This window comes from Streptomyces spinosisporus (genome assembly GCF_022698145.1).
Taxonomy (GTDB): domain Bacteria; phylum Actinomycetota; class Actinomycetes; order Streptomycetales; family Streptomycetaceae; genus Streptomyces; species Streptomyces spinosisporus.
This window is the reverse complement of the sequence record NZ_JALDAX010000002.1, coordinates 343,857-401,090: the sequence shown is the minus strand read 5'-3', so window position 1 is coordinate 401,090 and position 57,234 is coordinate 343,857. Positions and strand designations below refer to the sequence as shown.

The following is a 57,234-nucleotide window of genomic DNA, read 5'->3' as shown; positions in this document are numbered from 1 at the left end:
GGAGATCACCGGGATGAGCGAGAACGAGCTCACCGAACTGCGCCGCAGCCGCCTGGGGTTCGTCTTCCAGGCGTTCAACCTGCTGCCGTCGCTGACCGTGGAGCAGAACGTGCTGCTGCCCGTGCGCCTGGCCGGGCAGCGCCAGGACCGGCGCCGGGCGCACGCGGTGCTCGCACAGGTCGGGCTCGCCGACAAGGCGCGGCGCCGGCCCGGCGAGCTCTCCGGGGGCCAGCAGCAGCGCGTGGCCGTCGCCCGCGCCCTGGTCACCCGCCCCGACGTGATCTTCGCGGACGAGCCCACCGGCGCCCTGGACACCGGGACCGCCGCCGAGGTCCTCGGTCTGCTGCGCAGCGCGGTCGACACCCTCGGCGCCACGGTTGTCATGGTCACCCACGACCCGCAGGCGGCCGCCTGGGCCGACCGCGTCCTCTTCCTCGCCGACGGCGTCTTCGCCGACCGTCTCGAACGCGGTACGGCGGAGCAGATCGCGGCACGCATGTCCGTGCTCACCTCCCGCACGGGCGCGGCGGCGGGGGTGGCCGCGTGAGGCGCCCCAATGGACTCGCCCGTGAGGCCGTCCGCTTCAAGCCCGCGTCCTTCGCGGGAACCTTCGTCGCGCTGCTGATGTCCGCGCTGATCGTCTCGGCCTGCGGCATCCTGCTGGAGACCGGCCTGCGCGCCTCGGTGCCGCCGGAACGCTACGCGAACGCACCGGTCGTCGCGGCGGCGGACCAGTACGAGTACATCGTCACCGGCAGCGGCGAGGACCGGGAGAAGGAGGCGGTCCCGCTGCCGGACACGGCACGGCTGGACGCCGCCCTCGCGGCGAAGGCCGCCGAGGCACCGGGTGCGGCCGCCGCCGTCGCGGACTTCACCTTCCCCGTGCGCGCGACGCACGACGGCGCTGGGGGCTCCGGTGCTCGCGAACTCAAGGTCCCGGGCGGGGCGTTCACCGCCCACGGCTGGGGCTCGCACCTGTTCACCGGCACCACGCTCACCGCCGGTTCCGCACCCCGCGAGGGCGAGGTCGTGCTCGACGCGGATACGGCACGTGCCGCGCACGCCGCCGTCGGCGACAGAGTCGTACTGGAGACCGCCGCCGGACGGCAGGACTTCCGCGTCGCCGGCGTCGCGAAGGCCGGGGCCGCGGAGACCGCCCGCGACGCCGCTGCCGCGGCCGGCCTGACCTGGTTCGCCGACGCCCAGGCCGGCACGCTCGCCGGGCACCCGGGCAAGGCCGACGTCGTCGTCGTACTGGCCCAGCACGGCACGGACACCGGCGCCCTCGCCGACGCGGTGAAGCAGGCCCTGGCCGGATCCGGCGCCCACATCCACACCGACGACGACCGCGGAGCCGTGGAGGACCCGGGCCTCGGGTACGCCAAGGTGACGCTCTTCGGCATCGGCGGCTCCTTCGGCGGTATCGCCGCCATCGTCGCGGTCTTCACCGCCGCCGGAACCGTCGCGCTCTCGGTCGGCCAGCGGGCCCGCGAGTTCGCGCTGCTGCGCGCCGTCGGCGCCACCCCGCGGCAGGTCCGCCGCGCGGTCGCCTCCGAGGCGCTGCTCGTCGCTCCGCTCGCCGGGATCCTCGGCTGCCTGCCCGGCATCGGGCTCGCGCACTGGTGGTTCGGCCAGCTGCAGGACCGCGGCGCCGTTCCCCACGCCGTCGACCTGCACGTCTCCGTGCTCCCGATGCTCGCCGCCGTCGTCATGGGGCTGCTCACCGCGCTCGGCGCCGGCTGGATCGCCGGACGCAGGCCCGCGAGGATCAAGCCGGGACAGGCACTGTCGGAGGCGTCGGTGGAACGGCTGCGGCCCGGCCTGATCCGTACCGCGCTCGGCGTCGCCGCCCTCGTCGGAGGCACGTTCCTGACCGGCGTGTCCGCGAGCGCCGCCGGGGACGACGCGGCCGGCGCCGCCCTCGGCGTCGTCATGTGCTTCATGCTCGCCGTCGGACTGCTCGGCCCCCTGGTGGCCCGGCTGTGCGCGGGCCTGTTCGGCCTCCCGTTGCGCAGCGCGGGCCCGGCCGCCCAGCTCGCCGCCGCCAACTCCCTTGCGGGCGCCCGCCGTCTGGCCTCCGCGATCACGCCGATCGTGCTCGCCGTGGCCTTCTCCTCGACCCTCGTGTTCATGCACACCAGCGAGTCCCACGCCGCCGACCGGCAGCTGCGCGCGGGCGTCACCGCGGACCACGTGGTGACGGACCCGGCCGGGCTCCCCGTCGACGGGACGGCCCGCGCCGCACGCACACCGGGCGTGGAGACGGCCGTCGGGCTGCTGGACACGCAGGTGCTGGTGCCCACCGGCTCCGGCGAGTTCAAGTCGCTCCAGGGTGCGACCACCCAGGGCGTCACCGGCTCCGGCGCCGAACTCGCCCAGGTCCAGGACCTGGACGTACGCGAAGGCAGCCTCGACCGGCTCGGCAGGGGACGTATCGCCATCGACCGGACCCTGGCGAACTCCGCGGACGCCCAAGTCGGCGACCGGCTCCCGCTCTACCTCCCCGACGGCACCAGGGCCGCGCCCGAGATCATCGCCGTCTACGGCCGCGGCCTGGGCCTCGCCGCGGTGACCATGGACCGGGCGTCCCTGGACGGGCACGTCACCTCGGCCTTCGACAGCACCCTGCGCGTACGGGGCGGCTCGCCGCACACACTCGCCGCCCTCGGCGAGGTCAGCGACGTCTCCGGCTACGCCACCGAGCAGAGCCTGGACGCCAGGCTCGGCGCCTGGATGAACAACACCATGGCCGCGGTCCTCGGCGGCTTCGCGGCCGTCGCCGCCGTCAACACCCTGGTGATGACGGTCCTGGACCGCCGCCGCGAACTGGGCATGCTGCGCCTCGTCGGCTCCACCCGGCGCCAGGTCATGACGATGCTCCGCTGGGAGAGCCTGCTGGTGGCCTCGGTGGGCCTGGTCCTCGGCTCCGCGATCGCCGCGGCCACGCTGATCCCGATGATGAACGGCGTCACCGGCGAGGCGCCCTACGTGCCGCCGCTGCTGTACGGCTCCATCGCCCTCGCCGCCGGCGGCCTCGCCCTCCTCGCAGTCACCCTGCCCGCCCGGGCGGCGCTACGGCGCTGGTCGTAGCCCCGGGCCACGGGACGGGAGCCGGGCCCACGCCTCCTCCCGCGTGTCCACCTACGCCCTGGCCCTGGGGCGCAGGCGCCGGCACCGCGCGCGACCGGCCGCCCCCCAACTCACCCTTCAGCAACGGAAAGGACGCCCATGACCACGACCACCCTGGCTCCCCCCGTCCGTATGGGAAAGCCCGCCGTCGCCGCCCTCGGCATGCTGGCCGTCTCCACCGGCGCCCTGGAGTCGGTCGTCTCGCCCACGCTCCCGCTGCTGCAGCGCGAGTTGGACATGAGTCCGGCCGAAGGGGCGCTCCTGAACATCGTGCTCGCCGTCACCGGCGCGCTCATCACCCCGGTCGCGGGCAAGTTGGGCGACCGCTACGGCGGAAAGCGCATCCTGATCCGGCTCATGGCGGTCGTCTCGGCCGGGGGTCTGGTGTCCGCCCTCGCGCCCAACCTGCCGGTGCTGCTGATCGGTCAGATCCTGCAAGGGGCGATGGTGGGCGCGCTGCCCCTGTCGTTCATCGTGGTGCGCAAACACCTGCCCGCAGGAGCGTCGAAGGCGGCCATCGGACTGGTCAGCGGCATGTTCGTGGGCGGCTCGATGGTCGGACTGCTGTCGGCCGGGCCCGTGGCGGAATCCCTCTCCCGGCACTGGATGTTCGCGGTGCCGACGTGCGCCGTCATCGGATGCACCCTGCTGGTGAACAGGCTGATGCCGTCCGACGAGCCGGGCCGGTCCCACGGCGCCGGGATCGACTGGCCCGGCCTGCTGCTCCTGAGCGGCATCCTCGTCACGCTCATGCTCGGCCTCGGGGTGACACCCGAGGCCGGCTCACAACCCCTCGTGTTCGGCGCCCTCCTGGTCGTTCTGGCCGCCTTCGTGACCGGGTGGATCGCCGTCGAACGCCGCGCGAGCGCCCCGATGATCGACCTGCGCATGCTCGCCCGGCCCGTGATCTGGAAGTCGTGCGTGGTGACCTTCGTGATCTGCCTCGGCACCGCGATGGGGATCTACCTCGTACCGCAACTGCTCGACGTGTCCGGCGACGGATACGGATTCGGGGCCGGACCCACCGAGATCGGCCTCATCCTGCTGCCCGGCGCCCTCGCCGCCACACTGGCCGGGCCGGTCGGCGGGATCGGGGAGCGGCGCTTCGGCCCGCGGGCCGTGGTCACCACCGCGGCCGTCATGATGGCCGTCGCCCTGCTCGCCCTGTCGGCCGTCCACAGCGAGATCTGGCACATCGTCGTCGGCAAGACACTGATCGCGCTCGCCAACGGCCTGTGCGTGACGGCCATGGTGACGAGCATCGCCTCCTCCGTCGACGAGAGCGACACCGGCATCGCCACCAGCCTGATCCTCGTGACCCGCGTCCTGGGCTCCGCCGTCGGCGGGATGCTCGGCGGCGCGCTCCTCACCGCCGGAACACCTTCCGGGTCCGACGTACCGGCCGAATCCGCCTTCGTCACCGGCTTCCTGATCGCCGGCGTCGTAGCGGCGCTGTGCCTGCTCGTCGTCCGCACCCTGCACCGATCCGCGCACACACCCATGCAGCAAGGAGAAGCCAAGTCATGAACCCCATCGACCAGTTGACGGCCATCCGCGGCACGCGGGCGCGCACGGTCCTGATATCCGGCGCCAGCATCGCGGGCCCCGCCCTCGCGTACTGGCTGAACCGCTACGGATACGCCGTCACCGTCGTCGAGAAGGCGGCCGCACCGCGCAGCGGCGGCTACCCCATCGACGTCCGCGGCACCGCACTGGACGTCGTCCGCAGGATGGGCCTCCTGCCACGGCTGCGGGACGCCCACATCGACCTGCGCCGGCTGACCTTCCTCGAAGGGGACGGCACCGAAGTGACCTCCCTGCACCCCCACTCCGTCACCGGCGGTGTCGCGGGACGGGACCTGGAGGTGCGGCGCGGTGACCTGACCGACGCCCTGTACACGGCGGTCCGCGAAGACGTGGAGTTCCTGTTCGACGACTCCATCGACACCCTCGAACACTGCGAACATGGGGTCGACGTCACCTTCCGCGGGGGCGGCGGCCGTACCTTCGACCTGGTGATCGGCGCGGACGGCATGCACTCGCACACCCGCCAGCTGCTGTTCGGCCCCGAAGAGCCCTTCCACCACTACCTCGGCTACTGCTTCGCCGTCTTCACCATGCGCAACACCTTCGGGCTGTCCCACGAGACCGTGATGTGGAACAGCCCGGGCCGGGCCGCGGCACTCTACGCCGCGGGGGACGACGACGAGGTGCACGCCTTCCTGAACTTCGCCCGGCCCGAACCCCCGCTCCACGCGTTCCGTGACCCGCAGGCGCAACGCGCCCTGCTCGCCGAGGTGTTCGCCGACACCGGCTGGGAGGTCCCGGGCATGCTGGCCGCCGCGCGTGACGCGCAGGACCTGTTCTTCGACGCCGTCGGCCAGATCCGTATGCCCCACTGGTCCGACGGCCGGGTCGCGCTGGTCGGCGACGCCGCGTACGCGCCGTCGTTCCTCACCGGACAGGGCACCAGCCTCGCCCTCGTCGGCGCGTACATGCTCGCCCGCTCCCTCGCGGACCGGGACCACGCCACGGGCCTCGCCGCCTACGAACGCGACACCCGGGCCTTCGTGACCGCGAACCAGCAGCTGGTCGGCGCGGGCGGCGCCACGCTCTTCCCCACCACCGCCCAGGCCCTGCGACAGCGCAACGACAGGCTGCGCGGCCTCGGCGCCATGCCCTCGTCGGACGGGAAACCGGCCCACTCCGCACTCACGCTGCCCGAGCCCGCGCGCCTGGCATGACAGCCGCGGCCGCCGGATGAGGTCTTCGGCCGATCAGGGCGTGAGCACGATCCGGCCGAAGACCTCACCGCTGTCCATCTTCCGGTGCGCCAGGGCGACTTGGTCCAGCGGGAGCACCTCGTGCACTACCGCGCCGAGGTCACCGCGGGCCACGGCCTCGAACTGCTCCCGGCGCACGGCCTGCAGGTCCGCCGTGCCGATCGTGGCCGCGCTGAAAGTGGCGAACGAGATCGACTTCTGGAACTGCGCCATCAGCGTCGTACCGAAGTCCGCGGGCGGCTGTCCGCCCACGACTCCGACCGCCACCATGCGCCCGTTGGGGTTGAGCAGGTCGAAGAACGACGGCATGGCCTCGCCGCCGACGATGTCGACGATCACGTCGTAGCCGTTCGGGGCGTCGGGGTCGCCCTGGCCGGAGCGGTCCAGGACGTGCGTCGCGCCCAGGTCGCGCAGACGCTTGCCGCGCTCGGCCGACGACGTGGTGACCGCCACCGCGCGGGCGCCCTGCCGCGCCGCCAACTGCACCGCCATGACGCCGATGCTGCCCGCCGCCCCGCGCACCAGCACCGCCTCTCCCGGGACGAAACGGGCCTGCGCCAGGCCGAAGTGGGCCACGGCACCGGAGCTGCCGACCGTGACCGCGTCGGCCGGCGACAGACCCGCGGGCAGCGGCAGCACCTGCTCCAGCGGTACGGCCGCCTGCTCCACGTAGCCTCCGCCGGTACCGGTGAAGGCCCACACCGGGCGACCGAGCCACTCTTCGTCCACCCCATTGCCGACGGCCGTGACCCGACCCGCCACCTCACTGCCCGCGATGAACCCCTCCGTGAAGCCGTACGCGGCCAGCGCCCCCCTGCGGATCAGGACATCGACACCTGCGACCCCGACCGCCTCCACAGCGATCAGTACCTCGCCCGCGGCGGGGACGGGCGCCGGCAGGTCGACCAGGACCAGCCCCTCAGGCGCTCCGAACGTCTGGATCTGTACGGCCTTCACGGGAACGTGCCTCCACAGGCTTCAGGTCCCGCAGCGCATCCCGCGCCGACCGCACGTCACGCACACGGGACGCGATCTGCCCGGACGCTAACGGACGCCCCCGTCCGTTTAACCTAAAGTAAAAGCATGACGCAGGAATTGCCTCACTCCACACCCCACCCTTTGCGGGCGGACGCCCGGGACAACCGGGACCGGCTCCTGGAGGCGGCACGCGCCGTGTTCTCCCAGGAGGGCCTGACCGTCCCGACCCGGGAGATCGCACGGCGCGCCGGCGTCGGCCCGGCCACCCTCTACCGGCACTTCCCGACCAAGGAGGCGTTGGTCACCGCCGCCTTCGCCGACCAGCTCCGCGCCTGCCAGGACATCGTCGACCGGGCCAGTGCCGACCCCGATCCGTGGCGCGGCCTGTGCCAGGTCATCGAGAACATCTGCGAACTGCACGCCCGCGACCGCGGCTTCACCGAGGCCTTCCTGTCGGCCTACCCCCGCGCCATCACCGTGGTCACCGGCCGCGACCGCATCCTCGCCACCATCGCCGACCTGGCCCGCCGCGCCAAACTGACCGGCCACCTGCGCCCCGACTTCGAACCCGACGACCTCATCCTCATGCTCCTGGCCAACAAGGGCATCCAACTCACCTCCCCCACCACCCAATTGGCCGCCTCCCGCCGCTTCGCCGCCCTCCTGATCCAGGCCATCACCAACTGCCCGCACAAGACCCCACTCCCACCGGCGGTACACCTCACCGGTACGCGGGGCCGCCCAGCAGGCTGACGCGGCGGCATATATGACCAGCTCGGCGGCGGTTTCGTCCGCTACTGCTTCGACCGTGACTGGTTGTGCCCCACTTTGTGAAACCAGCTCTCCAAGGTCCATTTCTTCCTACCATGTCCCCTTGGAACAGAGGGGGTTGTGGTGCGCGAGGATCACGCGACGCTCGTCGGGTTGGGGTTCAGCCCGGAGGAACTGGAAATCCTGGGGTTGCACAAGCCTGTGACGGCGGATCCGACCGGCCTGATGGATGCCTACCTGCGACGCAGCAACAAGAGGGAAGACCTGGCCACGCTGCGAGGGCATCTGCGAGACGTGGTGCGCTGGGCGCAGGCGAACGGGCTGCAGATCCGGCACGTCTGGTTCGAGCAACTCTCGGCTTCCAAGACCTACGTGCGGCGCAGGGAGTTCGAGAAGGCCACGCAAGCGATCATGGACGGCAAGGCCAAGACGCTCGGTGTCTGGAAGACGGACCGCTTCGACCGACGCGGCATGGGGGCGGTGGGCCGGATGCTCGACGAGTTCGACCGCCGGCAGTCGCGGCTCGTCTCCGTTTGCGAAGGGCTGGACTCGTCACAGGGCGGCCGCATGGTCTTCGCGATCCTGAGCGAACGCGCCAGGGAGGAAGCGAGGGACACCGCGAGGCGCGTGAAGATCGGCCATGACGCCCACAAGGCGGAAGGCCGAAGAGGAACCGGGAGGCCGCCGTTCGGTCTCTACAGTGCCCCCGGAAGCGGCAAGGTCGAACCCCATCCTGACGAATACGGCACAGCGCGCAGGCTGGCGGATCTCCTGCTCGACAAGAAGACGACCAAGGACACGGCCCACCAACTCAATGAGGAGGGGTACCGGACCCGGAGCGGTGCCACCTGGTCGCCCACGGCGGTGAGCAAGCTCGCTCAGTCCCCGCTCTTCGCGGGCATGGTCCCGGTCAGGCGGCGCAGGACGGACGAGCACGGCAACCCTTTGGACAGTTGGGAGGGATATGGCGAGCCGCTGCGCAACGAGAAGGGCGAAGTCCTCATGTGCGGCGTGGGAGTGGTGACGCCGAGCGAGTGGTTCCACATCAAGGCCCTCATCGCAGAGCGGACCAACGAGCGGTGGGCCAAGGGGAAGCCGGGAGCCAAGTACTTGGGGACGGGGAGCTACCGGTGCGGGCGGCTGCGGGACAAGAACGGCACGGGCGAACTCGAACCCTGTGGCGGCTCGATGAGCCACCGCGGTGGACGCTACCGATGCGAGGTCCGGCAGACACGGGGCAAGTCGATCTGCCAGGGAGTGGTCACCCTCGCCGACCGCATCGACTGTGCGGTCGGACAGGCTTGGGTGGACCACATCGCGGCCCTTGAGCCCGGTGACCCGGTGGTCATCGAGATCGCCCGCCGGTGGTTCGCCTTCGCGGACCCCGAAACGCAGGCGAGGAAGGATGAGGCCCAGAGGGCTCTTGAGGCGGTACAGCAGCGCGTGAAGAAGCTCGAAGACGACTTCTACGTGTACGGGAAGATGGACGAGCAACGCTTCGAGGAGCTGAGCGAAGGGCAACGCGCCGTCATGGAGAGCACCATCGCGACTCTTGAGGCGTTGGACGCGGAGACAGATCTCTCGCCCCTCACCCAGATCGGCACCCTTCGCCAGGCGTGGGAAGCGGCGGACATGGCGGACAAGCGGATGCTTCTGAAGTGCGCCCTCGGGAAGAGGGGCGTCACGGTCAAGCCCGCGGCACGGCAGGGCGATCACGCGCCGATCGTGGAACGCCTTGAGTTCGACTGGCTGTCGAAGAAGGACGTCATCAGCGGGAGGTGAGTTCGCGGAGCGTGGCCGGCCTTCGAACCTCGGTCACATCCGGTTATGCCTCTTTCGGATCGTTCGTACGCTGCCCCGTGGCGCATGGGCAGGGCGGAGGTGGGTGCGCAAGGATGGGGGCATGCCCAATCGACTCGCGCAGGCCACATCCCCGTACCTCCTCCAGCACGCGGACAACCCCGTCGACTGGTGGCCCTGGGACACCGACGCGTTCGAGGAAGCCCGGCGGCGCGATGTCCCCGTGTTCTTGAGCGTCGGCTACAGCGCTTGCCACTGGTGTCACGTCATGGCGCACGAGTCCTTCGAGGACGACGACACCGCCGCGTACATGAACGAGCACTTCGTGTCCGTCAAGGTCGACCGCGAGGAGCGGCCCGACGTCGACGCCGTCTACATGGAGGCCGTGCAGGCGGCCACCGGGCAGGGCGGCTGGCCCATGTCCGTGTTCATGACCCCCGACGGGGAGCCGTTCTACTTCGGTACGTACTTCCCGCCCGCCTCCCGCCAGGGCATGCCGTCCTTCCGGCAGGTGCTCGAAGGGGTGCGCAACGCCTGGACGAGCCGGCGGGAGGAGGTGGGAGAAGTCGCGGAGAAGATCACTCAGGACCTTTCCGCGCGTGAGCTGAGCACCAAGGATGCCGGGACGCCCACCGACGAGACCCAGGCCATGGCCCTCCTCCACCTGACTCGGGACATGGACCCCGCGAGCGGCTGGTTCAAGGGAGACACCAAGTTCCCGCCGTCGATGGTGATCGAGTTCCTGTTGCGCCACCACGCGCGGGCCGGTTCCGTGGCCGCGCTGGAGATGGCGGAGGGGCTGTGCGGCGCGATGGCCCGTTCAAGCCTGTACGACCAGGTGGGAGGCGGGTTTCACCGGTACGTGCTCACGCCGAGGACCGGTGGTCCTCTGGTGCCGCACTTCGAAAAGATGCTCTATGACAACGCCCTGCTCTGCAGGGCCTACGCCCACCTGTGGCGCACCACCGGCTCCGAGCTCGCCCGTCGCGTGGCGCTGGAGACCGCCGACTTCATGGTGCGTGAACTGCGCACGGGTGAGGGCGGGTTCGCCTCCGCGCTCGATGCCGACAGTGACGACGGGACGGGCCGGCACGTCGAGGGCGCGTACTACGTGTGGACGCCGCAGCAGCTGACCGAGGTGCTCGGCGCCGAGGATGCCGAACTCGCCGCCCAGTACTTCGAGGTCACCGAGCAGGGCACCTTCGAGCACGGCGCGTCCGTGCTGCAACTGCCGCAGCGCGAGGGCGTGTTCGACGCGAAGAGGATCGAGGGGATCAGGGAGCGGATGCTCCGGTCCCGCGGCGACCGCCCGGCCCCGGGCCGCGACGACAAGGTGGTCGCCGCCTGGAACGGCCTCGCGATCGCCGCGCTCGCCGAGACCGGTGCCTACTTCGACCGCCCCGACCTGGTCGAGGCCGCGGTCGGCGCCGCCGACCTTCTCGTACGGCTGCATCTGGACGAGCAGGCCCGCCTCGCCCGCACCAGCAAGGACGGCCGCGTGGGCGCCAACGCCGGTGTGCTGGAGGACTACGCCGATGTCGCCGAGGGTTTCCTCGCGCTCGCGTCCGTCACCGGCGAGGGCGTCTGGCTGGAGTTCGCGGGCTTCCTGCTCGACCATGTTCTGACCCGCTTCGTGGACGAGGAGACCGGCAGCCTCTACGACACCGCCGCCGACGCCGAGCAGTTGATCCGCCGGCCGCAGGACCCCACCGACAACGCCGCGCCGTCCGGCTGGTCCGCCGCCGCGGGCGCCCTGCTGGGCTACGCCGCCCACACGGGCGCCCAGCCCCATCGCGCCGCGGCCGAGCGGGCGTTGGGCGTCGTCAAGGCGCTCGGCCCCCGCGTGCCGCGCTTCATCGGCTGGGGGCTCGCGGTCGCCGAGGCGCTCCTCGACGGGCCGAAGGAGGTGGCGATCGTCGGCCACGGCCCGGACGACGAGGCGACAACGGCCCTGCACCGCACGGCACTTCTGGGCCGCGCGCCGGGCGCGGTGGTCGCCGTGGGCGTGGCGGGCAGCGACGAGTTCCCCCTGCTCACCGACCGCCCCCTGCTCGACGACACCCCTACCGCGTACGTCTGCCGCAACTTCACCTGCGACGCCCCGACCACGGACGCGCAGCGCCTGCGCACCGCCTTGGGTGGTTGAAAACCCTCCTGGGGAAAGGAGGACAGGACGTTGGTGACGCATGCCGATGGCCGTGAAACCAAGGTGCTGCGACGGGTTTCGGCGGGGTAGCGTGTGGGCCATGTCGAGTCCTGAGTCGGACAAGGTGGGGGCTTTCAGTCACGCTGTCAGCCCCCTGAGCTGAGTCCATAGCCCTGTCGTCGCCCCGCTGTCTGCGGGGACGTGCGTGCTGGGGGCCGGCCGCGGTGACGAGATGACCTTCTCGTGCCTCTCCTCACCTCGGAGCCACTCGATGCCTTTCCCGCTGTACCTGCTTGCCCTGGCCGTCTTCGCCATGGGCACCTCGGAGTTCATGCTCGCCGGCCTCTTGCCGGACATCGCCTCGGATGTCGACGTCAGCGTCGGGACAGCAGGCGTGCTCACATCGGCCTTCGCGATCGGCATGATCGTCGGCGCACCCCTGGTGGCCGCGCTTGCCCGCAACTGGCGACGGCGCCCGGCCCTTCTCGGGTTCGTGCTCGTTTTCGCGGCAGCTCACGCCTGGGGAGCCGTCACCACGAGCTTCCCCGTCCTGTTCGCCACCCGAGTCGTCGCCGCGCTGGCCGACGCGGGATTTCTCGCCGTTGCTCTGACGGCTGCGGCCGGGCTGGTTTCGCCCGACAGGAAGGGACGTGCTCTGGCGGTGGTGCTGTCGGGCACGACGGTGGCCACGATCGCCGGTGTCCCTGGTGGGTCGGTGCTCGGCGCGGCGCTCGGCTGGCGGGCCACCTTCTGGGCGGTCGCCGCCCTCTGCCTGCCTGCCGCTCTCGGCATCCTGAAAGGCATCCCAGCAGGGCGTGACCAGGACGAGGCGACCGGCAGGCCGGCGCTTCGAGCGGAGCTCGCCCAGCTCGCCGGGCCCCGGTTGCTCCTGGTGATGCTGCTCGGCGCGCTGGTGAACGCGGCAACCTTCGGCAGTCTCACCTTCCTCGGCCCCGTGGTGACGGACAGCGCCGGGCTGGGACAGTTGTGGATCTCCGTCGCCCTGGTGCTCTTCGGCGCCGGTTCCTTCGTGGGGGTTACGGTCGCCGGACGGCTGTCCGACCGACGTCCGGGCCCGGTCATTGCGGTCGCGGGCCCGGTGCTGCTCCTCGGCTGGCCGACTCTGGCAGTGCTGGCCGACGAACCGGTCGCCCTGTTCACCCTTTTGTTCGCGCAGGGCGCGCTGTCGTTCGCGCTGGGCAGCACGCTGATCACGCGGGTCCTCTATGAGGCCGCGGGGGCTCCGACGATGGCCGGTTCGTATGCGACGGCAGCGCTCAACGTGGGTGCCGCCGTCGGCCCCGTCGTGGCTGCGGCGACGTTCGGCACCGAAGTCGGGAGCCGTGGTCCGTTCTGGGCGAGCGGGCTTCTCGTCGCGGTCGCGCTGTGCATTGCGCTCCCCCTTCTGACCGTCATCACGGTCGGCTCGAGCACCGAGGTACTGCGGTGACCGAGATACTGCGGTGACGCATGAGAACACGCGCGTGAACATCGGGCGCCGGCGGCTACAACTAGCCCGCGAACTCCGCCAGTGCCCGTTCCACGATGGCCACCAGTTGTTCGTGGTGGGCGCCCTTCCAGTAGGCGCGGCCGCAGGTCTGGCATTGGGCGAAGACGTCGTAGGAGCGGTGGGTGCCGCCGTGGAGTTGGTCGGCTACCTCTTCCTTGGTGGCGGCCTTCAGTAGGCCGTTGCAGGCGGTGCAGCGGGTCCAGGGGTGCAGTGGGGGGCGGAAGCGTTCCAGGATGTCGCGGAGTTGGGCCTCGGGGCTGGTGCTGTAGACGTAGGCGCCTGCCCAGAGTTCGCGGCGGCGCAGCAGGCCGCGGTCGCGGCTGAGCATCACGCGTTGTTCGGCGGCGGAGCGGGCGGCGAGGGCGGGGTCGCCGATGTCGGTGGATTCGTAGGCGGTGTCGACGCCGAGGAGGCGGAGCCGTCGGGCGAGGGTGCCGAGGTGGACGTCGAGGAGGAAGCGGAGGGGGGCGCCGGGGACGTGCTGGGGGCGTTCCACGGGGCGGACCTGGACGCGGTCGCCCGCCTCGGGGACGTAGGAGGCGGGGACCTCGCGGCCGTTGACCCACAGGGTGCCGACCTCGGTGAGGGGTACGCCGGTCGATTCGACGACGTGACCGAGGCTGGAGACGCCGTCGGTGGTGACGGCGCCGGCGCCGCGGCGCAGCGGGGTGGGGACGAACAGGGTCAGGTCGGGGGCGAACTCGACGTGGATCTCGGGACCGTTCACCTGGTCAGGATGGCACGGGTGGGGGCGGCGGGCTCAGGTGTTTTCGGTGGGCAGGCCGTGTTCCAGGACGTCCAGGGCGCGGTCGACGAGGTCGCTCAGCTCGCCTTCGAAGTCGTTCTCCGCCCAGTACATGGAGGCTTCCATCAGGCCGCCGATGAACGACATGGCGTAGACGCGGACCTCGATGCTGTCGGGGTCGAGGCCGTGGCGTTCGGCGATGGCCTCGCGCAGCAGGCGTCCGGTGGCGGACATGCTCTCGACCATGCGGGAGCGGACGGCGGGGACCTGGACGGAGAGGTGGGCCCGCATCCGGGCCACCTCGGGGTCTTCCCGGTTGTTCGCCTCGATGGCCAGGTGCATCACGTGGCGAACGGAGTCCAGCCATGACTCGCCGGCGGGCCGGTTGCGCAGTTCCTCGAGCATCAAGGGGTCGTACTCGTCGGTGAGGACGATGTCCTCCTTGGTCGGGAAGTAGCGGAAGACGGTCGACGGCGACACCTCGGCGCGCTCGGCGATCTGCTCGATCGTGGTGGCGTCGTATCCCTGCTCCTTGATCAGCGCGTAGGTCGCCGCGCGGATCCCTTCTCTGGTCTTGATCTTCTTTCGTTCGCGCAGGCCCAGTTGGGGGCGGTCGGTGGGGGAGAGGGGGGAACGTGCGGCCGTCATGGGGTTCATTGTCGGGCATCGGCGGTGGGCGGGACCATGTCGGGTCCGGCGTCGGAGGGGGTGGGCGCGGGTGCCGTCCGGGGCAGGAAGGCCGCTGCCAGCAGGGCCGCGACCAGGGCGGCGATCCCGGACACGAGCAGGACGACGTCCATGCCGTGGACGTACGCGCTGTTCGCGGAGGCCGCGAGGTGGGCCGCGTGGGCCTTCTCGGCGACGAGGTGGGCGGCGACGACGGAGTCCCCGGCGGTGTCCGCCGCTGCGGTGGGCAGTCCGGTGACGTCGAGCCGGTCGCGGAAGATGCCGGCCAGCAGGCTGCCGAGCAGGGCGATGCCGATGGCCGCGCCGACCTGGCGGAGCGTCATGAGGAGGCCGGAGCCGTTGCCGGCCCGGTCGCGGGGCAGGGCGCCGAGCGCGCCGTCCATGGCGGGTACGACGGAGAAGCCGAAGCCGATGCCGGTGATGGAGAGCCACAGTGCGGTGAAGCCGTATCCGGAGTCGGTGGTCGTGCGGCTGCCGAGCAGTGCGGCGAAGGCGAGTACGACGAGTCCGGCGCTGACGACGGCCCGTGCGCCGAAGCGGGCGACGACCGGTTGGGCGCCGCGCGCGGCGACGAGGAGGCCGCCCATCATCGGCAGCAGGCGTACGCCGGTGCCGAGGGCGTCGTGGCCGAGTACGGCCTGGAGGTACTGGGGCAGCACGAACAGCAGGCCGGACAGGACGAACATCACGAGGGTCGCGGCGAGGGTGTTGAAGAGGAAGCCGCGGTGGGCGAGGAGTGTCATGTCGAGCATGGGGCGGGCCTCGCGCCGTTCGCGCAGCACCAGTGCGGTGATCAGGACGGCGGCTGCGGCGAACATGGCCAGGACCAGGGGGTCGCCCCAGCCGCGCTCGGGTGCCTCGATGATCGCGTAGATGAGGGCGCCGAGGCCGGTCGCGGTGAGCGTGGTGGACAGGGCGTCGACCTTGGGGGAGGCCGGGTCGCGGGTCTCGGGCAGCAGGAGGACGCAGGCGGCGATGCCGACGGCGGCCATCGGGACGTTGACGAGGAAGACCGAGCCCCACCAGAAGTGGTTCAGCAGCCAGCCGCCGATGATCGGGCCGAGGGGCAGGCCGAGTGCGGAGGCGGCGGAGATGACGCCGACGGCCTTGGTGCGCTCGTCGTCGCCGAACAGCGAGGGCAGGACGGACAGGGCGAGCGGGGTGACGAGGGCGCCGCCGATGCCCATGAACGCGCGGGCCGCGATGACCCAGCCGACGTCGGAGGCCAGTGCGCCGAGCAGGGAGCCGGCGAGGAAGACGCCGAGCCCGGCGATCAGCATGCGGCGGCGTCCGAAGCGGTCGCCGAGGAGGCCGGCGGGGAGCATCAGGGCCGCGAAGACGACGACGTACGCGTCGGCCATCCACTGCTGCTGACCGGTGGTGGCGCCGAGGTCGGCGGCCATGGTCGGCAGCGCGACGTTGAGGATCGTCATGTCGAAGCCGAGCGTGAGCATGCTCGCGACCAGGGCGCCGAGGGCCCACCAGCGGCGGGGGTCGCGCCGGGTCTCTTCCGCTTGAGTGACAGTAGCCATGAAATGAGAGTAGCTCTCAAAATATAGGTACTGTCAATCGGGTCGGGCATGCAGGTTTGATGCCGTGAGGGCGCATGAGAAAGGGCCACGGCTCTCAAGCCGTGGCCCCGGGGTGCTGCGAGACGCTATGCGTGCTGGTACGCCACCAGCGAGATCCCGACGTAGTGGACGACGAACGCGGCGAGTGTGAACGAGTGGAAGACCTCGTGGAAGCCGAACCAGCGCGGGGAGGGGTTCGGTCGCTTGATGCCGTAGATCACGCCGCCCGCGCTGTAGAGGAGGCCGCCCACGATCACCAGGACCAGCACGGCGATGCCGCCCGTGCGCATGAAGTCCGGAAGGAAGAAGACGGCCGCCCAGCCCATCGCGATGTAGCAGGGCGTGTAGAGCCAGCGCGGGGCGCCGACCCAGAAGACCCGGAAGACGATGCCCGCCAGGGCCGCGCCCCAGATGCCCCACAGCAGCCACTGACCCTTCGCTCCCGGCAGGAGCAGCATGGTCAGGGGGGTGTAGGTGCCGGCGATGATCAGGAAGATGTTGGCGTGATCGAGGCGGCGCAGGATGCCGTCCATGCGCGGGCTCCAGTTGCCCCGGTGGTACAGCGCGCTCACGCCGAACAGGAGGCAGGCCGTCAGGACGTAGATCCCGCAGGCGATGCGGCCTCTGGGTGAGTCGGCGAGGGCGGTGAGTACCAGGCCCGAGACGAGGACGGCCGGGAACATGCCGAGGTGCAGCCAGCCGCGGAGCTTGGGTTTGATCGGCTCGGCGAGGTGCTGGGCATGCTGCTTGATCTGGTGCGGCAGTGAGGGTCCGTCGGAACCGCGGCCGGCGGCCGGCGAGTCCGAGGGCGCGTCGGGGACGGGCGCTGTCATGCACCGCATCGTACCTACGGAACCGTAAGTTGCAGATGAGTGCGGCCTGAGAACCGGCCAGGAGTGGCCATCGTCTCACGGGAGTTGACCGTCCCGGTACCACGCAAAGAGACGGTCAACCGAACCCTACGTACACGCAAATAAACGCCCCGCACACAAAAGGCGCGTGACGATCCCCACTCCGCTCACCTGTGAGGCCCTCTGGACATATGGGCGCCTGCGTCGCATGATCAAATGAGTGCGGTCGGCACCGGATGAGCGCTGACGATCCAGCCGCGAGGCATCCGGGCCGCAGCCCCCACGGGGCCTCCACAATCACAAATCCCTCATTTAGGAGCAATCGTGGCGCGCGACAACGCGGCTCCCTCTGTCGTTCCCACCCACCACAAGGAACTGGTCTCGTGGGTGAACGAGATCGCTGAACTGACGCAGCCGGACAGCGTGGTCTGGTGCGACGGATCCGAGGCCGAGTACGAGCGACTGTGCGAAGAGCTCGTGGCGAAGGGCACCTTCAAGAAGCTCGACCCGATCAAGCGCCCCAACTCCTACTACGCGGCCTCCGACCCGACCGACGTCGCGCGCGTCGAGGACCGCACGTTCATCTGCTCCGAGAAGGAGGAGGACGCGGGCCCGACCAACCACTGGAAGGCCCCCGCGGAGATGCGGGAGATCTTCCGCGGCGAGAAGGGCGTCTTCCGCGGCTCGATGAGGGGCCGGACGATGTACGTCGTCCCGTTCTGCATGGGCCCCCTCGGCTCCGACCTCTCCGCGATCGGCGTCGAGATCACCGACTCCGCCTACGTCGCGGCCTCCATGCGCACGATGACGCGCATGGGACAGCCCGTCCTCGACGAACTCGGCACCGACGGCTTCTTCGTCAAGGCCGTCCACTCCGTCGGCGCCCCGCTCGCGGAGGGCGAGCAGGACGTCCCGTGGCCCTGCAACTCCACCAAGTACATCTCGCACTTCCCCGAGGACCGCGAGATCTGGTCCTACGGCTCCGGCTACGGCGGCAACGCCCTGCTCGGCAAGAAGTGCTACGCCCTGCGCATCGCGTCGGTGATGGCGCGCGACGAGGGCTGGCTGGCCGAGCACATGCTCGTCCTCAAACTCACCCCGCCGCAGGGCGAGTCGAAGTACGTCGCCGCCGCGTTCCCGAGCGCCTGCGGCAAGACCAACCTCGCCATGCTGGAGCCCACGGTTCGCGGCTGGACGGTCGAGACGATCGGTGACGACATCGCCTGGATGCGCTTCGGCGAGGACGGCCGCCTCTACGCCATCAACCCCGAGGCCGGGTTCTTCGGCGTCGCGCCCGGCACCGGCGAGCACACCAACGCCAACGCGATGAAGACCCTGTGGGGCAACTCCGTCTTCACCAACGTCGCGCTCACCGACGACGGCGACGTGTGGTGGGAGGGCATGACCGAGGAGACCCCGGCCCACCTCACCGACTGGAAGGGCAACGACTGGACGCCCGAGTCGGGCACCCCGGCCGCCCACCCCAACGCCCGCTTCACCACCCCCGCCGCGCAGTGCCCGATCATCGCGCCCGAGTGGGAGGACCCCAAGGGCGTGCCGATCTCGGCGATCCTCTTCGGCGGCCGCCGCGCCACCGCCGTCCCGCTGGTGACGGAGTCCTTCGACTGGAACCACGGCGTCTTCCTCGGCGCGAACGTCGCCTCCGAGAAGACCGCCGCCGCCGAGGGCAAGGTCGGCGAGCTGCGCCGCGACCCCTTCGCCATGCTGCCGTTCTGCGGCTACAACATGGGCGACTACATGGGCCACTGGATCGACGTCGCCAAGGACAAGGACCAGTCGAAGCTCCCGAGGATCTACTACGTCAACTGGTTCCGCAAGAACGACGAAGGCAAGTTCGTCTGGCCCGGATTCGGCGAGAACAGCCGCGTCCTGAAGTGGATCGTCGACCGCCTCGACGGCAGGGCCAAGGGCGTCGAGACCCCGATCGGCATCCTGCCGACCAAGGCGGCCCTGGACACCGACGGGCTCGACCTGTCCGAGTCCGACCTGGACTTCCTCCTCACCGTGGACAAGGAGGTCTGGCGCGAGGAGGCCGCCCTGGTCCCCGAGCACCTCAACACCTTCGGCGACCACACCCCGAAGGAGCTGTGGGACCAGTACCGCGCGCTGGTCGAGCGCCTGGGCTGAGCCCGCTCCCCGAAGAAAGCTCCGCGGCCGGCACGGATGTGCCCTGACCAGTGATCGTCACGGCCGGCCGCGGTGACCGCCGGCGAGGCTCCGCACAACGGCGTGCGGGGCTGTGGGCCCGCTGCCGTCCTCCCGTCCGCCCCGACGGAAGGGCGACGGCGGGCCCTCGCCCGTTTTCCGCTCCCTACCGGCCGGCCAGCAGCGCCGTGAGCGTGTCGGTGAAGGAGGCCGCCGACTGCTCGGCGTGCGCGCGCAGCCGGTTCGCGATCGCCTCGGCGCCGCCGCCCTCCACCAGCCGTACGATCCGGTCGGCACGCCGCTCGAGGGCGTCGGGGGTGCCGGGCAGCGTGGAGAGGTAGAAGTCCTCGGCGTCGTAGGCGAGATGGAAGACGTGCTTCTTCACGTCGCTCAGCGTCCAGTAGTCGTCGTGCGTCCTCGGCACGGGCTCGGGCGCGCCCACGCACACCACCGGGGTGCCCGCGCCCCACGCGTTGACGCCCAGGTGGTAGGTGTCGGTGATGACCAGCCGGTAGCGGGGCAGGACCCGCAGCAGGTCGCCGACGGTGTGCTCGCCCGGACGGGGCGCGAGGTGCGCGACCGGGGAGGGGATGTCCCGCTCGAACCACGGCAGCCATTCCAGCGGGGCGCCGAAGCGTGCGGAGAGGCTCTCGCAGAATCCGGGCAGCCAGTCGGGGATCGCCGTACGGGCGCCGAGGAACACCCCGATCGCGCCGCCGTCCGCGACCTCCTCGGACCACTGCGTGGCCGGGAGGTGGTCCAGGTCGCCCGGGCGGGACAGCAGCGCCGCGTCCGAGGCGAAGTACTCGTTCGTACGGTCCCCGCGCAGCAGCGCGATCTTGGCCGCCGACAGCGGATCGCGCATCCACACGCGGTGGCTGCGCGTCATCAGACGGGTGAAGAGGGGCCCGAACTCCTTGTCCTCGTAGTCGGACTGGGAGTTGTGCAGGATCGTGCCGCCGTAGCTGAGGGTCCGGGCGAGGAGTTCCTCGGGCTGGTCCGCCAGCAGCAGGGTGCGCTGGAGCAGGGTGCGGGCGGCGTCGCGGTCCTCGGCGATCCCGAAGTCCGTCAGGCGGTTGGTGGCGTCCTGCGCCATGTAGTGCCGTGTGTGGAGGAAGTCGCCCCAGAAGACGACGGCGTCGTGGTCGCGCAGCTCGTCGAGGTGCTCGGGCAGGGAGCGGAAACGGAAGGGGAGGTCGGTGCCGCGGGCGGCGGCGCGCAGCGGGACGGTCTCCGGCGTGTGCAGGGTGTACCAGGTGGGGTCGATCCCGGGGCCCATGCGCCGCCGCAGGGTCTCGAAGGCCAGGTCGACGGTCAGCATTCCTGTGTTGCGGTACCCGATGTTGGGCGCGGTGATGACGGCGACGCGTGCCATGTGTTCGTTTCCCTCAGCCGTGGCCGTGTGCCACGAGGCGTGGCGCGGATCTTCGGCCAACGTACACATCGGCGCCGGTGCGGGGCGGCCCGCCCCTGGACAACCGGCCATCGGGGAAACCGCGACCACTGCGGAAACCGCGACCACTGCGGGAACCGCGGGACCGCCGTGGCGCCCGGTCCGCGCGTCGCTGCGGGTGCACGCGGACCGGGGCCGTCTTCGGAGCCCGGCGGCTCAGCGGGACGCGAGCTCGCGGGGCTCCAGGGCCGCCGCGTGCACGTCCATCTGCTCGGCGGCCAGGATCGCCGCCGCCGTGTCGGCGCGGGAGGCCGCCACGACGAGTGCGCGCCCGGCGAGGGCGTGCGCGCGCCGGTGCAGCCCCGCGAGCTGGGTGGTGCCGGTCTGGCCGGCGACGGCACGGACCGGCGGGTGTCCTCCGCGCAGCCGGGTCACCTGGGCGGCGAGCCGCTCGGCCGCGGTGTCCAGCTCCTCGGACGGGGCGGCTCCGCGCAGCTCGTCCGTGACGGCGAGCAGGGCCGCGAGATGACCCGCGAGCTGGATGTCCAGCTCCTCCTCGCGGGACCGGTGGGGGAAGTCGGAGGTGGTGCCGGCCATCGTGCTGTGGACCGACTTGGTGCGGATCGGTTCGTACATGGATGGCCTCCTGTGCTGTCAGGAAACCATCCTAGCTTAGATTCCGTCTAAAGTTGAGCGAAGTGAAAAGATCTACGGGCGGCCGGCCTGCGGCTGGTCTGTGGCTGGTCTGTGGCTGGTCTGTGGCTGTCCTACGGCTGGCCGTAGCCGTCCAGGAAGTTGCCGATCCGGGTGATCGCGTCGCGCAGGTCCCCTACCGTCGGCAGGGTCACGACGCGGAAGTGGTCGGGCTCGGGCCAGTTGAACCCGGTGCCCTGCACGACCATGATCTTCTCGCGCCGCAGCAGGTCCAGGACCATCCGCCGGTCGTCCTTGATCTTGAAGACCTTGGGGTCGAGGCGCGGGAAGAGATACAGCGCGCCCTTCGGCCGTACGCAGGTCACGCCCGGGATCTGGGTCAGCAGTTCGTAGGCGACGTCCCGCTGCTCCTTCAGGCGCCCGCCCGGGAGGACCAGTTCGTTGATCGTCTGGCGTCCGCTCAGGGCTGCGACGACGCCGTGCTGGCCCGGCATGTTCGCGCACAGGCGCATGTTGGCCAGGATGGTCAGGCCCTCGATGTAGGAGTCCGCGTGGGCGCGCGGGCCGGAGATCGCCATCCAGCCGACGCGGTAGCCCGCCACCCGGTACGCCTTCGACATGCCGTTGAAGGTGAGGGTGAGCAGGTCCGGGGCGACCTTCGCCGTCGGGGTGTGGGTGGCGTCGTCGTAGAGGATCTTGTCGTAGATCTCGTCCGAGCAGACCAGCAGGTTGTGGCGGCGGGCGATGTCGGTCAGGCCCTTGATCATCGCCTCGTCGTAGACGGCACCCGTCGGGTTGTTGGGGTTGATGATGACGATGGCCTTGGTGCGGTCGGTGACCTTGCGCTCGACGTCCGCGAGGTCGGGCATCCAGTCGGACTGCTCGTCGCAGCGGTAGTGCACGGCGGTGCCGCCGGAGAGGGAGACGGCGGCGGTCCACAGCGGATAGTCCGGGGCCGGTACGAGCACCTCGTCGCCGTCGTCGAGCAGGCCCTGCATGGCCATCACGATCAGCTCGGAGACGCCGTTGCCGATGAAGACGTGCTCGACGTCCGTCTCGATGCCGAGGGTCTGGTTGTGCATGACGACGGCCCGGCGTGCGGCCAGCAGTCCCTTCGCGTCGCCGTACCCGTGGGCCGACGACACGTTCCGGAGGATGTCCTCCAGGATCTCGGGCGGACACTCGAAGCCGAACGCCGCCGGGTTGCCGGTGTTCAGCTTCAGGATGCGGTGCCCGGCCGCCTCCAGCCGCATCGCCTCCTCGAGCACCGGCCCCCGGATCTCGTAACAGACGTTGGCGAGCTTGGTCGACTGGATCACCTGCATGCCTGGGAGCTTACGGTCCGCTCGCCCATCCTGGGCCGTGTTATCCGCCACTTGAGACGGGGTGTTTTCGGGTGTTATCGGCGGTAACTGTCCGAGGGGTCTCCTGCATCCCTACACTGCCCTGCCATGTCCGGATCAGCCGAGCGCGGCGTGGGGGCGTACGAGGAAGGGTCCGCGTACCTCCCGGAGGGTGACCCCCAGGGGCCGCCGAACGTGTACCACCCGCGCTCCGAGTCGTCTCCCGCGTACGAGGGTTACGCGGACCCCGCGGCGGCACACGGCTGGGAGGACGGCGCGTTCGACGCGACGGCCCGGCTGCCGCGGGTGGCTGACGAGGCGCCGCCCGGCGGTCGGCGCCGGCCCTCCCGGCACGGGCGCGGCGCCCGGCGCTCGCCGCGGGCGGCCGCCGCCGTCGGCGCGGTGGGCGCCCTGTCCCTCGCGGCGGTGATCGCCGGGTTCTTTCTGTCGGGGGCGTCGTCGGACGGGGGTGACGGCACGGACAAACGCTCGGGGCGGACGGCCCCGGACGCCGTGCCCAGCGATCCGGCCTCGTCCGTCGGAACCCCCGCGAGCACCCCGGCGACCTCGGGCGGCGGGGCGTCGACCAGTGCGGCGTCGGCGGCTGTCCCGACGGCCGGTCCGACGGCGACGGGTGGTGGAGTCCGTACCCCCTCGTCCCGTGCGTCGTCCTCCGTGAGCACCGCCCCGGCTCCGGACCCCACCGCGACGAGCGGCGCCCCGGGCCGGGGCAACTCCGGTGACAACCCCGGCCGCGGGCACGGCGGCGGCAAGAAGCCCTGACCGCACCGGAACCCCGCCCGGCCTCAACCCGTCCTCCCCAGTACGCAGTTCGGGGCAGCGGTGCCGTACGCCGTCCTCGGGACCGGAACGGCTTCTTGCCCCGGCATGGGCTGGGCTTCACAATGCACATGTCAAAACGTGGGCGGCCGGAAGATTTCCGGTCGCCCAAGTCGCAGGAGAGGACCCCCACATGAAGAAGCCTCTCGGTGCCGTGCTCTTCGCCCTGGTGATGGCCGGGGCAGGTGCGGCGCCGGCGGTTGCGGCGCCGGTGTCCACCGAAGACACCGCCACCCCCGCCGTCAAGGCCGTCGACTTCGCCGGCACCGTCTCGCTCAGCAACTGCTCCGGCTCCGTCGTCCGCTTCCCGAACTCCGCGGACAGCGACCCGGCACTCGTCATGACCAACGGCCACTGCCTGGAGACCGGGTTCCCGGAGCCCGGCGAGGTGATCACCGGACAGTCCTCCAGCCGCACCTTCGGGCTGCTGAACTCCTCCGGCAGCAAGGTCGCCACGCTCCGGGCCAACCAGGTCGTCTACTCGACCATGACCGACACGGACGTCACGCTCTACCGCCTGACGACCACCTACGCCGCGATCAAGAGCTCCTACGGCATCAGCCCGCTCACCGTGCAGAACACGCACCCCACCGCCGGCACCGCCATCACGGTCGTCTCCGGCTACTGGAAGCGGACGTACGCCTGCAACATCGACGGCTTCGTCTACCGCCTCAAGGAGGGCGACTGGACCTGGAAGGACTCGGTCCGCTACACCTCCGCCTGCCAGACCATCGGCGGCACCTCGGGCTCGCCCGTCATCGACAACGCCACCGGCAAGGTCGTCGCCGTCAACAACACCGGCAACGAGGACGGCCAGCGCTGCACCGAGAACAACCCCTGCGAGGTCGACGAGAACGGCCAAGTGACGGTCCGTCAGGGCATCAACTACGCCGAGGAGACCTACCAGATCCCCGCCTGCTTCGCCGCCGGCAACAAGCTCGACCTGAACGCCTCCGGCTGCGTCCTGCCCAAGCCGTAACTCGCGCGCCCCAGCCGTAACTCCCGCCCCGCGCACGGGCGTTCCGTCACACGGGACTGCGACGGACCGCCCGCCCCGCCAGCACGTCCGTACGCCGCCCGTCCTCGATCACGAACTGCCCGTCCACCAGGACGTGCGGAATGCCCGTCGGCAGCGTGCGCGGATTCTCGTACGTCGAACCCGCCGCCACCGTGGCCGGGTCGAACAGGACCAGGTCCGCACGGTAGCCCTCGCGGACCAGCCCCCGGTCGGGAAGGCGCAGCCGGGCCGCGGGCCGGGACGTCAGATGGGCGACGCACTCCTCCAGCGACAGCACCCCCAACTCCCGTACGTAGCGGCCGAGATACTGCGGGAAGGTGCCGTACGCGCGTGGGTGGGGCTTCGCGCCCTGGAGGATGCCGTCCGAGCCGCCCGTGTGCACCCGGTGGCGCATGATGGCCTGCACGTTCTCCTCATGGCCCACGTGCTGCAGGATCGTCGGGCCCAGCCGGTCCTGGACCAGCAGGTGCCGGGCCGTGGCCCAGGGGGACTCCCCGCGCAGGTCCGCCGACTCCTGGACGGTCCGTCCGACGAACTCCCCGAGCCCCGGGTCGCTCACGCCCGAGATCTCGATGGTGTTCCAGTCCATGGGCACGCCGTGGCAGCCGTCGGAGCCGACGACCTCCACGTCGTGCCGGATCCGCGCGGACGTCTCCTCGTCCGCGAGCCGCTTCAGGACGGCCTCCGGGCCGCCCTCGTGCGCCCAGCTCGGCAGCATCGCCACGAGGGTGGTACAGCCCGGGGTGTACGGATAGGTGTCGAGGGTGATGTCCGCCCCGGCCGCCAGCGCCTCGTCCAGCAGGGTCAGCAGCTCGGGCGCGCGGCCCTTGTTCACGCCGAAGTTCATGGTGGCGTGCGCCAGATGGAGCGAGCAGCCCGCCTCCCGCGACAGCTCGATCATCTCCTCGTACGCCTCCAGCGCCCCGGCGCCGTAGGAGCGGTGGTGCGGGCAGTAGTAGCCGCCGTAGGAGGCCACCACCCGGCACAGTTCGGTGAGTTCGGCGTCCTTGGCGTACATGCCCGGCGTGTAGGTCAGCCCCGACGACATGCCGACCGCGCCCTGTTCCATGCCCTCGGCGACCAACTGCCGCATGCGGTCCAGCTCCTGGGGTGTCGCGTCGCGGTCCTCCCAGCCGACGGCGAGCATCCGGACGGTGCCCTGCGGGATCAGATAGGCGGCGTTGACGGCGATCCCGCGGTCGAGGCGGTCCAGGTACTCGCCCACCGAGCGCCAGTCGAAGTCGATGTCGTCGCCGGAGCCGTTCCAGCCGGTGATGGTGGCGCGCACCTGAGCCAGTGTGCGGTCGTCGACGGGCGCGTACGACAGTCCGTCCTGGCCCAGGACCTCCAGGGTGACGCCCTGTGCGGCCTTGGCGCTGTGGTCCGCGTCGCGCAGGACGGCCAGGTCGCTGTGGGCGTGCATGTCGATGAAGCCGGGGGACAGGACCAGCCCCTCGGCGTCCAACTCCCGCATGGCCTCGGGGCGTTGACAGCCCGCCGCGGCGGCCTCCTTGACGATCGACACGATCCTGCCGCGGTCGACCACCACGTCCGCGCGGTAGGCGGGCTCCCCGCTGCCGTCGACCACGTCCGCGTCCCGGATCACGAGCTGCTCCACGACCGGCCTCCCTTTCCGAGAAGGTGCTCTAGAAGAACGTACGGATGTAGTCGACGACCGTGCCGTCCGCCTCGGCCAGCGGGATCAGCTGCCACTTGTCGAAGGACGTGCACGGATGGGACAGACCCATCCCCACCCAGTCTCCGGCCTCCAGGTCCGCCTCGTCAGTGGTGCGCAGCCAGGTGTGCTGGTCGGACAGGCCGGTCACCGAGACACCGGTCGCCGGGCGCTCGGCACCGTCCCGGCGCACCACCTGGGCGAAGGGCAGGTCGAGGTCGTAGGCCGCGTCCCGCTTGCCGGCGTTGGCGAAGGCCTGCTCGGCCGAGGGGCGGGAGACCACCTGCGCCCACAGGCGGAACGCCGGCTCCAGCGCCCCCTCCTCCGGGACCCGGTTGAAGGGCGTCACCTGGCGGTAGTGGCCGTCGTCGTGCGAGACATAGGCGCCCGAGCGCAGCAGCTTCAGGACGGGGGAGGACAGGGCAGGGATCTCGGCGAACACATCGGCGACCGCGTCGAACCAGGCGCTGCCGCCCGCGCTGACCACGATCTCCTCCAGGCCCCGGAACCGTCCGGCCTTGTCGAAGTCGGCGGCGAGGGCGACCAGGCGCCGCAGCCAGGCGTGCACCCGCTCGGGGTCGGCCTCGGGCACCTCGCCCTCGTAGCCCGCGACGCCGACGAGCCGGAGCGTGCGGGTGCCGGCCACGGCGTCCGCGACCTCCGCGCACTCCGCCTCCGTCCGCACGCCGGTACGGGCGCCCTCGCCCGCGCCGAGCTCCACCACGACGTCCAGCGGACGCGCGGCGCCCCGCAGCGTCGCGTCCATCTGCTGCACACCGCGCACGGAGTCGACGTAGCAGATGAAGCGGAAGCCGGGGTCGGCGTCGAGTTCGGCGGAGATCCACCGCAGGGCCGCCGGGTCGAGGATCTCGTTGGCGACGAAGATCCGCCGGACGCCGAACGCCCGTGCCACGCGCACCTGGTGGGGCACGGCGAGGGTGATGCCCCAGGCGCCGCGCTCCATCTGCCGGTGGAACAGCTGGGGCGCCATCGAGGTCTTGCCGTGCGGGGCGAAGGCCAGGCCGTGGCGGGTCGCGTACGTCTCCATCAGCGCGAGGTTGTGCTCCAGACGCTCGGCCGACAGGGCGAGGACGGGGGTCGTGAAGCCGCCCGTGAAGAGATTGCGGCGCTGGGCGGCCAGCTCGGCGACGGTCAGCCCGTCGGCGTCCGGCGGGAGGCCCTTGAAGCGGTGGTCGACGCGTTCGTCGGCGAGGCGGGCGAGGGCTTCGATGCCCATGGGACCTCCCTGATCTGGAGTGTTGCAATGCTTGCAATGCTCATTGCGTATGTCGCTTACTGCTGTCTAACATCTCGGCCAATGTGGGGTCAACGGAGCCCCCACCGCCATCACATCGAGGAGTTACGACGATCGTGACCACACCCGGACCCTGCAATGCCCTCGACGCCGTCGGCACCGTCGACGTCGTCTCGCTCGGCGAGTCCATGGTCACGTTCCTGCCCACCACCCCAGGACGCCTCGCCGACGTCCCCTCCTTCGACCGCGCCATCGGCGGCGCCGAGTCGAACGTGGCCTGCACGCTCGCCGCCGCCGGGCACACCGCGCGCTGGGTCAGCCGGGTCGGCTCCGACGGGTTCGGCGACCATCTGGTCGAGGCGATCGGCTCCTACGGCGTCGACGTCGGCGCCGTGCACCGCGACCCGGACCGCCCGACCGGCATCTACTTCCGCACCGCCGGCGACCGCGCGACCGACGCCCACGAGGTGGCCTACTACCGCGCCGGGTCCGCCGCGTCCGCGATGTCGGTCGCGAACACCGACCTCGCGGCGGCGCGCGCGGGCAGGGTTCTGCATCTGTCCGGGATCACCCCGATGCTGTCCGACGACTGCCTCGCCCTGGTGCGCGAACTGACCGCGCCCCGCGCCGAACGGCCACTGGTCTCCTTCGACGTCAACCACCGCCCCACGGTGTGGCGCAAGGCCGACGGGCCGAGCGTGCTGCTGGAACTGGCGGGCCGCGCCGACCTGGTGTTCGTCGGCGAGGACGAGGCCGAGGAGGTCTGGGCGCTGCGCGATCCCGAGGCGATCCGGGCCGCGCTCCCCGGCCCCGAGGTGCTCGTCGTCAAGCAGGGCGGCCGCGGGGCGACCGTGTTCGACCGGCAGGACGCCACCTTCGTCCCGGCGCCGACGGTGGACGTCGTCGCCGCGGTCGGCGCGGGTGACGCCTTCGCCGCCGGGTTCCTCTCCGCCACCCTGCGCGGGCTGCCCGTCCGCGACCGGCTGCGGCACGGCCACCTCATGGCCGCCGCCGCCCTCACCGCCCCCGGCGACCTCGCCCCGCCCCCCGCCCGCGCGCACGCCGACCGGCTCGCCGCCCTCGACGACGAGGCGTGGGGGAGACTTCGACTCGGCCCCGGCTGGACGAAGGACGTCGCCCGGGCCGACGAGGAGGTACGTACGTCATGAGCCAGACCGTCGACCGCGCGCTCAGCATCCTGCCGCTGCTCGCCGAGGGACCGGCCGACCTCGGCCGGGTCGCCGACCGGCTCGGCGTGCACAAGTCCACGGCCCTGCGCCTGCTGCGGACCCTGCACGAACACGGACTCGTCTACCGCCAGTCCGACCAGCGCTACCGCCTGGGCGCCCGCCTCATAGCACTCGCCCAGGAGGCCATGGAGAACCTCGACATCCGCGAGATCGCCCACCCCCACCTCGTACGCCTCAACGAGAGCTGCGGGCACACCGTGCACCTCGCGGTGTACGAGGAGTCCGAGGTCCTCTACATCGACAAGGTGGAGAGCCGCTACCCGGTCCGGATGTACTCACGGATCGGCAAGCCGGTCGCCATCACCGTCGCGGCCGTCGCGAAGCTGCTCCTCGCCGACCTGCCCGAGAGCGAGCGCCGGCTGCTCGCCGACAAGCTCGACTACCCCATGTACACGCCCCGGTCCACTCCCAACGCCGCAGCGTTCCTGCGGGAGTTGGAGAAGGTGCGCGACCAGGGCTGGGCCACCGACCTCGGCGGCCACGAGGAGTCCATCAACTGCGTCGGCGCGCCGATCCGCGGCGGGGACGGCAAGGTCGTCGCCGCGATGTCGGTCTCCGCGCCGAACGTCGTCGTCACCGCCGACGAACTCCTCACCCTGCTCCCCCTGGTGCGCCGCACGGCGGACGCGATCAGCGGGGAGTACTCCGGAAGAACCCCCGTCAAGGAAGTCGCCCCATGACCGACAAGATCGCGCTCACCCCCAAGACGCACACCACCCCGCCCGCGAAGTTCTCCCACGGCGTCAGGAAGGGCAACATCCTCCAGGTCGCCGGCCAGGTCGGCTTCCTGCCCGCCGAGGAGGGCAGGCCGCCCACGCCCGCCGGCCCCACCCTGCGCGAGCAGACCCTGCAGACCCTCGCCAACGTCAAGGCGATCCTGGAGGAGGGCGGCGCGAGCTGGGACGACGTGATGATGCTCCGCGTCTACCTCACCGACGTGGACCACTTCGCCGAGATGAACGACCTCTACAACACCTACTTCGAGGAGCAGGGCCTCACCCAGCCGCCCGCCGCCCGCACGACCGTCTACGTCGGTCTGCCCGCGGGGCTCCTCATCGAGATCGACGCACTGGCCGTACTGGGCTGACGCCGCCTCGAACCCCCCACCGCGTACGTCCTCACGGCGCGGCGCCCCACACCCCCGGGACGCCGTGCCGCGATCCCCCCTGCCCGAAAGCCCCATGCCCTTACCCAGAGGACCCCCGAAATGTCCCTTCCGCTCGCCGCTGACGCACCGGCCGCCCCACCACACACCGGCGGTCTGCTCCTCCTGTTCGACGGCACGGCCGGTCTGCTCACGGTCGCCGCCATCGGTATCGCGCTCCTCCTCTTCCTGATCATCAAGGTCAGACTCCAGCCGTTCGTCGCCCTGCTCGCGGTCTCCATAGCCGTCGGCCTGCTCGCCGGACTGTCGGTCACCGAACTCTTCGGCACGGTCCAGCGCTCGGACGCCGTCTCCACCATCGAGTCCGGCATGGGCGGCATCCTCGGCCATGTCGCGATCATCATCGGCCTGGGCACGATGCTCGGCGCGATCCTCGAAGTCAGCGGCGGCGCCGAGGTGCTCGCCTCCCGGCTGCTGAACCTCTTCGGCGAACGGCGCGCGCCCCTCGCGATGGGCCTCACCGGCCTGATCTTCGGCATCCCGGTCTTCTTCGACGTCGGCATCTTCGTCCTCGCGCCGATCGTCTACGCCGCCGCCAAGCGCTCCGGCAAGTCGATCCTGCTGTACTGCCTGCCGCTGCTCGCGGGCCTGTCGATGACCCACGCCTTCCTGCCCCCGCACCCGGGACCGGTGGCCGCGGCCGGACTGCTGCACGTCCAGCTCGGCTGGATCATCCTCATGGGCATCGTCTGCGGCATCCCGGCCGTGCTGGCCGCCTGGGTGTTCTCCGCGTGGATCGGGCGCCGCATCTTCGTGCCCGTGCCGCAGGACATGGTGGAGGCCGCCGCGGAGGCCAAGCTGGCGGTCGTCAACGAGCAGCAGGCGCAGGGCGTGCAGCCGCGCGAGCAGCCCGTGTCGCTGGGCGTCGTCCTCGGCATCATCGGCACCCCGCTGATCCTCATCCTCGCGGCGACGTTCTCCTCCATCGCCCTCGACCCGTCCACGGGCCGCTCGGTGATCGAGTTCTTCGGCCACCCGTTCGTGGCGCTGACGATCGCGCTGCTGCTGGCGTACTACCTGCTCGGCATCCGCCGCGGCTGGTCCCGCAAGTCCCTGGAGACCGTCTCCACCGCGTCCCTCAAGCCGGTCGGCAACATCCTGCTCGTGGTCGGCGCGGGCGGCATCTTCGGCGCGATCCTCAAGGCGAGCGGTGTCGCCCAGGCCCTCTCGGACACCTTCCACGACGTGGGCCTGCCGGTGCTCGTCCTGTCGTATCTGATCTCGGTCGTCCTGCGCGTCGCCCAGGGCTCGGCCACGGTCGCCATCGTCACCACCGCCGGCATCGTCGCCCCGCTGCTCAGCGAGGGCGACCACTCCCAGGCCTTCGTCGCCCTCGTCATCATGGCCATCTCCGCGGGCTCCATCTTCGCCTCACACGTCAACGACGGCGGCTTCTGGATGGTCGCCAAGTACTTCGGCATCAGCGAGCGGGACACGCTGAAGACCTGGACCGTACTGGAGTCGGTGCTGTCGGTGGCGGGCTTCGTGGTGGCGGCCGTCGTCAGCCTGTTCGTCTAGGCGCCCGTACGTGCGGCGCCCGCATGTAGGCGTCTCATAACGAAGTTGGGGCCGGCTGTGTCCCGCACAGGATCTTCGACCATACTGCCCGCTGTGGAGCAGCGCATAGGATCGAGCAGCCAGCCCCTGAAGGGCGAGCCCGTGACGGGTGCCGGATTCGACCCGGCCTTCATCCCCGGGCTCACCCCACCCGTGTCCGAGCAGCCGGAGGAGGGCGCGGCACAGGACGCCGAGGCCGTCTCCGAGGAGTCGGACGGCGCGTCCGGCACGGCGCAGGATTCCGCCGCGCCCGGATCCGACGAGGGTGCCGGGGAGCCGGAGGCGGCTGCGGACGACGAGGAGGAGGCCCCCGAAGGCCCCGTCTTCGAGGCCGCCGACCGCCGCGCGAAGATCGTCGCCGACCACCGAGGGGTACGGCTCGCCCTGGACGACCAGGAGTGCGAGTTCCGCTGGGACGAGATCGGCGCCGTGGAGACCGAGTCCCCGCGCTTCGGCAAGCGGTTCACGATCACGGTCCACACCTCCGACCGCCGCTGGTACCCGATCGAGATCGAGGCGACGTCCAGGTCCCGCTTCGCCGAGTGGGAGTCCGAACTGGACGCGGTCCTCGATGCCTACTTCGAAGACGGCGCGGAGGACGAAGAGGACCAGGACGGCGCGGAGGACGTGGAGGGCGCGGAGGACGTGGAGAACGTGGAGGACACGGTGGCGGAGAGCGCCGAAGCGGAGAACAAGAGCACGGACTGACCCCGCCCTCTTGTCCCTTCGGTAGCTTTGCGGTTTCTTGACCGTCATGGCGGACACCACGGGAAACCCCACGCACACCGAGGCACCCACCGACACCGACCGAACCCCCCACAGATCGAGCTGGCGCTACATCGGCCCCGGCATCGTGGTCGCCGCGACCGGCGTCGGCGCCGGCGACCTGGTGGCCACACTCATCGCGGGCAGCAACTTCGGCTACACCCTGCTCTGGGCGGCCGTCGTCGGCTGCCTGGTCAAGATCTCCCTCGCCGAGGCGGCCGGCCGCTGGCACCTCGCCACCGGCCGCACCCTCTTCGACGGCTGGGCGAGCCTCGGCCGCTGGACGACGTACTTCTTCGTCGTCTACGTCGTCATCTGGGGCTTCGTCTACGGCGCGGCGGCGATGTCGTCGAGCGCGTTGCCCTTGCAGGCCCTGTTCCCCGACGTGATGTCCCTGGAGGCGTGGGCCATCGCGTGCGGACTGGTCGGCCTGGTCTTCGTCTGGTTCAACAAGTACGCCGTCTTCGAGAAGGTCATGACGGTCCTGGTGGGCGTCATGTTCGTGGTGACGGTGTACCTGGCGGTCCGGGTCGCGCCGAACCTCGGCGACGCCTTCGCGGGTCTGCTCCCGGTGCTGCCGGACGAGAAGGACTCCGTCCTCAACACCCTGGGCCTGATCGGCGGCGTCGGCGGCACCATCACCCTGGCCGCGTACGGCTACTGGGTCAACGCCAAGGGCTGGACCGACTCCGGCTGGATGAAGGTGATGCGGCTCGACAACCGCGTCGCGTACCTGACGACCGGCATCTTCGTCGTCGCCATGCTCTTCGTCGGCGCGGAGCTGCTGCACTCGGCGAACGTGGCCATCGCCAGCGGCGACAAGGGGCTGATCCAGCTCGGCGACATCCTGGAGCGGGAGTACGGCTCGGCGACCGCGAAGTTCTTCCTGATCGGCTTCTTCGCCACGTCGTTCACCTCGCTGATCGGCGTCTGGCACGGCGTGAGCCTGATGTTCGCCGACTTCGTGGCGCGCTACCGCGGCCGTGAGGCGGCGACCGGCACCGAGGTGGCGTCGGGCGAGCGGGAGCGGTCGTGGCCGTTCCGCGCCTATCTGCTGTGGCTCACCCTCCCGCCGATCGTGCTGCTCTTCCAGGGCGAGCCCTTCCGCCTGATCATCATCTACGGCGTGCTGGGCGCGGCGTTCATGCCCTTCCTCGCCCTGACCCTGATCTGGCTCCTCAACTCCGCCCGTACGCCCCGCGAGTGGCGCAACGGGATGCTGAGCAACGGCATGCTCGCGCTCGCGGGGCTGCTGTTCCTGGTGCTGTGCGTGAAGCAGATCTGGGACCAGCCGTGGGCGGACTTCTTCTGACAGGGCCGGGGCCTGCCCGACCTACAGCAACCACTTGGGGCTGAGGGCGATCGCCCTCAGCTGCCCGACGGACAGGGCGGGGGTCTTGCGGGTCGCGGCGGTGTCCTGGGCCCCGGAGTTGAAGGCACTGATCACGACCCGTGTCCCGTCGGTCCGCAGGGTGTCGACGGTCCACATCACCACGCCCGCGCCGCCCTTCTCGCCGGGGCCCTGCTGCACGGCGACCTTCGTGCCGTCGGACAGGGTCTCGGCATCCGCCCCGAAGAGCTCGCCCGCGACGTCCTGCATCCCGCCCTGGACGTTGACCTGCACCAGGCTTCTGCCCTTGCCGTCGTCGGCGACGACATACCCGAACCCGCTGTCCCGGCCGCTGTCCTCAAGGACGGTGAGGCCCTTCGGCAGCAGGGACTTCAGGGTGGGCGCGACCGGTACGGCGGCGACGGGCTCGCTCACGCTCGGCGCGGCACCGGTCGGGTCCGCGGTCGGCCTGTCCGGCTCGGCGGGGATCGTGTCGATCGCGTCCCGCCAGGCGGTCGCGGCGGCCAGTTTCCTCAACTGGGCGGGAGACAGGGGTGGTTGGGGGCGGGTGACGGGCGCGTCCTTCTCGGCCGCGGCGTTCCACTCGCTGACGCTGACGTGGTGGCCCCGCGGGGTGACGAGCTCGGCGTTCCACCACTTGGTGTCCACCCGGCGGTCCGGATACTCGTAGCCCTGCAGCACCATGGCGACGGAGCCGTCCGCCAGTCTGCTCGTGGTGCAGGCGTCGTAGTGGGCGTACGCCTTGCCGGGGCACTCGGTGACCTGCTTGGCCTCCTTGCTGCCCGGCTCGACGCGGCCGAGGCTCACGCCCACAGCCGCCGCGCCCTTGCCGTCGTCGAACACGACATGCGCGTACGGCCCCGGCTTCTCGTCCGTGCCCCGCGCCTCCGCACCGCTGAACCTGCCGTCGGGGAGCAGCTTTTCGAGCGTACGGATCAACGCGTCGCCGGAGACGGGGGTCGTGGACGCCGGGGCGGATGCGGACGCGGAGGCGTGTGTGGCGGCGGCCACGGAGGACCGGTCGCCGCGGCCCTCGCGGGAGCCCCCGTCGCCGGCGGGCAGCAGCAGCGCCCCGCCCACCCCGACGAGCGCGATGCCCGCCGCCCCGCCGGCCACGGCGGCCCGCCGGCGCAGCAGCAGACGCCGCCGCCCGCGCACCGCTCCCGCGGTCACGAGCGCGGCCCGGTCGGTCTCGAAGCAGCCGGCGGCGTCGCGCAGACCGGCCGAGAGCCGTTCCTCGAAGGGATCGCTGTGCTGTTCCAAGGGCATGACGGACCACCGTTTCGCGAAAGGACGACGTACAAAGGCGTGTTCAGGGGCGCGCGTACTCGCCGAGGTCCTCGCCGAGCAGCTCCCGCAGCCGCCCGAGAGCACGGGTGCAGCGGGTGCGCACGGCGGCCGAACTGACGTTCATGACCTGGGCGGTCTCCTCGACGGAGCGGTCCTCCCAGTACCGCAGGACGACCACAGCCCGGTCCTTGGCGGGCAGCCGTGCCAGGGCCTGCAGCAGCGTCAGCCGCAGCGGCATGTCACGGCCGGCGCCGTCGTCGGGCAGTTCGGGCAGCACGTCCATGGCCCGCTCGGTGCTGCTGAGCCGGCGCTGATGGGCGAGAAACGTACGCATGAGAACGGTCTGCGCGTACCCCGCCGGGTTGCCCACCCGGGACACCCGCCGCCAGTTGACGTAGAGCCGCCCGAGCGTCTCCTGCACGAGATCCTCGGCCAGATGCGTGTCCCCGGCGGTCAGCAGACAGGCGGACCGGTACAGATGCCCGGCACGCACCGCGGCGAACTCCGCGTACTCGTCCGCCCGCACCTGTCGCATCTCTCCCCCAACTCACGGCACCGCGCCCGGCCCCGCGCATCCGCTCTCACTTCATTGATGCGGTGGGGCCGGGGAAATGTTTCATACGGATGCGCGCGGCGGGCGGGCCGGGGGGAGACGCCTTACGAGGCCGATGACGAAGCCGACGACGAGGCCGACGACGAGCGCAGTGCCAGCACGGCCGCGGCCGCCACCGCCGCGAGGCCCGCCGAGACCGCCAGCGCCAGGTCGGCGCCGTGAGCCAGTCCGCTGCCCGACGACGTCGCGATGGCGATGGTCAGGGCGACGCCCGCGCAGGAGCCGATGTAGCGGAAGGTCTGCTGGGCGCCGGAGCCCATGGCGGCGCGGGCGGCCGGGACCGACTCCACCGACAGCAGGGGCAGGGCGGCGTTCAGCAGGCCGCTGCCGGTGCCGGCGACGATCAGGCCGGGCAGGAGCCGGTGCCAGGAGTGGGCGTCGAGCGCGCCGAGCATGGTGAGCACGCCGACCGCGTGGAGGGCGAAGCCGACGGCGAGTTGGTCACGCGGGGAGACGCGGCCGGACAGCCGCTTGGCCTGCAGTGCCACCGTGAAGGACAGGCCCGACCACAGGAGGAACAGCCAGGCCGTGTCCATCGCGCTCAGGCCGAGCGTCTGCTGGAGCATGGCCGGCAGGAAGCTGAACGTGCCGATCACCGCCAGGCCCGTGAACAGGCCGCCCGCGGAGGACGCCAGGAAGCGGGGGCGGCGCAGCAGGCCGAGGTCGATCATCGGTGTCGCCGTGCGGCGCTCCACCAGGGTGAAGACCGCCATCAACGCCACGGTCGCCACCAGCAGCAGGCCCACCTGCGGGCGCAGCCAGCCGTCCCGGCCCAGGGTCAGGGCGGCGACCAGCGCGACCAGGGCCAGTCCGAAGGTCAGCGCGCCGAGCACGTCCGGGCGGCCGCCCCTCGGCGAACGGGACTCCGTCAGACCGCGGGTGCCGAGCGCCGCCACCAGCAGCGCCGCCGCGCCCAACACGCCGTAGGCCACGCGCCAGTCGGGGAACGCGCCCGCCACGAGGGGGCCCACCGCGATGCCGCCGCTGACGAACGCACCCCACACACCCGTCGCGTGCAGCCGGCCGCGGGGCGTGGGGAACGCATGGACGATCAGCCCCAGGCTGCTCGCGAGGATCGCCGCGCTCGCCGCGCCCTGCGCGATCCGGGCCAGTGTGAACAGCCAGGTGGACGAGGCGAGGGCGCCGAGGGCCGTGGTGATGCCGAGGACGAGGGTGCCCGTCAGGAAGATGCGGCGGCGTCCGTAGTCGTCGGCGAGGCTGCCGGCCACCAGGAGCAGCGCGGCCAGACCCAGCGGGGTGCCGTTGAGCAGCCAGGCCTGCGCGGAGACCGAGGTGTGCAGGGCCGCCGCGGTGTCCGGGAGCGTGACCATCGGGGCGGTGTACGTCATCAGCGTCACGGCCGTGGCCGCGCTGGTCAGGGCGAGGGTGGCGCGAGCGTGCCCGGGCGTCTGAGCGGGCTGCGCGGGCGACGCGCGCGTGGCGTCGACCTCCGTGAGAGTTCGTTCATTGAACCTAGGCATGCCGCCCACCCTAGCACCCTAGGTTCATTCATTGAATCAGCTTCTCGGAAATGGTTACAGTGGACGGCATGGCACTGGGCAGGGACTACGCGACACAGGAGTGCTCCATCGCCCGCGCGCTGGAGGTCGTCGGCGAGCGCTGGACGCTGCTCGTCATCCGCGACGCGCTCTACGGCGTGCGGCGCTACAACGACTTCCTCGTCCACCTCGGCATCCCGCGCGCGGTCCTCGCCGCCCGCCTGCAGACGCTCACCGCGGAGGGCATCCTCGACAAGCGCCGGTACCAGGAGTCGCCGCCGCGCGACGAGTACGTCATCACCGACCGCGGCATCGCCCTGTGGCCCACGCTGCGCTCCCTCGGCCTGTGGGGCCGCGAGCACTTCGGCGAGGCGCCCCTGCGCACCTTCCAGCACTCCGTCTGCGGCACCGAACTGGGGACGTACGGCGAATGCCCCACCTGTGCAACCGCCGTACCCGTCGAGGACGTCGTCATGGTGCCGGGCCCGGGCCTCGATCCGGACCCGGCGGATCCGATCAGCCGGATCCTGCTCAAGCCGAAGCGGCTGCTGGAGCCCATCGAGCAGCCGGCCGCGGCTGATCCGGTATAGCGGCAGATCCTGTATAACCGACAGCAGGACGAGCGCTCGTACGAGAAGAGGGTGGGAGGGGCCATGATCCGCAACCGGGCATCCCTGCGCCCCACCCTCCTGCTGCTGCTCGTCGTCCTCCAGGCCGTGCTGCTCGCCGACACCGGCAGCCTCACCGCCACCGTCGCGCTCGCCGCGACCGCAGCGGCCGGGGCCACGCTCGCCGCCTGCGCCCTGCTCGCCGCACGCTGCGTGCCCGCGGTGCCGCATACACGCGTGCGGACGGCGATGCGCGACCGGGACCGCCGTACGGCCTTCCTGCCGCAGCGCGACCCCGACGCCCGGGGCCGCACCCGCCCCCGAGCCCCCGGATCCGCCCTCCCGACGACCGTCGCACAGGGCACCCTGCACCTCTCCTGACCCGTGCCCGTGCGGGTCGTCATGCCGCCTTCACCCCATTCCGGCATGACCCTCGGAGGGCTCAACCATGTCCGTCTTTCCGGCCTTCGCTCATCTCGTCGAGCAACTCGCCACGCTGATCCAGCCGCTGTTCGGCGCCACCGCGGCCGCCGCCGCGATCGTCCTGTTCACCGCTCTCGTACGACTCCTCGTCCATCCCCTCTCCCGGGCCGCGGCCCGCGGGCAGAAGGCCCGCACCGCGCTGCAGCCGAAGATCACCGAGCTGCGCACCCGGCACCGGAACAACCCCGAGAAGTTCCAGCAGGCCCTGCTGGAACTGCACGCCGAGGAGAAGGTGTCACCGGTGTCCGGGTGCCTGCCCGGACTGCTCCAGCTGCCGGCGTTCTTCCTGCTCTACCACCTGTTCTCGAGCACCACGATCGGCGGGGAGCACAACGGTCTGCTCACCCACCACCTGTTCGCCGCGCCGCTCGGCGGGCGATGGGCTGATGCCCTGTCCGGCGCCGGGGTGTTCGGGGCGGCCGGGCTCGTGTACCTCGGGCTCTTCGCGATCGTCGCGGCGGTCGCCACCTTCAACTACCTCCGCGCGAAGAAGACCATGGCCACCGCCGCCGTCGACGCCGGCCCGGAGCAGATTCCCGGCGCCGCGGCCATCGGCAGGGTCGCGCCGTACCTGTCCTTCTTCACGCTCGTCACGGTGGCCGTCGTACCGCTGGCGGCCGCGCTGTACGTGGTGACGAGCACGACGTGGACCGCGGTCGAACGGGCCGTGCTCTACCGCTAGGGCAGGTAGGGCAGTAGGGCCGAGGCGGGGGTCCAGTCCGTGAACCGGGTCTTGCGGACTGGACTTCGAGCTTGGAGGATCGACCAGTCCTCCGATGGCTGCACACATCGGTCGGACGCCCGCGATCGAGGGAGACATGATCATGAAGCTGCTGCGAGTCGGTACGGCCGGAGCGGAGACGCCCGCGCTGCTCGACGCCGAGGGGATTCTGCGGGACCTCTCCGGTGTCGTCCCGGACATCGACGGAGCGCTGCTCGCCGACGAAGCGGCGCTGCAGCGGATCCGCACGGCCGCCGAGGCGGGGGAGCTGCCCGCCCTGGACGCGACCGGGCTGCGCGTCGGGCCGCCGCTCGCCCGGATCGGCAAGGTCGTGTGCATCGGGCTGAACTACCACGACCACGCGCGCGAGACCGGCGCCGAGCCGCCCGCCGAGCCGGTGATCTTCTTCAAGGCCGCGGACACGGTGGTCGGGCCGAACGACATGGTGCTGGTGCCCCGCGGGTCGCGGAAGACCGACTGGGAGGTCGAGCTCGCCGTCGTCATCGGGCGCACGGCCCGGTATGTCGAGTCGGCGCAGGCGGCGCTCGGCCATGTCGCCGGATACGCCGTGGCGCACGACGTGTCCGAGCGGGAGTTCCAGATCGAGCGCGGCGGCACCTGGGACAAGGGCAAGAACTGCGAGACGTTCAATCCGCTGGGGCCGTGGCTCGTGACGGCGGACGAGGTCGCCGATCCACAGGATCTGTCGTTGAAGCTGTGGGTCAACGGGGAGTTGAAGCAGGACGGGACGACGGCTGAGCAGATCTTTCCGGTGGGGGAGGTCGTGCGGTACGTCAGTCAGTTCATGACGCTGTACCCCGGGGACGTCATCAACACGGGGACGCCGGCGGGGGTTGCCATGGGGGCGCCCGAGCCGAAGCCGTATCTGCGGGCCGGGGATGTCGTCGAGCTGGAGATCGAGGGGCTCGGGCGGCAGCGGCAGGAGTTCAAGGACGCCTAGAGGGGGTGGGGCTGCGCGTGCTTGGCGACCGCGGGTGCGTCGTGGTTGCGCGCGCAGTTCCCCGCGCCCCTGGCGGGGCGCTCCCGTCAGGCCTTGTCCAGGAAGGTCTCCAAGGCCTCCACCACCAGTCTGTGGTCGGCCAGTTGGGGGAGGCCGCTGACCGTCACCGTGCCGATCACGCCCACGCCCAGGACGTTGATCGGGAAGGAGCCGCCGTGGGCCGCGTAGCGGTCCGGGTCGAGGCGGGAGGACTCCTCGAAGGTGGAGCCCTTGGCGCGGAAGCGGGCGCCCACGAGGTAGGAGGCGGAGCCGTAGCGCTCCACCACACGGCGCTTGCGGGCGATCCAGGCGTCGTTGTCGGGGGTGGAGCCGGGGAGGGCCGCGTGGAAGAGCTGCTGGCCCGCGCGGTGGATGTCGATCGCGACCGGCGCCTGGCGCTCCCGGGCCAGCTCCACGAGCAGGGAACCCAGCGCCCAGGCGTCCTCGTGGGTGAACTGGCTGAAGACCAGGTGCCGTTCCTGCGCCTCCAGTTCCTCCACGGACGGAGTCAGCTCCGGCTGGAACTTGGGCGTGATCTCCTTGTGCGTCACAGCGTCACCGCCACCTTGTCGCGGGCCGAACGGCGGGCCGCCTCAAGGACGTCGAGGGCTGCTGCCGCCTCGAGAGCGGTCACCGGGTTGGCGCCGCCGTCGGTGAGGGCCCTGGTCACGGCCGCATAGTACGCGGGGTAGTCGCCGGGGAGGGTCGGTTCGGGGCGGCCGCTGCCGGTCGCCGGGGACTCGCCGGAACCGACGCGGCCCCACGCCTCCTCCGCCTCCGTGCCCCAGCCGGCCCCCGGGCCGGGACGCCGGCCCTCGCGCAGGTCGGCCTCCTGCGGGTCGAGGCCGTACTTGACGTAGCCCGCCTTCGAGCCGAGGACCCGGAAGCGCGGGCCGAGTTGTGCGGTCGTGGCGGAGACGTAGAGGTGCGAGCGGACGCCGCTGGTGTGGGTGATGGCGATGAACGTGTCGTCGTCCGCCTCCGCGCCCGGGCGGCGGATGTCCGACTCGGCGTACACCTGCGCGGCCGGGCCGAAGAGGACGAGTGCCTGGTCGACGACATGGCTGCCGAGGTCGTAGAGCAGACCTCCGATCTCTGCCGGGTCGCCGGACTCGCGCCAGCCGCCCTTGGTCTGCGGGCGCCACCGCTCGAACCGGGACTCGAAGCGCCATACGTCGCCCAACTCGCCCTTCTCCAGCAGCGCTTGCAGGGTCAGGAAGTCGTTGTCCCAGCGGCGGTTCTGGAAGACGGAGAGGAGCAGTCCGCGGTCCTCGGCGAGGGCCGCGAGTTCGCGTGCCTCGGCGGCCGTGCCGGCGATCGGCTTGTCGACGACGACCGGGAGGCCGGCCTTCAGGGCCGTGGTCGCGAGCGGTACGTGCGTCCGGTTCGGGGACGCGACGACGACCAGGTCCAGCTCGGCGGCGCGGCCGAACAACTCCTCGGAGGTCGCCGCGACGCGCACGTCCGGGAACTCGGCGAGGGCCTGCTTCTGCCGCTCCGGGTTCGAGGTGACCACCGTGTCGAGGGTGAGGCCCTCGGTGGCGGCGATCAGCGGGGCGTGGAAGACGGAGCCCGCGAGGCCGTAGCCGACGAGGCCCACGCGCAGAGGAGTACGAGTCATGCCTCCCACTTTCGCAACGCTGTTGCCAAAGTGCAAGCGCGGGGGACAATGGGCGCGTGGACAGGACGAGGGCAGCGGAGGCGGATGCAGGGGCACGGGCGGGGGCGGGGGCGGCGTCCGCCGCCGGCGGTGCGGGCTCGACGTCGGCGGTCGGCGGTGCGGGCTCGACGTCGGCGGTCGGCCGTGCGGGGGCGACGTCGGCCGTGGGGCGGGCGGGGGCGACGTCGGCCGGCGGCCGGGCGGGCGCCGTGTCGGCCGTCGGCCGTGCGGAAACGACATCGGCCGTCGGTCGGGCCGGAGCGGCGAGCGCGCCCGTCACGGCGGGGGCGTCCGGCGTCGTCGGCGCGAACCTGCCCGCCCTGCGCAGCCACAACATGGCGCTCGTCCTCGATCTGCTGCGCACCGCCGGGGCCGAGGGGATCAGCCGCCTCGAACTCGCCGAGCGGACCGGGCTGACCCCGCAGGCCGTCAGCAAGATCACCGCACGGCTGCGGGCGGACGGCCTCGCGGCGGAGGCGGGGCGCCGCGCCTCGACGGGCGGCAAGCCGCGCACAGTGCTGCGGCTGGTCCCCGAGGCCGGACACGCGGTCGGGCTGCACCTGGACCGCGACGAACTGCGGGCGGTCCTGGTCGACCTGACGGGCGCCGTCGTGGGGGAGGAGCGCACCTCGCTCGACCTCGGCGCGGGCCCCGAGGCCGTGGTGGACGCGGTGGCGCGGGAAGCGGGAGCGCTGACCGGCCGGGTGTCGGGCGGCGGGGCGCCGGGCGGCCGGGGCACGGACGCGCTCCTCGGGATCGGGGTCGCGCTCCCCGGCCCGCTGGACCACGCCCGCGGTGTGCTGCACCGGGTGACGGGGTTCCCCGAGTGGGACGGCTTCCCCCTGCGCGACGCGCTGGCCCGGCGGCTCGGCGTGCCCGTCGTCGTCGACAAGGACACCAACGCGGCGGCGCTCGGCCTGGCCGTCGCGGGCACGGGCGGGTCCTTCGCGTATCTCTATCTCGGTACGGGCCTCGGTGCCGGACTCGTCATCGGCGGCAGCGTGCACCGCGGCGCCCGCACCGGCGCCGGGGAGTTCGGCCACCAGGTCGTCCAGCTTGACGGGCCGCCCTGCGGCTGCGGCAACCGCGGCTGCGTCGAGGCGCTGTGCCTGGCCGCGGTGGCACGCGGCGAGGCCGACGAGGCGGCCCGCGTGCTCGGCACCGCGGCCGGCAACCTCGTCGCCCTGCTCGACATCGACCTCGTACTGCTCGGCGGCCGCACCATCACCGCCGCGCCCGACGCCTTCGTGACCGGGGTGACCGCCGTCCTGGACGAGCGCGCCCGGCGGGTCGGCGAGACGGCGGTGCCGGTACGGATCGCGTCCGACGGGGTCGCGGAGGGGGCCGCGCAGTTGGTGCTGGCCCCGTTGTTCGGGCGGGCGGACGGCTGACCGGCTGACGGTCTGCCTGCTGATCGGGGGGACTTGCCCGGGATCGCGGGGCGGCATCGTCCGGCGCCCCGACCCGTCCGGCACAGTCTCATGATTATGCGACTCCGCACGCCCGTCTCCCTGTGCCTGGCCGCAGCCGCCGCGCTCCTCCCCGTGGCGGCGCCGGCGCACGCCGCCCCCGGCTGCGCACCGGACGGCCGCCGCTTCCCCGTCACCACCCGCATCCACGGCGGCCCCGACGCCTATGAGGCGGGCGGCGGATACGGCACCTGGTACCTGGACCTGACCAACACCACCGACCGGACCTGCACGGGCATCCACCCGGTCGTCGTGCTCGTCGACAACAAGCGCGCCCTGAAGCCGACGCAGCCCCGCCTGGACTTCTACGCCGCCGATCGTCCGCACCCCGTGCGCTTCACCGCCACCGACGAGGACGAACTCGTCGGCGCCTTCGACGACGGCCTTCCCGGCTTCACGGTCGGCCCCGGCAGGACCGTCAGCGTGAAGGTCCGCCTCGCGCTCACCTCGGACACCCTGACCAACGAGGTCACCGCCAACGCGGCCGTCGTCCAGCGGCACAAGGACGACGGCGACTGGGTCGGTCAGTCCGGCGACTACCGCTTCCGCATCGACGGCGCCGCGACCCGGGACCCGGAGGACGCGACCCGGGACCCGGACGAAACGACCCCGAGCCAGGACGGCGCGACCCCCACCGGCACCGCCTCACCGGGCCTCGACCCCGGCCTCCCCTTCGTCGACGAACTCGCCCGCACCGGCCTCGGCACCCCGGCCGGCACCCTCGCGGCCATCGCCGTCCTCCTCGTCACCGCGGGCGCCGTACTGCTCGCCGTCAAGCCGCGCAAGCGCGGCTGAGGGGGGCCGGGCAGCGCGCCATCGGGTCCGCCCGAGACGCGCGACCCGAGACGCGCGGCCCGAGATCGCTGCGCTCAGACCAGGTCGACCAGGTCCGCGATGGAGTCCACGACCTTCGTCGGCCGGTACGGGAAGCGCTCGACGTCGGCCATGGTCGTCAGTCCGGTCAGGACGAGGAAGGTCTCCATCCCGGCCTCGAGCCCGGCCAGCACGTCCGTGTCCATACGGTCGCCGATCATGGCGCTGCTCTCCGAGTGCGCCCCGATGGTGTTCAGCGCGCTCCGCATCATGAGCGGATTCGGCTTGCCGACGAAGTACGGCTCCTTGCCGGTCGCCTTGGTGATCAGCGCGGCGACGGAACCGGTCGCCGGGAGCGCGCCCTCCGGGGAGGGCCCGGTGTTGTCCGGGTTGGTGGCGATGAAGCGGGCACCCTTGTTGATCAGCCGGATGGCCTTGGTCAGCGCCTCGAACGAGTACGTCCGCGTCTCGCCCAGGATCACGAAGTCGGGGTCGGAGTCCGTCAGCACGTACCCGGCGTCGTGCAGAGCCGTGGTCAGGCCGGCCTCGCCGATCACGTAGGCGGTGCCGCCGGGGTGCTGGTTGTCCAGGAAGCTGGCGGTGGCCAGGGCGGAGGTCCAGATGTTCTCCGCCGGTACGTCGAGGCCGATCCTGTTCAGCCGGGCGTGCAGGTCGCGCGCGGTGTAGATCGAGTTGTTCGTGAGGACCAGGAACGGACGGTCCGACTCGCGGAGCTTCTTGATGAACGCGTCCGCGCCCGGCACCGGGACGCCCTCGTGCATCAGCACCCCGTCCATGTCGGTGAGCCACGATTCGATGGGCTTGCGATGGGCCATGGGTGCCGACTCCCGGTCTGTCTGCGTACGAGACGGCCATGATATTCGGCACGGCTCGCCGAAACCCTCTGCCACCCGAACGGAGCAGTGCGGGGCCGCTGAGGATGCGGGGTGCGGGCTCGCGGGAGAGCCTCCGGATATCTGGAGGTTTCACGATGGGTTCACTGCGTCTCACTCTCTGTACCGGACTTCTGGCCGCCTGCGCTCTCGCGCCGGGGGCGCCGTACGCGGCTGACGGGGGCGGAGCAGGTGTCTCGGTGGTCCCGTCGTCCCCCGCCCCCGGCACCGACATCGCACTGCACGCGACCGGATGCCCGGCGCGGACGGGCACCGCGGCGTCCCCGGCGTTCGTCGCCGACGCGCGGCTGACGGGCACCGACGGCACACTCACCGGGGACACCCGGGTCCGCACCTCGCTGCAGCCCGGCTCCTACGGCGTGACGCTCACCTGCTCCGACACCGTGATCAACGGCAGGATCACCGTCGTACCGCAGACGCAGCACCAAGCCCCGTCACAGACCCTGCAGCACGGCCCCGCCGCCGCACTCCCCGTCGACGCGAACGGCGGCGCTGCCGCACACTTCGCCTCCGTGGACGTGCGCGGAGCCGGCCCCGGCACGGGCCAGGCAATCACCGGACTGGTACTAGCAGGCGTCGCCGCGGCCACCGTAGGCCTCCTCCGCACCCGCCGCAGACGCGGAACGGACTGACCGAGGCCTCTGTGGGGCCACACCGGCCCGAACGGGGGCCGAGGCAGCTCCAACGCCGACACGGCTGACGGGCCCTACCGACCGCGTCCGCCCCGAGCCGCGGGAGCAACCCGGGGGAGGTTCGTGGGGCCATGGGGTATCGGACGGTCCGAGGCCGAGTCCGAGGCAACTTCGACACCGACACGGCTTCCGGGCAACGCCCACTACCGGCCAGCTCCCCGCCAAGCTGCGGCAGCCTCCACCGACCCACAAACAGTCCCACCGCCGGACGGCTCCCACCTGGCCCGGTCGGCGGTCTGCTCCCCCCGAAACCGCCGACCGGGCTGGTCCTCGACCGCGCGCGCACGGGCTGCGGGAGTAACCCGGCGGTCTGCGCGGGAGGTTCGTGGGGCCATGGGGGATCGGACGGGCCGGGGTCTGGGGTCGTCTGAGAAGACTTTAGAACGGATGAGCGCCCGAGCCTAGGGTCTGAATGACGCCAGGTTCCACTACGGTGGCTCTCCGTCATCCCCCCTGGTGACCGGGGGCTCCGAGGTGGCCGACGGGGCGAAGCAGGTCTCCGGCCGTGCAGGCGGCGGGGCTGTAACAGCTCGCCGACAAGACCCGGGTGATCTCGTGGGTGCCGCGAGCCGTATGTCAGGATTGAGCCTCGGACCAGTGCACCCAAGGGGGAGTTGGATGTACGGCATGAGGGGGGCCGGAATGAGTGCCTCCGCGGCGGTGCTGGGGGCGGCACTGCTCGTCGCGGGGTGTTCCTCCGGAGGCGACGGCGACAACGGCAAGGACGCCGGCGCGAAGATCACTCAACAGCCCAAGGAGAGCGACCCGTTCTGGGTCAACCCGGACGGCAACGCGGCACGGCAGGTGGCCGCGTACGAGAAGTCCGGCAAGGACGACGAGGCCGAGCAGATCCGCAAGATCGCCGAGCAGCCGACCGGCGAGTGGATCGGCCCGGAGAACCCCGAGCAGGAGGCCAAGGGCTACACCGAGGCCGCCGACAAGGCCGGCCGCACCGCGCTGCTCGTCCTCTACAACATCCCGCACCGCGACTGCGGTCAGTACTCGCAAGGAGGCGCGGCCGACGGCGACGCCTACCGCACCTGGATCGACGGCGTCGCATCCGGCATCGGCGACCGCGCGGCCACGGTGATCCTCGAACCGGACGCGATCCTGCACCTGGTGGACGGCTGCACCGAGGACGAGTTCCACGAGGAGCGCTACGACCTCCTCAAGGGCGCGATCACCAAGCTCAAGTCCCTGAAGAACACCAAGGTCTATCTGGACGCGGGCAACGCCGGCTGGGGCCACCCCGACCAGATCTACGAGCCCCTGCAGTGGGCGGGCATCGCGCAGGCGGACGGCTTCGCCGTCAACGTCTCCAACTTCTACTCGACCGAGGACTCCGTCGCGTACGGCAAGCAGCTGTCCGCGAAGGTGGGCGACAAGCACTTCGTCATCGACACCAGCCGCAACGGCAAGGGGCCGTACACGGCCGGCGACGAGGACGAGCGCTGGTGCAACCCGCCGGGCCGCGCCCTCGGGGAGACCCCGACGACCAAGACCGCCGACCCCCTGGTGGACGCCTACCTGTGGGTCAAACGCCCCGGGGAGTCGGACGGCACCTGCAAGGGCGGCCCGAAGGCGGGCCAGTGGTGGGCCAGTTACGCCTTGAAGCTCGCCAAGGCATCAACCCCCTAGGGGCGCGGGGCACAACGCACCCGGTGAAAGTGCTACGGCACCTTCACCCACTGCGCCTTGCTCGGCGTCCCCTGGTCGTCGTCCACGAACAGCATGTACCACCCCGACTGAACAAGGTTCTTGTTCTTCGGCACGGTCACCGTGATCTTGTTCCCGGCGGTCTTGAAGTCCAGTGCGATCGACCGCTGGTCCACGTCCGTGACATGGGTCGACGCACTGGGCCTGATCAGCCGCACCTTCTTGATGGCGGAGGCCTGCGGTGAGCTGAACGTCCCCGTCCCGCCCCGGGCGATGGTCTGCGGCCCGCCCGACAGCGAGGGCCGCGAGTCCCGGTACAGATACGGCGGCGTGTAGATCTCGATCCGCTGCTCGAACTTGCCCGGCTTGGTGTTGGCCTTGTCGGCGTAGAGCGAGTCGGACCCGAAGAACATCACCCTGCCGTCCGGCAGCAGGATCGACCCGGAGTGGTAGTTGCGCCCCACCAGCGGGTCGGCGACCTTGTCGAAGGTGTTGGTGTCCGGGTGGTAGATCCGGGCCTGGTGGATGTTGGAGTCGCTGCGCCCGCGGTAGTCCTCGGAGCCGCCCGACACCAGCACGGTGTCGTCCGGCAGCACCGACGACTGCGGATAGCGCGTCCCCTTCTCCAGCTCCGGCCCGTCCGTGAACTTCGGGTTCTTGTCCTTCAGGTCGATCAGCCGGGTCTTGTTGCTGGACAGCTTGGACTCGCCGACCCCGCCACCGCCGATCACCATGAACTTCTCGTCCTGGGCCGGAGGCAGCAGCACCGTGCCGGACGTCTCCATCATGTTGGCGTCGCTCAGCCCGGGCAGCTTGGTGAACTTGTTGGTGTCGACGTCCCAGATGCCGGGCGTGCGGCCGACGTTGTCCGGCCCGTAGCCCGCGTTCGAACCCGAGTAGAAGATCTTGCCGTTCTGCATCAGGAACAGCGCGGGATACGTCGGGAACTGGCGGATCTTCGAGGTGTACGTCCACTTCTTGGTCTTCGGGTCGAAGATCTCGTTCTTGCCCGGCACCAGCTGCCCGATGTCGTCGAGACCGGAGACGCTGAGGATCTTGCCGTCGCTCAGCGTGGTGAGCGTCGGGTACCAGCGGGCCTCGTTCATCGGGTCGACCTTGATGTACTTCTCGGCGACCGGGTCGAACTCGTAGGCGTTCCGGATCCCCTGGAAGTCCTTCTTGTCGAGGGCGAGCTTCTGCGCGATGCCGTAGGTGTTGCGCGCCTCGGAGCCGGTCAGGCCCTGGATGCGGTAGTTGTCCTGGGTGCCGGTCTCGTACTTGGTGCCGCTCTTCTTCGCCTCGACGTAGGTACGGCCGAGCCCGGGGTCGTTGCGCAGGAACTTGCCCGTCGCCTTGTCGAAGACCTTCTTCGCGCGCGGCACCAGCACCGGGTCCTTCGACACGAAGCTCTTGCCGTTCTCCTTGCCGGTGAACACGGTCCCCGCGGGCAGCGTGATCGGCTTGTCCGGGTTCTCGTTGTGCACCACCATCAGGCCGCCGGCCTTGGTGACGTCGCCCTTGAGCTTCTCGTAGCGCTTGGTGCCGCCCGCGATCAGCAGATTGCCGTTGGCCAGCTGCGTATGACCCGTGCAGAACAGGTCGGCCGGCGTCGGCACCTTCTTGATCGTGCCCTTGACCGGGTCCCAGATCCGCGAGTCGAACTTCTTCGCGTCGAAGTTGTCCTGGTTGTTGCCCGAGCCGGCGATCAGCAGCACCTTGCCGGTGCGCAGCAGCGCCGCGTGGATGGTGTCCTGACGGTACTTCTGCGGGAACTCGATGATGTCCCAGTGGCCGTTGTCCGCTTTGTACTCGGGTCTGTTGATCTGGTACTCGTGATATTTCTCGGTGCCGAAGCGGTAGAGCCACGGACCGTTCATCCCGGCCAGCGCGAGCACGACTGCCGTACCGATCGCGAGTCGACGGACACGGCGGTGGCCTGCACGGTCGTTCATTCCTTACGTCCCCCAAATCCACCAAGGGCGATCTGCATCGTCTGGTCATTTCCTGCGCCCTGCCCCGGATCCTGGGCCGGGCCCGTGCCCGAACCCGAGGCGGCCCAGCTGGGCTTGTGCCCGGAGCCGTGCTGCGCGTGCTGCCCGTGCGGTGCGTACTGCCCGTGGGGCGCGTACTGCGCGGGCTGCGGCTGGTGGGCGGGCGCGGGCGCCGCCTGTCCCTGCTGCGGCAGTCCCGGCGCGGGCGGCTGCTTCTTCGCCTTCCGCAGCGAGTACCGCCAGGCGAAGATCGGCGACGCGGTGATCAGCAGGGCGAACGTCGCCCAGATGATCATCGCCGGGTGCGAGTGCCCGAGCGTGAAACCGGCGGCGATCGAACCGCCGAAGACCAGGATGAAGAACAGATGGATCCGGAAGGTCCCGAACAGGGTGTCGGGGCTTGCCGAGTCGCCCTTGGGGGTCACCACGAACTTGCTCTTGCGGCGCAGCACCGTGTCCATCAGCGAGCGGGCGTAGATCGGCGCCGAGAGGGCCGACATCACCATGCCCGCAACACCGCCGGAGCCCTCCGGCTCGTGCGGGGAGACGTTGTGCCGGCGGTTCCAGATGTACAGGCCGATCTGCAGCGCGGACGCGTTGCCGTACAGCATCAGCCAGACCGTCGGGTCGATGTTCACACCCGAGGCGCCCAGGCCCAGGAACAGCGCACAACTCAGCGCCGCCAGGATCCAGTTGAGGGCCGACATCGGGTAGAAGATGATCATCATCGTGTAGTTGAAGAGCTTGCCCGGAGGCAGCGAGAACCAGCCCTTCCAGTACTGCTTGAGGATCGTCTCGTACGTCCCCCGCGACCAGCGCAGCTGCTGGGTGAAGAAGTCCGTCCAGGCGCCCGGGCCCTCACCGACGGCGAGCACGTCCGGTGTGTAGACCGACCGCCACTTCTTGCCCGTCGCGGGGTTCTTGTGCCGGTGGATCTCGAAGCCGGTGGCCATGTCCTCGGTGATCGAGTCGTACAGGCCGCCGATCTGCTTGAGCGCCTTGATCCGCACGGCGTTCGAGGTGCCCACGAACATCGGGGCGCCGTAGGCGTTGCCCGCGCGCTGGATCAGCGCGTGGAAGAGGAACTGCTGCGACTCGGCGGCCTTGGTGATGGGGTTGTCGTAATTGCCGTACACCTGCGGGCCGATGACGAAGCCGACGTCCGGGTCGCGGAAGAAGCCGAGCATCCGCTCCAGGTAGTTGGGCAGCGGGACGTGGTCGGTGTCGACCGAGGCGAAGAAGTCGTAGTCGTCGCCGTGCGCCTCGAGCCAGGCGTTGTAGTTGCCGTGCTTGGTCTTGGCGCGGTGCGGGCCCTTCTTCTGGTTCCACTGCGCAACTCCCTTGCGGGAGAAGTGATGTACGCCGAGACGGGCGCAGACCGCCTTCACCTCGGCGTCGTCGCCCTCGTCCAGGAGCCAGATGTGCAGAAGGCCCCGGTGCCGCAGCCGGACGGCCGCCTCCAGGGTCTTCGTCACCATCTCCAGGGGTTCCTTGCCGGGCACGTACGTCGTGATGAACGCGACTCTCGTGCCGGTCTCCGGCACCACCGGGACCGGGTCGCGGGCGACCAGGGTGGCGTGCGCGTTGGACAGCACGTTCATGCAGCGGAAGAACTCGATCAGACCGATCGAGACGAGCATCACGACGTCCAGCGCCGGCAGGAAGTCGAAGGCGGGGTAGTCGCGTTCGGTCCAGTGCTCCGGCTGCAGCAGCCAGGCCAGCAGGATCAGCGACAGCAGCGGCGCCGCGCCGAGCATCAGGGCGGCGCGCAGGCGGTGCGGTTCCTGCGAGAGCAGTGAGCGGTACTGGACCTTGTAGGGCTTGCCGGGATCCGGCTGGGTGAGGGGGCCGGCCAGTCGGCTGTAGTGCTCGTAGTCGTATCTCGGCAGGTTCTTCTTGATCCTGCGGAACTGGCCCGTGGTGCTGTTCCGTTGCGAAGGCACCCTCAGCTGCGTGGTTTCCGACGAGTCGAAGTTCTGCCGGGCGCCCTTCGGCGTCGACGTCATGAGTCATCCCCCCACACGCAGGTCACCGCGTGTTGTGTCGGTTCCTTCCGTCCGCGACGGGTCCCCCTCGACCCTTCACAGACGTATCAGTGGCGGGCCGCAGTCACCACAGTATCCACACCCATAGACATGGAACTGCGACCTTCCGGTTGCATGATGCCCCCCTCGGCATCGCCTCGTGAACGGGGCCCCCTATCCCCGCAACCCCGGCAACCGCTTACTAGACCCCCAAGTGCCGCGTATCCGCAGCATCTTGAAAAACAGGGTTCTACGGCGTTCATCATGATCGCAAGATGCGAAACGCGGTGTTTACCGGTCATACGCGTTCATTGTGGCGCATGTGGGGGTCCTGTGGATGCGTTGTGGACAGCCGGGCACGGATGTTGCCGAAGTGCTCCCTTATCGCCTCCTCCGCCCGAACCGAGTCGTCCGACCGCACCGCGTCGAGGATGTCGCGATGCTGCCGACAGGTGATCTTCGGGTCCTGCGGTGCGCCTCCCAGGTCCGTCTGGACACGGTGGAAGGCGTCCCAGAACGCCTCCAGGACCTCGCCGAGCAGTACGTTGTCCAGCCCTCGGTACAGGGTGGCGTGAAAGGCACGGTCGGTGTCCGCGAGGCCGGCGCCTCCTTGCGCGGCCTGCTGTTCCATACGGTTCACGAGTGCGTCGAGTTCAATGAGATCCGATTCCGGGATGCGGCCCGCGAGCCGGGAGACCAGTCCCGTCTCGACCGCCTCGCGCAGTTCGAGCAGCTGGAGCAGGGAGTCCTCGCCGCGGTAGTGGCCGGCGACCGTGCGGAAGGCCAGTCCCTCGATCATCGGGGCCAGCGACATCGGGCCGACGTACGTCCCGAAGCCATGCCGGATCTCCACGATGCCCATCGCCTGCAGGGCCTTCAGCGCCTCGCGCACCGAGTTCCGGCTCGCCCCGAGGTACTCCATCAGTTCCGGCTCGGTCGGCAGCGGGGCCCCGGAGGGGAGCCTGCGGTCGACGATCAGCTTCTTGATCCGCTCCTGGAGGTCACGCGCTGCCATGGGCCAGAGCGTATCCGGCCAAACAAGAAGAAGCCCCCTCGCTCGCACGAGGGGCTCTCATACAGCCTTTCCCCGGGGATGCCCTCCGGGGCCTCAGCGGTCCCTGCTGGACCGGGTGGGTGCAGTCATCAACGTAGGGCCGACTGTGGCAGGGGGGTGTGGGTGGCGAAGCCCCCACGGCGTGCGGCGTGGGGGCGCACAGACGCCGGGGACTCGAACCCGGACCCCCCAGCCGTCCCTGCCGAGCCGCGGGCTGGCGCGCGGGCTCCAACGAAGGGTGCCGTCATCGACGCGGGGGCCGACTCTCGCAGGGGGGTGTGGGTGGCGGAGCCCCCACCTCGCGTGGCGTAGCCGCGTGGAATACGGCGATGGCGAGACCGGTTCGCGGGTTCCGCGAACATGTCTCGCCATCTTCGTCGTGCGCCGCCAGGGACTCGAACCCCGGACCCGCTGATTAAGAGTCAGCTGCTCTAACCAACTGAGCTAGCGGCGCGTGCTGACGGCGTAACTCTACCGGACCAGCGGGGGTGCTCCTGACCACGTGGGGGGTGGGTGCGGGGGGCTTGTACATCATTCGGACCGTCAACATGCGCGTCGGCAAGACCGTTGGGAAACTGATCGACGTGTACACGCGCGGTCTTTTTCAACGGGAGTGTGAGGGGAATCGCATGGCGGCTCCGGTATTCGAGGAATTCGATCCGGCGAGCGACTGCGACTGTCCCGGATGTGCGTACTGGCACCGCGTCCTGCCGTATTCACGCACGGTGCGGCACCCGGCCGCCCGACGGGCCGTGATCGTGGCGGCAGCCGCCTCCACCGCTCTCGGCGCCGGCCATGCCGCCCCCGCGTTCGCCTCCCCGCAGGCCCCGCCCGGCCCCGGCGTTCCCGCAGGTGACGGGCATGGCAGCCCGCAGGGACACAAGACCGCGCTGTACGGCCGCAGCGCGAAAACCCCCGCCGACCCGCAGCACCCACCCACGACCACCCGCACGGAGATCATCAACCGGGCCAGGAAATGGGTCGACGCACAGGTGCCGTACAGCATGGCCGACTACTGGTCCGACGGTTACCGCCAGGACTGCTCGGGATTCGTCTCGATGGCCTGGGGGCTGCCCGGAAACGAATGGACGGGAAGTCTCGGCCGTTACGGCAGACAGATCACCAAGGAGGAACTGCAACCCGGCGACATTCTGCTGTTCCACAATCCGCAGAACCCGGAGAAAGGCTCGCACGTCGTCATTTTCGGCGGCTGGACGGACTACACGCACAGCAACTACCTCGCCTACGAACAGACACCCCCGCACGCCCGCAAGCAGGCCACCCCGTACGCCTACTGGACCAACTCCGACCGCTACCTGCCCTACCGCTACAACGGGCTCGCGGCAGATCCACCGCCGACCGCGCCGACCACGCCGACCACGCCGACCGAACCGGCTGCCCCAGCCACGCCGGCCGCCCCCGCCACGCCCGCCGCCCCGGCACCCGGCGCGAACGCCAGGACGCCGTACCCGGGAAGGGAGTACTTCGGTCCCGGCGCGAACAACAAGTACGTCACCCAGCTCGGCCAGATGCTGATCGCGCGCGGCGCCGCACGCTTCTACCCGTCGGGCCCCGCCCCCCGCTGGTCGGACGCGGACCGCAGGGCCACCCAGGCCTTCCAGCTGGCCCAGGGCTGGACCGGCGCGGGCGCCGACGGGCTGCCGGGCCCGCAGACCTGGGACCTGCTGGTGTCCGGGAAGGGCAAGTCCATCCCGGCCGCCGTGAAGGCGGGCTCGGCCGGGCCCGCGTCGCACGGCGTGCCCGGCTATCCGGGGCGCGCGTTCTTCCGGCCCGGCGCGACCAACGAGTACATCACCCGGCTCGGGCAGCAGCTGGTGAGGAAGGGGTTCGGCAGGTACTACACGACCGGGCCGGGGCCGCGCTGGGGCGAGGCGGACCGGCGGGGCGTCGAGGCCTTCCAGCGCTCCCAGGGCTGGCGCGGCGGCGCGGCGGACGGCTTCCCGGGGCCGGAGACCTGGAGACGACTGTTCGCCTGAGCAGCCCGGCTCACCCTGCCGTTCCCCGTGAACGGCCCCGCCGTTCCTCGTGAACGACCCCGCCGTTCCTCGCGAACGGCCCTGTTCCACCCACCTGTTGTGACGCATCTGGCGCGGAGGCTGGAGGCACGCATGAGTACGACGACCACGTCACAGACGCCCGAGTCCGAGGGGCCGGGCAGGCCGGGTCGCCTCATCCAGAACGAGGCGACCACCGAGATCCCCGTACATCTGCTGTTCCGCGACGACCCGGACCCGGTGTCCGTGCCGCTCAGACCCACGGTGGTGGGCCGCAGGCAGGGAACGGGGGAACAGCCGCGCCTGAGGCGCCCGGCACAGGTCGAACCCCGGTCCGTGCCGCAGGTCGACCCCGAGCTGACCGAGCGGCCCGCCCGGGTGCTGCCCGGAGCGGCGGGGGTGCTCGCCGGGGCCTGCGGGGTGGCCGGATGCGTGGCCACCTCGTGGTGGGCCGGGGTCCTGCCGCCGCTCGTCGCCGCGGCGCTGCGGCTGCCCGTCTTCGCGGGGGCCGGGCTCGGGCCCGCGCAGTGGGCGGCCTACGCGGGCGCCGGCGCGCTCGCCCTGTTCGGGTTCGGCGGACTGGCCCGGGGCCGGACCGGGCGGGCCTGGGTGCTCGGGCTGTTCGGCCGCTACCGCGGGACCGTGCGGCGCACCGGTCTGATGTGGGTCAACCCGCTGCTGCTGCGCCGCCGGGTCGACGTACGGCTGCGGCACTGGCGCAGCGAGCCGATGCCCGCGGCCGACGGCAGCGGTGTCGCGCTGCGGGTGGTGGTGCTGGTGGTGTGGCGGGTGAGGGACACCGCGCGGGCCGTGCTCGGCATCGAGGACCACGAGACCTATCTGCGCGAGTGCGTGGAGGCGGCCCTCGCCCGGGTGGCGGTGGAGACACCGGGGAGCCGGAGGGGACCGGCGGAGGCGGCCGGGGACGCGCTGACCCGGCTGACGGCGGCGGACGCGGCGCCGGTCGGGCTGGAGGTCTTCTCGGTGCAGCCGGTCCGCGTCGAGTACGCGCCCGAGGTGGCCGCCGCGATGCACCGCCGCCGTATCGCCGCGCTGGACGCGCAGCACCGGGCGAGTGTGCTCACCTCGGTGGTCGACTCCGTGGAGGACACCGTGACCCGGCTGACCGTGCGCGGTCTGGTGGACCTGGACGACTACGAACGCAAGGCGCTCGTCAAGGACTTGACGGTGGCGTTCTGCGCGGGGCGGGGCGAGCGGATGCCGTGACACAGAGGTGCCCGTCTTGGTATGGACACGCCCAACGGACGGTAATATTCTGTCACTTGGTCTAGACCTGCACGCCTCATGGAACTTCCCCCACGTTCTTCAGGAGCGGCAGCATGCGCAGAAAGACCAAGTGGTACGCCGCCGCGCTCGGGCTCACCACGGCAGGGGCCTTCGTGTTCTCCGCCGGAAGCGCGAGCAGCCACGGCTACACCGACCTCCCCATCAGCAGGCAGAAGCTGTGCAACAACGGCACGGTGACGAACTGCGGCGACATCCAGTACGAGCCGCAGAGCGTCGAGGGCCCCAAGGGCTTCCCGGCCTCCGGGCCGGCCGACGGGGCCATATGCTCCGGCGGCAACTCGCGCTTCTCGCAGCTCGACGCCCCGAAGGCGCCGTCCGGCGGCGCCTGGCCCACCACCAAGGTGACGGGCGGTCAGAGCTACACGTTCCGGTGGCAGTTCACCGCCATGCATGCCACCACCGACTTCAAGTACTACGTCACCAAGCAGGGCTGGAACCAGAACCACAACCTGGCCCGCTCGGACCTCAACACCACACCGTTCCTGACGGTGCCGTACAACGGCCAGCGTCCGCCCTCCACCCTCTCCCACAGCGGCACCCTGCCGTCCGGGCTGAGCGGTCACCACGTGATCGTCGCGGTATGGACGATCGCGGACACCAGCAACGCGTTCTACGCCTGCTCGGACGTCACCTTCTGATCCGCCGGACGGGGTGGGTGCGCCGGGAGGCTCGGTCCCGGCGCACACACCCCGGCGGGTTCACGGGGGTTGTGAGGGTTACGCCTCTCCACATCTGACGACGCGTCAATTACCGTGCGCTCCCATGAAGTCCAAGGAGTCCAAGGAGTCCAAGGAGTCCAGGGAGTTCAGGGAATCCCGGGAACCCGGTACGGCCACGGTCGCGGAGCTCGTGGCGGAGCGCTTCGGCGATCACCGTCCCGGGCTGTGGTACGAGGACCTGGTGCTCACCCACCACGAGGTGGCGGCCGGTGCCGCGGCCCGTGCGGCGCTGCTGGCCGACCTGTTGCCGCCGGGCGCCGAGCCGCATGTGGGGGTGCTGCTGGACAACACCCCTGAATTTCCGCTGTGGTTGAGCGCAGCCGCGCTCGCGGGAGCCGCGGTCGCCGGGATCAACCCCACTCGCCGTGGCCCGGAGCTGGCCCGCGACATCCTGCACACCGAGTGCCGCACGCTCGTCACCGAATGCGCCCACCTCCCCCTTCTCGCCGGTCTCGAACTCCCCGGCGTACGGCTGCTGGTGACCGGGACGGAGGAGTACGACGCCCTTCTGGCGCCCTACGCGGGCGCAGTGCCCGACGCCTCGCGGGCCGCCCCGAGTGACCGTCTCCTGCTGTACTTCACGTCCGGCTCGACCGGCGCCCCGAAGGCGGCGATCTGCTCCCAGGGGCGGCTGGCGGCGGCCGGGCGCTCGCTCGTCGGGCAGTTCGGGGTGGGCCGCGACGACGTGCACTACATCTGCATGCCGATGTTCCACGGGAACGCGGTGATCGCGGACTGGGCGCCCGCGCTGGTGGCCGGGGCGGGGGTGGCGCTGCGGCGGCGCTTCTCGGCGTCGCGCTTCCTGGCGGACGTGCGGGCGTACGGGGCGACGTACTTCACGTATGTGGGGCGGGCCGTGCAGTACGTCCTCGCCACCGAGGAGCGTGACGACGACCGGGACAACCCGCTGCGGCTGGGCTTCGGCACGGAGGCGGGGGCGGTGGACGCGGCGGCCTTCGAGCGGCGGTTCGGGGTGCGCCTGGTCGAGGGGTACGGGTCGTCGGAAGGGGGTGCGGCCGTGCAGTGGTCGCCGGGGACGCCGGCCGGGGCGGTCGGGAGGGCGACGCCCGGGCTCGTCGTACTCGATCCGCTGACGCGCGAGGAGTGCCCGGCCGCCGTGCTCGACTCGGGCGGGCGGCTGCTGAACGGGGACGAGGCGATCGGGGAGCTGGTGAACAAGGGGCCGAACCCCTTCGAGGGGTACTGGCGCAATCCCTCCGCGGAGGCGGAGCGGCGGCACGACGGGTGGTACTGGACCGGCGACCTCTTCTACCGGGACACCGACGGCTACCTCTACTTCGC

At 71.0% G+C, this 57,234-nt stretch carries 47 protein-coding genes, 1 tRNA gene and 1 pseudogene (2 of these 49 running past the window's edge); 29 read left to right on the top strand and 20 right to left on the bottom strand.

Annotated elements, in window-relative coordinates; translation table 11 throughout:
• The 4 genes from MQN93_RS06975 to MQN93_RS06960 form a co-directional block, all read left to right on the top strand.
• Positions 1-547, top strand: partial view of an ABC transporter ATP-binding protein gene (locus MQN93_RS06975; protein ID WP_242708767.1) — the 3' portion only. It extends 290 nt beyond the left edge of the window; the window shows 547 of its 837 coding nt (coding positions 291-837); its start codon lies off the left edge, out of view; its stop codon occupies positions 545-547.
• Positions 544-3,090, top strand: a complete 2,547-nt coding sequence (locus tag MQN93_RS06970; protein WP_242708766.1) for an ABC transporter permease — start codon at positions 544-546, stop codon at positions 3,088-3,090. Before MQN93_RS06975 ends, MQN93_RS06970 begins: the two co-directional genes overlap by 4 nt.
• 138 nt (positions 3,091-3,228) lie before the next feature.
• The gene (locus tag MQN93_RS06965; RefSeq protein ID WP_242708765.1) at positions 3,229-4,656 is read left to right on the top strand and encodes an MFS transporter; all 1,428 of its coding nucleotides are present in this window, start codon (positions 3,229-3,231) and stop codon (positions 4,654-4,656) included.
• Positions 4,653-5,873: an FAD-dependent monooxygenase gene (locus MQN93_RS06960; protein WP_242708764.1), complete on the top strand. Its 1,221-nt coding sequence runs from the start codon at positions 4,653-4,655 to the stop codon at positions 5,871-5,873. Before MQN93_RS06965 ends, MQN93_RS06960 begins: the two co-directional genes overlap by 4 nt.
• A gap of 33 nt (positions 5,874-5,906) precedes the next feature.
• Here the strand turns inward: MQN93_RS06960 and MQN93_RS06955 are convergent, their stop codons facing one another.
• Positions 5,907-6,869 carry a zinc-dependent alcohol dehydrogenase family protein gene (locus MQN93_RS06955; protein WP_242708763.1) on the bottom strand — a complete coding sequence of 321 codons (963 nt, stop codon included), beginning with the start codon at positions 6,867-6,869 and terminating at the stop codon, positions 5,907-5,909.
• A 126-nt stretch (positions 6,870-6,995) separates the two neighbouring features.
• Here MQN93_RS06955 and MQN93_RS06950 point away from each other — a divergent pair, with 126 nt between their 5' ends.
• The 4 genes from MQN93_RS06950 to MQN93_RS06935 all read left to right on the top strand — a co-directional run bounded on the left by MQN93_RS06950 (position 6,996) and on the right by MQN93_RS06935 (position 13,057).
• A complete protein-coding gene (locus MQN93_RS06950) occupies positions 6,996-7,643 on the top strand; it encodes a TetR/AcrR family transcriptional regulator (protein ID WP_242708762.1) in 648 nt (215 codons plus the stop codon).
• A 141-nt stretch (positions 7,644-7,784) separates the two neighbouring features.
• The gene (locus MQN93_RS06945; protein ID WP_242708761.1) at positions 7,785-9,443 is read left to right on the top strand and encodes a recombinase family protein; all 1,659 of its coding nucleotides are present in this window, start codon (positions 7,785-7,787) and stop codon (positions 9,441-9,443) included.
• A 121-nt stretch (positions 9,444-9,564) separates the two neighbouring features.
• On the top strand, positions 9,565-11,607 hold the full coding sequence (locus tag MQN93_RS06940) for a thioredoxin domain-containing protein (protein ID WP_242708760.1): 2,043 nt from the start codon (positions 9,565-9,567) through the stop codon (positions 11,605-11,607).
• Positions 11,608-11,878: 271 nt separating this feature from the next.
• Entirely contained in the window at positions 11,879-13,057 is a 1,179-nt protein-coding gene (locus MQN93_RS06935) for a Cmx/CmrA family chloramphenicol efflux MFS transporter (RefSeq protein ID WP_242708759.1), read from the top strand.
• 61 nt (positions 13,058-13,118) lie between these two features.
• On the opposite strand, the gene MQN93_RS06930 is transcribed toward MQN93_RS06935, so the two are convergent.
• The 4 genes from MQN93_RS06930 to trhA form a co-directional block, all read right to left on the bottom strand.
• Positions 13,119-13,844 carry a Mut7-C RNAse domain-containing protein gene (locus MQN93_RS06930; protein WP_242708758.1) on the bottom strand — a complete coding sequence of 242 codons (726 nt, stop codon included), beginning with the start codon at positions 13,842-13,844 and terminating at the stop codon, positions 13,119-13,121.
• A 33-nt stretch (positions 13,845-13,877) separates the two neighbouring features.
• Entirely contained in the window at positions 13,878-14,510 is a 633-nt protein-coding gene (locus tag MQN93_RS06925; protein WP_078516632.1) for a TetR/AcrR family transcriptional regulator, read from the bottom strand.
• Between the two features lie 5 nt (positions 14,511-14,515).
• Positions 14,516-16,081 (bottom strand): MFS transporter, encoded by a 1,566-nt coding sequence (locus tag MQN93_RS06920; protein ID WP_242708757.1) that lies wholly within the window; start codon positions 16,079-16,081, stop codon positions 14,516-14,518.
• A 125-nt stretch (positions 16,082-16,206) separates the two neighbouring features.
• Positions 16,207-16,953, bottom strand: coding sequence for a PAQR family membrane homeostasis protein TrhA (gene trhA / locus MQN93_RS06915; RefSeq protein WP_242708756.1), 747 nt, complete (start codon positions 16,951-16,953; stop codon positions 16,207-16,209).
• A 342-nt stretch (positions 16,954-17,295) separates the two neighbouring features.
• On the opposite strand from trhA, the gene MQN93_RS06910 reads away from it, so the two are divergent.
• Positions 17,296-19,119 (top strand): phosphoenolpyruvate carboxykinase (GTP), encoded by a 1,824-nt coding sequence (locus MQN93_RS06910; RefSeq protein ID WP_242708755.1) that lies wholly within the window; start codon positions 17,296-17,298, stop codon positions 19,117-19,119.
• 184 nt (positions 19,120-19,303) lie between these two features.
• On the opposite strand, the gene MQN93_RS06905 is transcribed toward MQN93_RS06910, so the two are convergent.
• From MQN93_RS06905 to MQN93_RS06895, 3 genes are all read right to left on the bottom strand, one after another.
• Complete coding sequence (locus MQN93_RS06905; protein ID WP_242708754.1) at positions 19,304-20,512, bottom strand: polysaccharide pyruvyl transferase family protein; 1,209 nt, start codon at positions 20,510-20,512, stop codon at positions 19,304-19,306.
• Positions 20,513-20,746: 234 nt separating this feature from the next.
• Complete coding sequence (locus MQN93_RS06900) at positions 20,747-21,166, bottom strand: SCO4983 family protein (RefSeq protein ID WP_242708753.1); 420 nt, start codon at positions 21,164-21,166, stop codon at positions 20,747-20,749.
• A 131-nt stretch (positions 21,167-21,297) separates the two neighbouring features.
• A complete protein-coding gene (locus MQN93_RS06895) occupies positions 21,298-22,509 on the bottom strand; it encodes a pyridoxal phosphate-dependent aminotransferase (RefSeq protein WP_016434918.1) in 1,212 nt (403 codons plus the stop codon).
• Positions 22,510-22,635: 126 nt separating this feature from the next.
• On the opposite strand from MQN93_RS06895, the gene MQN93_RS06890 reads away from it, so the two are divergent.
• Both MQN93_RS06890 and MQN93_RS06885 read left to right on the top strand, forming a co-directional pair.
• A complete protein-coding gene (locus tag MQN93_RS06890; protein WP_242708752.1) occupies positions 22,636-23,310 on the top strand; it encodes a hypothetical protein in 675 nt (224 codons plus the stop codon).
• A 190-nt stretch (positions 23,311-23,500) separates the two neighbouring features.
• The gene (locus MQN93_RS06885) at positions 23,501-24,346 is read left to right on the top strand and encodes a trypsin-like serine peptidase (RefSeq protein ID WP_242708751.1); all 846 of its coding nucleotides are present in this window, start codon (positions 23,501-23,503) and stop codon (positions 24,344-24,346) included.
• Positions 24,347-24,392: 46 nt separating this feature from the next.
• Here MQN93_RS06885 and MQN93_RS06880 read toward each other — a convergent pair whose 3' ends face one another.
• Together MQN93_RS06880 and MQN93_RS06875 are read right to left on the bottom strand one after the other, a co-directional pair.
• Entirely contained in the window at positions 24,393-26,003 is a 1,611-nt protein-coding gene (locus MQN93_RS06880) for an N-acyl-D-amino-acid deacylase family protein (protein WP_242708750.1), read from the bottom strand.
• Positions 26,004-26,031: 28 nt separating this feature from the next.
• Positions 26,032-27,297 carry an amino acid deaminase gene (locus MQN93_RS06875; RefSeq protein ID WP_242708749.1) on the bottom strand — a complete coding sequence of 422 codons (1,266 nt, stop codon included), beginning with the start codon at positions 27,295-27,297 and terminating at the stop codon, positions 26,032-26,034.
• A 134-nt stretch (positions 27,298-27,431) separates the two neighbouring features.
• Here MQN93_RS06875 and MQN93_RS06870 point away from each other — a divergent pair, with 134 nt between their 5' ends.
• From MQN93_RS06870 to MQN93_RS06845, 6 genes are all read left to right on the top strand, one after another.
• Entirely contained in the window at positions 27,432-28,484 is a 1,053-nt protein-coding gene (locus MQN93_RS06870) for a sugar kinase (protein ID WP_242708748.1), read from the top strand.
• Positions 28,481-29,245 (top strand): IclR family transcriptional regulator, encoded by a 765-nt coding sequence (locus tag MQN93_RS06865; protein WP_016434924.1) that lies wholly within the window; start codon positions 28,481-28,483, stop codon positions 29,243-29,245. The genes MQN93_RS06870 and MQN93_RS06865 overlap by 4 nt, the downstream gene beginning before the upstream one ends.
• On the top strand, positions 29,242-29,652 hold the full coding sequence (locus MQN93_RS06860) for a RidA family protein (RefSeq protein WP_242708747.1): 411 nt from the start codon (positions 29,242-29,244) through the stop codon (positions 29,650-29,652). The genes MQN93_RS06865 and MQN93_RS06860 overlap by 4 nt, the downstream gene beginning before the upstream one ends.
• Positions 29,653-29,772: 120 nt before the next feature.
• Positions 29,773-31,248 carry a GntP family permease gene (locus MQN93_RS06855; protein WP_016434926.1) on the top strand — a complete coding sequence of 492 codons (1,476 nt, stop codon included), beginning with the start codon at positions 29,773-29,775 and terminating at the stop codon, positions 31,246-31,248.
• A 93-nt stretch (positions 31,249-31,341) separates the two neighbouring features.
• Positions 31,342-31,995, top strand: a complete 654-nt coding sequence (locus MQN93_RS06850) for a hypothetical protein (RefSeq protein WP_242708746.1) — start codon at positions 31,342-31,344, stop codon at positions 31,993-31,995.
• A 46-nt stretch (positions 31,996-32,041) separates the two neighbouring features.
• Positions 32,042-33,364: an Nramp family divalent metal transporter gene (locus tag MQN93_RS06845; RefSeq protein WP_242708745.1), complete on the top strand. Its 1,323-nt coding sequence runs from the start codon at positions 32,042-32,044 to the stop codon at positions 33,362-33,364.
• Positions 33,365-33,385: 21 nt separating this feature from the next.
• On the opposite strand, the gene MQN93_RS06840 is transcribed toward MQN93_RS06845, so the two are convergent.
• From MQN93_RS06840 to MQN93_RS06830, 3 genes are all read right to left on the bottom strand, one after another.
• A complete protein-coding gene (locus MQN93_RS06840) occupies positions 33,386-34,672 on the bottom strand; it encodes a hypothetical protein (protein WP_242708744.1) in 1,287 nt (428 codons plus the stop codon).
• A 43-nt stretch (positions 34,673-34,715) separates the two neighbouring features.
• Positions 34,716-35,228 carry a SigE family RNA polymerase sigma factor gene (locus MQN93_RS06835; protein ID WP_242708743.1) on the bottom strand — a complete coding sequence of 171 codons (513 nt, stop codon included), beginning with the start codon at positions 35,226-35,228 and terminating at the stop codon, positions 34,716-34,718.
• A gap of 122 nt (positions 35,229-35,350) precedes the next feature.
• Entirely contained in the window at positions 35,351-36,787 is a 1,437-nt protein-coding gene (locus MQN93_RS06830; protein ID WP_242708742.1) for an MFS transporter, read from the bottom strand.
• A 68-nt stretch (positions 36,788-36,855) separates the two neighbouring features.
• On the opposite strand from MQN93_RS06830, the gene MQN93_RS06825 reads away from it, so the two are divergent.
• The 4 genes from MQN93_RS06825 (at position 36,856) to MQN93_RS06810 (ending at position 39,578) form a co-directional block, all read left to right on the top strand.
• A complete protein-coding gene (locus MQN93_RS06825) occupies positions 36,856-37,395 on the top strand; it encodes a winged helix-turn-helix transcriptional regulator (protein WP_037782332.1) in 540 nt (179 codons plus the stop codon).
• Positions 37,396-37,458: 63 nt separating this feature from the next.
• The gene (locus MQN93_RS06820) at positions 37,459-37,794 is read left to right on the top strand and encodes a DUF6412 domain-containing protein (protein WP_242708741.1); all 336 of its coding nucleotides are present in this window, start codon (positions 37,459-37,461) and stop codon (positions 37,792-37,794) included.
• Positions 37,795-37,861: 67 nt separating this feature from the next.
• Positions 37,862-38,578, top strand: coding sequence for a YidC/Oxa1 family membrane protein insertase (locus MQN93_RS06815; protein WP_242708740.1), 717 nt, complete (start codon positions 37,862-37,864; stop codon positions 38,576-38,578).
• A gap of 142 nt (positions 38,579-38,720) precedes the next feature.
• On the top strand, positions 38,721-39,578 hold the full coding sequence (locus tag MQN93_RS06810; RefSeq protein WP_242708739.1) for a fumarylacetoacetate hydrolase family protein: 858 nt from the start codon (positions 38,721-38,723) through the stop codon (positions 39,576-39,578).
• An 86-nt stretch (positions 39,579-39,664) separates the two neighbouring features.
• Here the strand turns inward: MQN93_RS06810 and MQN93_RS06805 are convergent, their stop codons facing one another.
• A complete protein-coding gene (locus MQN93_RS06805; RefSeq protein ID WP_242708738.1) occupies positions 39,665-40,168 on the bottom strand; it encodes a heme-degrading domain-containing protein in 504 nt (167 codons plus the stop codon).
• Positions 40,165-41,238 carry a Gfo/Idh/MocA family oxidoreductase gene (locus tag MQN93_RS06800; protein WP_242708737.1) on the bottom strand — a complete coding sequence of 358 codons (1,074 nt, stop codon included), beginning with the start codon at positions 41,236-41,238 and terminating at the stop codon, positions 40,165-40,167. The genes MQN93_RS06805 and MQN93_RS06800 overlap by 4 nt, the downstream gene beginning before the upstream one ends.
• A gap of 374 nt (positions 41,239-41,612) precedes the next feature.
• Between MQN93_RS06800 and MQN93_RS06795 the strand changes: the two genes are divergently transcribed.
• Positions 41,613-42,668, top strand: coding sequence for an ROK family transcriptional regulator (locus MQN93_RS06795; protein ID WP_242708933.1), 1,056 nt, complete (start codon positions 41,613-41,615; stop codon positions 42,666-42,668).
• A gap of 90 nt (positions 42,669-42,758) precedes the next feature.
• Positions 42,759-43,541 (top strand): hypothetical protein, encoded by a 783-nt coding sequence (locus MQN93_RS06790; RefSeq protein ID WP_242708736.1) that lies wholly within the window; start codon positions 42,759-42,761, stop codon positions 43,539-43,541.
• Between the two features lie 74 nt (positions 43,542-43,615).
• Here the strand turns inward: MQN93_RS06790 and MQN93_RS06785 are convergent, their stop codons facing one another.
• A complete protein-coding gene (locus MQN93_RS06785; RefSeq protein ID WP_016434941.1) occupies positions 43,616-44,395 on the bottom strand; it encodes an HAD-IIA family hydrolase in 780 nt (259 codons plus the stop codon).
• 155 nt (positions 44,396-44,550) lie between these two features.
• Here MQN93_RS06785 and MQN93_RS06780 point away from each other — a divergent pair, with 155 nt between their 5' ends.
• A complete protein-coding gene (locus MQN93_RS06780) occupies positions 44,551-45,105 on the top strand; it encodes a hypothetical protein (RefSeq protein ID WP_242708735.1) in 555 nt (184 codons plus the stop codon).
• Between the two features lie 678 nt (positions 45,106-45,783).
• Complete coding sequence (locus tag MQN93_RS06775) at positions 45,784-46,803, top strand: glycoside hydrolase family 6 protein (RefSeq protein WP_242708734.1); 1,020 nt, start codon at positions 45,784-45,786, stop codon at positions 46,801-46,803.
• Positions 46,804-46,835: 32 nt separating this feature from the next.
• Here the strand turns inward: MQN93_RS06775 and glxA are convergent, their stop codons facing one another.
• The 4 genes from glxA to MQN93_RS06755 all read right to left on the bottom strand — a co-directional run bounded on the left by glxA (position 46,836) and on the right by MQN93_RS06755 (position 52,344).
• Positions 46,836-48,773 (bottom strand): radical copper oxidase GlxA, encoded by a 1,938-nt coding sequence (gene glxA, locus MQN93_RS06770; protein WP_242708733.1) that lies wholly within the window; start codon positions 48,771-48,773, stop codon positions 46,836-46,838.
• Positions 48,770-50,818 (bottom strand): glycosyltransferase family 2 protein, encoded by a 2,049-nt coding sequence (locus tag MQN93_RS06765; RefSeq protein ID WP_242708732.1) that lies wholly within the window; start codon positions 50,816-50,818, stop codon positions 48,770-48,772. The genes glxA and MQN93_RS06765 overlap by 4 nt, the downstream gene beginning before the upstream one ends.
• 316 nt (positions 50,819-51,134) lie before the next feature.
• A complete protein-coding gene (locus tag MQN93_RS06760) occupies positions 51,135-51,851 on the bottom strand; it encodes a FadR/GntR family transcriptional regulator (RefSeq protein WP_016434947.1) in 717 nt (238 codons plus the stop codon).
• A 419-nt stretch (positions 51,852-52,270) separates the two neighbouring features.
• Positions 52,271-52,344: transfer RNA gene (locus MQN93_RS06755), tRNA-Lys, on the bottom strand.
• 175 nt (positions 52,345-52,519) lie between these two features.
• On the opposite strand from MQN93_RS06755, the gene MQN93_RS06750 reads away from it, so the two are divergent.
• The 4 genes and pseudogenes from MQN93_RS06750 to MQN93_RS06735 form a co-directional block, all read left to right on the top strand.
• Positions 52,520-53,887 (top strand): peptidoglycan-binding protein, encoded by a 1,368-nt coding sequence (locus MQN93_RS06750; protein WP_242708731.1) that lies wholly within the window; start codon positions 52,520-52,522, stop codon positions 53,885-53,887.
• Between the two features lie 132 nt (positions 53,888-54,019).
• Entirely contained in the window at positions 54,020-55,132 is a 1,113-nt protein-coding gene (locus MQN93_RS06745; protein ID WP_242708730.1) for an SPFH domain-containing protein, read from the top strand.
• Positions 55,133-55,245: 113 nt separating this feature from the next.
• Entirely contained in the window at positions 55,246-55,851 is a 606-nt protein-coding gene (locus MQN93_RS06740) for a lytic polysaccharide monooxygenase auxiliary activity family 9 protein (RefSeq protein ID WP_242708729.1), read from the top strand.
• 124 nt (positions 55,852-55,975) lie between these two features.
• Positions 55,976-57,234, top strand: a pseudogene (locus MQN93_RS06735) (long-chain-fatty-acid--CoA ligase) (it continues 479 nt past the right edge of the window).

Excerpts from the sequence above, each read along its gene's own strand:
- MQN93_RS06965 (WP_242708765.1), top strand. The coding sequence starts at position 3,229 with ATGACCACGACCACCCTGGCTCCCCCCGTCCGTATGGGAAAGCCCGCC.
- MQN93_RS06960 (WP_242708764.1), top strand. The coding sequence starts at position 4,653 with ATGAACCCCATCGACCAGTTGACGGCCATCCGCGGCACGCGGGCGCGC.
- MQN93_RS06950 (WP_242708762.1), top strand. The coding sequence starts at position 6,996 with ATGACGCAGGAATTGCCTCACTCCACACCCCACCCTTTGCGGGCGGAC.
- MQN93_RS06940 (WP_242708760.1), top strand. The coding sequence starts at position 9,565 with ATGCCCAATCGACTCGCGCAGGCCACATCCCCGTACCTCCTCCAGCAC.
- MQN93_RS06935 (WP_242708759.1), top strand. The coding sequence starts at position 11,879 with ATGCCTTTCCCGCTGTACCTGCTTGCCCTGGCCGTCTTCGCCATGGGC.
- MQN93_RS06925 (WP_078516632.1), bottom strand. The coding sequence starts at position 14,510 with ATGACGGCCGCACGTTCCCCCCTCTCCCCCACCGACCGCCCCCAACTG.
- MQN93_RS06920 (WP_242708757.1), bottom strand. The coding sequence starts at position 16,081 with ATGGCTACTGTCACTCAAGCGGAAGAGACCCGGCGCGACCCCCGCCGC.
- trhA (WP_242708756.1), bottom strand. The coding sequence starts at position 16,953 with ATGACAGCGCCCGTCCCCGACGCGCCCTCGGACTCGCCGGCCGCCGGC.
- MQN93_RS06905 (WP_242708754.1), bottom strand. The coding sequence starts at position 20,512 with ATGGCACGCGTCGCCGTCATCACCGCGCCCAACATCGGGTACCGCAAC.
- MQN93_RS06900 (WP_242708753.1), bottom strand. The coding sequence starts at position 21,166 with ATGTACGAACCGATCCGCACCAAGTCGGTCCACAGCACGATGGCCGGC.
- MQN93_RS06895 (WP_016434918.1), bottom strand. The coding sequence starts at position 22,509 with ATGCAGGTGATCCAGTCGACCAAGCTCGCCAACGTCTGTTACGAGATC.
- MQN93_RS06890 (WP_242708752.1), top strand. The coding sequence starts at position 22,636 with ATGTCCGGATCAGCCGAGCGCGGCGTGGGGGCGTACGAGGAAGGGTCC.
- MQN93_RS06885 (WP_242708751.1), top strand. The coding sequence starts at position 23,501 with ATGAAGAAGCCTCTCGGTGCCGTGCTCTTCGCCCTGGTGATGGCCGGG.
- MQN93_RS06875 (WP_242708749.1), bottom strand. The coding sequence starts at position 27,297 with ATGGGCATCGAAGCCCTCGCCCGCCTCGCCGACGAACGCGTCGACCAC.
- MQN93_RS06865 (WP_016434924.1), top strand. The coding sequence starts at position 28,481 with ATGAGCCAGACCGTCGACCGCGCGCTCAGCATCCTGCCGCTGCTCGCC.
- MQN93_RS06860 (WP_242708747.1), top strand. The coding sequence starts at position 29,242 with ATGACCGACAAGATCGCGCTCACCCCCAAGACGCACACCACCCCGCCC.
- MQN93_RS06855 (WP_016434926.1), top strand. The coding sequence starts at position 29,773 with ATGTCCCTTCCGCTCGCCGCTGACGCACCGGCCGCCCCACCACACACC.
- MQN93_RS06845 (WP_242708745.1), top strand. The coding sequence starts at position 32,042 with ATGGCGGACACCACGGGAAACCCCACGCACACCGAGGCACCCACCGAC.
- MQN93_RS06840 (WP_242708744.1), bottom strand. The coding sequence starts at position 34,672 with ATGCCCTTGGAACAGCACAGCGATCCCTTCGAGGAACGGCTCTCGGCC.
- MQN93_RS06835 (WP_242708743.1), bottom strand. The coding sequence starts at position 35,228 with ATGCGACAGGTGCGGGCGGACGAGTACGCGGAGTTCGCCGCGGTGCGT.
- MQN93_RS06830 (WP_242708742.1), bottom strand. The coding sequence starts at position 36,787 with ATGCCTAGGTTCAATGAACGAACTCTCACGGAGGTCGACGCCACGCGC.
- MQN93_RS06825 (WP_037782332.1), top strand. The coding sequence starts at position 36,856 with ATGGCACTGGGCAGGGACTACGCGACACAGGAGTGCTCCATCGCCCGC.
- MQN93_RS06820 (WP_242708741.1), top strand. The coding sequence starts at position 37,459 with ATGATCCGCAACCGGGCATCCCTGCGCCCCACCCTCCTGCTGCTGCTC.
- MQN93_RS06815 (WP_242708740.1), top strand. The coding sequence starts at position 37,862 with ATGTCCGTCTTTCCGGCCTTCGCTCATCTCGTCGAGCAACTCGCCACG.
- MQN93_RS06810 (WP_242708739.1), top strand. The coding sequence starts at position 38,721 with ATGAAGCTGCTGCGAGTCGGTACGGCCGGAGCGGAGACGCCCGCGCTG.
- MQN93_RS06800 (WP_242708737.1), bottom strand. The coding sequence starts at position 41,238 with ATGACTCGTACTCCTCTGCGCGTGGGCCTCGTCGGCTACGGCCTCGCG.
- MQN93_RS06795 (WP_242708933.1), top strand. The coding sequence starts at position 41,613 with ATGGCGCTCGTCCTCGATCTGCTGCGCACCGCCGGGGCCGAGGGGATC.
- MQN93_RS06790 (WP_242708736.1), top strand. The coding sequence starts at position 42,759 with ATGATTATGCGACTCCGCACGCCCGTCTCCCTGTGCCTGGCCGCAGCC.
- MQN93_RS06785 (WP_016434941.1), bottom strand. The coding sequence starts at position 44,395 with ATGGCCCATCGCAAGCCCATCGAATCGTGGCTCACCGACATGGACGGG.
- MQN93_RS06780 (WP_242708735.1), top strand. The coding sequence starts at position 44,551 with ATGGGTTCACTGCGTCTCACTCTCTGTACCGGACTTCTGGCCGCCTGC.
- MQN93_RS06775 (WP_242708734.1), top strand. The coding sequence starts at position 45,784 with ATGTACGGCATGAGGGGGGCCGGAATGAGTGCCTCCGCGGCGGTGCTG.
- glxA (WP_242708733.1), bottom strand. The coding sequence starts at position 48,773 with ATGAACGACCGTGCAGGCCACCGCCGTGTCCGTCGACTCGCGATCGGT.
- MQN93_RS06765 (WP_242708732.1), bottom strand. The coding sequence starts at position 50,818 with ATGACGTCGACGCCGAAGGGCGCCCGGCAGAACTTCGACTCGTCGGAA.
- MQN93_RS06760 (WP_016434947.1), bottom strand. The coding sequence starts at position 51,851 with ATGGCAGCGCGTGACCTCCAGGAGCGGATCAAGAAGCTGATCGTCGAC.
- MQN93_RS06750 (WP_242708731.1), top strand. The coding sequence starts at position 52,520 with ATGGCGGCTCCGGTATTCGAGGAATTCGATCCGGCGAGCGACTGCGAC.
- MQN93_RS06745 (WP_242708730.1), top strand. The coding sequence starts at position 54,020 with ATGAGTACGACGACCACGTCACAGACGCCCGAGTCCGAGGGGCCGGGC.
- MQN93_RS06740 (WP_242708729.1), top strand. The coding sequence starts at position 55,246 with ATGCGCAGAAAGACCAAGTGGTACGCCGCCGCGCTCGGGCTCACCACG.